At 60.3% G+C, this 55,558-nt stretch carries 53 protein-coding genes, 2 tRNA genes and 2 pseudogenes (1 of these 57 cut by a window edge); 32 read left to right on the top strand and 25 right to left on the bottom strand.

Translation table 11 applies throughout. The features are described 5' to 3' along the window. Positions 1–1,384, bottom strand: the 5' portion of a protein-coding gene (locus FHX05_RS27735) for a mechanosensitive ion channel family protein (protein WP_183875898.1). 131 nt of this gene lie to the left of the window's left edge; only the first 1,384 of its 1,515 coding nucleotides appear in the window; it begins with the start codon at positions 1,382–1,384; the stop codon falls past the left edge of the window. 225 nt (positions 1,385–1,609) lie between these two features. Here FHX05_RS27735 and FHX05_RS27730 point away from each other — a divergent pair, with 225 nt between their 5' ends. Further along, the gene (locus FHX05_RS27730; protein ID WP_183875896.1) at positions 1,610–3,196 is read left to right on the top strand and encodes an aldehyde dehydrogenase (NADP(+)); all 1,587 of its coding nucleotides are present in this window, start codon (positions 1,610–1,612) and stop codon (positions 3,194–3,196) included. 69 nt (positions 3,197–3,265) lie between these two features. Here the strand turns inward: FHX05_RS27730 and FHX05_RS27725 are convergent, their stop codons facing one another. Continuing rightward, on the bottom strand, positions 3,266–4,426 hold the full coding sequence (locus FHX05_RS27725; RefSeq protein ID WP_183875894.1) for an NAD(P)/FAD-dependent oxidoreductase: 1,161 nt from the start codon (positions 4,424–4,426) through the stop codon (positions 3,266–3,268). Positions 4,427–4,500: 74 nt separating this feature from the next. Between FHX05_RS27725 and FHX05_RS27720 the strand changes: the two genes are divergently transcribed. Next, on the top strand, positions 4,501–4,956 hold the full coding sequence (locus tag FHX05_RS27720; protein WP_112335267.1) for a MarR family transcriptional regulator: 456 nt from the start codon (positions 4,501–4,503) through the stop codon (positions 4,954–4,956). Between the two features lie 32 nt (positions 4,957–4,988). Here the strand turns inward: FHX05_RS27720 and FHX05_RS27715 are convergent, their stop codons facing one another. Beyond that, positions 4,989–5,903, bottom strand: a complete 915-nt coding sequence (locus tag FHX05_RS27715) for a 3-hydroxyacyl-CoA dehydrogenase (protein WP_183875892.1) — start codon at positions 5,901–5,903, stop codon at positions 4,989–4,991. Between the two features lie 251 nt (positions 5,904–6,154). Here FHX05_RS27715 and FHX05_RS27710 point away from each other — a divergent pair, with 251 nt between their 5' ends. Further along, complete coding sequence (locus FHX05_RS27710; RefSeq protein WP_183716180.1) at positions 6,155–7,138, top strand: substrate-binding domain-containing protein; 984 nt, start codon at positions 6,155–6,157, stop codon at positions 7,136–7,138. Positions 7,139–7,208: 70 nt separating this feature from the next. Here the strand turns inward: FHX05_RS27710 and FHX05_RS27705 are convergent, their stop codons facing one another. The 5 genes from FHX05_RS27705 to FHX05_RS27685 are packed head-to-tail and all read right to left on the bottom strand — an operon-like array spanning position 7,209 to position 12,249. Then, positions 7,209–8,474: an ABC transporter substrate-binding protein gene (locus FHX05_RS27705; RefSeq protein WP_112410098.1), complete on the bottom strand. Its 1,266-nt coding sequence runs from the start codon at positions 8,472–8,474 to the stop codon at positions 7,209–7,211. A gap of 32 nt (positions 8,475–8,506) precedes the next feature. Beyond that, on the bottom strand, positions 8,507–9,343 hold the full coding sequence (locus tag FHX05_RS27700; RefSeq protein ID WP_183875890.1) for a carbohydrate ABC transporter permease: 837 nt from the start codon (positions 9,341–9,343) through the stop codon (positions 8,507–8,509). Next, on the bottom strand, positions 9,340–10,263 hold the full coding sequence (locus tag FHX05_RS27695; protein WP_183875888.1) for a sugar ABC transporter permease: 924 nt from the start codon (positions 10,261–10,263) through the stop codon (positions 9,340–9,342). Before FHX05_RS27695 ends, FHX05_RS27700 begins: the two co-directional genes overlap by 4 nt. After that, positions 10,256–11,419 carry an ABC transporter ATP-binding protein gene (locus FHX05_RS27690; protein WP_183875886.1) on the bottom strand — a complete coding sequence of 388 codons (1,164 nt, stop codon included), beginning with the start codon at positions 11,417–11,419 and terminating at the stop codon, positions 10,256–10,258. The genes FHX05_RS27695 and FHX05_RS27690 overlap by 8 nt, the downstream gene beginning before the upstream one ends. Beyond that, on the bottom strand, positions 11,416–12,249 hold the full coding sequence (locus FHX05_RS27685) for a metallophosphoesterase (RefSeq protein WP_183875884.1): 834 nt from the start codon (positions 12,247–12,249) through the stop codon (positions 11,416–11,418). The genes FHX05_RS27690 and FHX05_RS27685 overlap by 4 nt, the downstream gene beginning before the upstream one ends. A 236-nt stretch (positions 12,250–12,485) precedes the next feature. Between FHX05_RS27685 and FHX05_RS27680 the strand changes: the two genes are divergently transcribed. The 6 genes from FHX05_RS27680 (at position 12,486) to FHX05_RS27655 (ending at position 16,714) form a co-directional block, all read left to right on the top strand. Then, positions 12,486–12,695, top strand: a complete 210-nt coding sequence (locus FHX05_RS27680; protein ID WP_183875882.1) for a SlyX family protein — start codon at positions 12,486–12,488, stop codon at positions 12,693–12,695. A 117-nt stretch (positions 12,696–12,812) separates the two neighbouring features. Then, complete coding sequence (gene msrA / locus FHX05_RS27675) at positions 12,813–13,565, top strand: peptide-methionine (S)-S-oxide reductase MsrA (protein WP_183875880.1); 753 nt, start codon at positions 12,813–12,815, stop codon at positions 13,563–13,565. Positions 13,566–13,689: 124 nt separating this feature from the next. After that, a complete protein-coding gene (locus FHX05_RS27670; RefSeq protein ID WP_183875878.1) occupies positions 13,690–14,613 on the top strand; it encodes a bestrophin family protein in 924 nt (307 codons plus the stop codon). A 65-nt stretch (positions 14,614–14,678) separates the two neighbouring features. Beyond that, on the top strand, positions 14,679–15,218 hold the full coding sequence (locus tag FHX05_RS27665; RefSeq protein WP_183716166.1) for a sigma-70 family RNA polymerase sigma factor: 540 nt from the start codon (positions 14,679–14,681) through the stop codon (positions 15,216–15,218). After that, positions 15,205–15,975, top strand: a complete 771-nt coding sequence (locus tag FHX05_RS27660; RefSeq protein WP_112335256.1) for an anti-sigma factor — start codon at positions 15,205–15,207, stop codon at positions 15,973–15,975. Before FHX05_RS27665 ends, FHX05_RS27660 begins: the two co-directional genes overlap by 14 nt. 22 nt (positions 15,976–15,997) lie before the next feature. After that, positions 15,998–16,714, top strand: a complete 717-nt coding sequence (locus FHX05_RS27655; protein ID WP_183875876.1) for a Bax inhibitor-1/YccA family protein — start codon at positions 15,998–16,000, stop codon at positions 16,712–16,714. 333 nt (positions 16,715–17,047) lie between these two features. Here the strand turns inward: FHX05_RS27655 and dgoD are convergent, their stop codons facing one another. Further along, positions 17,048–18,196 carry a galactonate dehydratase gene (gene dgoD / locus FHX05_RS27650; RefSeq protein WP_092712672.1) on the bottom strand — a complete coding sequence of 383 codons (1,149 nt, stop codon included), beginning with the start codon at positions 18,194–18,196 and terminating at the stop codon, positions 17,048–17,050. A 30-nt stretch (positions 18,197–18,226) separates the two neighbouring features. Then, entirely contained in the window at positions 18,227–19,021 is a 795-nt protein-coding gene (locus tag FHX05_RS27645; RefSeq protein ID WP_183875874.1) for a FadR/GntR family transcriptional regulator, read from the bottom strand. A gap of 343 nt (positions 19,022–19,364) precedes the next feature. On the opposite strand from FHX05_RS27645, the gene FHX05_RS27640 reads away from it, so the two are divergent. The 5 genes from FHX05_RS27640 to FHX05_RS27620 all read left to right on the top strand — a co-directional run bounded on the left by FHX05_RS27640 (position 19,365) and on the right by FHX05_RS27620 (position 25,619). Continuing rightward, positions 19,365–19,796, top strand: a complete 432-nt coding sequence (locus tag FHX05_RS27640) for an OsmC family protein (RefSeq protein ID WP_183875873.1) — start codon at positions 19,365–19,367, stop codon at positions 19,794–19,796. A 117-nt stretch (positions 19,797–19,913) separates the two neighbouring features. Beyond that, positions 19,914–20,393 carry a hypothetical protein gene (locus tag FHX05_RS27635; RefSeq protein ID WP_112413455.1) on the top strand — a complete coding sequence of 160 codons (480 nt, stop codon included), beginning with the start codon at positions 19,914–19,916 and terminating at the stop codon, positions 20,391–20,393. Between the two features lie 228 nt (positions 20,394–20,621). Beyond that, entirely contained in the window at positions 20,622–21,230 is a 609-nt protein-coding gene (locus tag FHX05_RS27630) for a TetR family transcriptional regulator (RefSeq protein ID WP_112602991.1), read from the top strand. Positions 21,231–21,288: 58 nt separating this feature from the next. Continuing rightward, positions 21,289–22,437 carry an efflux RND transporter periplasmic adaptor subunit gene (locus FHX05_RS27625; protein ID WP_183875871.1) on the top strand — a complete coding sequence of 383 codons (1,149 nt, stop codon included), beginning with the start codon at positions 21,289–21,291 and terminating at the stop codon, positions 22,435–22,437. 23 nt (positions 22,438–22,460) lie between these two features. Next, on the top strand, positions 22,461–25,619 hold the full coding sequence (locus tag FHX05_RS27620) for an efflux RND transporter permease subunit (RefSeq protein ID WP_183875869.1): 3,159 nt from the start codon (positions 22,461–22,463) through the stop codon (positions 25,617–25,619). Between the two features lie 56 nt (positions 25,620–25,675). Here FHX05_RS27620 and FHX05_RS27615 read toward each other — a convergent pair whose 3' ends face one another. The 4 genes from FHX05_RS27615 to FHX05_RS27600 form a co-directional block, all read right to left on the bottom strand. After that, the gene (locus FHX05_RS27615) at positions 25,676–26,419 is read right to left on the bottom strand and encodes a metallophosphoesterase (protein WP_183875867.1); all 744 of its coding nucleotides are present in this window, start codon (positions 26,417–26,419) and stop codon (positions 25,676–25,678) included. Positions 26,420–26,650: 231 nt separating this feature from the next. Continuing rightward, positions 26,651–27,124 (bottom strand): VOC family protein, encoded by a 474-nt coding sequence (locus FHX05_RS27610; RefSeq protein ID WP_183875859.1) that lies wholly within the window; start codon positions 27,122–27,124, stop codon positions 26,651–26,653. Positions 27,125–27,233: 109 nt separating this feature from the next. Further along, complete coding sequence (pdxA, locus tag FHX05_RS27605) at positions 27,234–28,247, bottom strand: 4-hydroxythreonine-4-phosphate dehydrogenase PdxA (RefSeq protein ID WP_183875857.1); 1,014 nt, start codon at positions 28,245–28,247, stop codon at positions 27,234–27,236. Further along, entirely contained in the window at positions 28,244–29,428 is a 1,185-nt protein-coding gene (locus FHX05_RS27600) for a four-carbon acid sugar kinase family protein (protein WP_183875855.1), read from the bottom strand. Before FHX05_RS27600 ends, pdxA begins: the two co-directional genes overlap by 4 nt. Positions 29,429–29,872: 444 nt before the next feature. Between FHX05_RS27600 and FHX05_RS27595 the strand changes: the two genes are divergently transcribed. Next, the gene (locus tag FHX05_RS27595; RefSeq protein ID WP_112410135.1) at positions 29,873–30,220 is read left to right on the top strand and encodes a CAP-Gly domain protein; all 348 of its coding nucleotides are present in this window, start codon (positions 29,873–29,875) and stop codon (positions 30,218–30,220) included. Positions 30,221–30,256: 36 nt separating this feature from the next. Here the strand turns inward: FHX05_RS27595 and FHX05_RS27590 are convergent, their stop codons facing one another. The 3 genes from FHX05_RS27590 to FHX05_RS27580 all read right to left on the bottom strand — a co-directional run bounded on the left by FHX05_RS27590 (position 30,257) and on the right by FHX05_RS27580 (position 32,661). Then, positions 30,257–31,321, bottom strand: a complete 1,065-nt coding sequence (locus FHX05_RS27590; protein WP_183875853.1) for a D-alanine--D-alanine ligase family protein — start codon at positions 31,319–31,321, stop codon at positions 30,257–30,259. Between the two features lie 166 nt (positions 31,322–31,487). Further along, complete coding sequence (locus FHX05_RS27585; RefSeq protein ID WP_183875851.1) at positions 31,488–32,390, bottom strand: hypothetical protein; 903 nt, start codon at positions 32,388–32,390, stop codon at positions 31,488–31,490. Positions 32,391–32,586: 196 nt separating this feature from the next. Continuing rightward, positions 32,587–32,661, bottom strand: a tRNA-Thr gene (locus FHX05_RS27580). A gap of 245 nt (positions 32,662–32,906) precedes the next feature. Here FHX05_RS27580 and FHX05_RS27575 point away from each other — a divergent pair. The 10 genes from FHX05_RS27575 (at position 32,907) to FHX05_RS27530 (ending at position 39,217) form a co-directional block, all read left to right on the top strand. Then, positions 32,907–33,101: a hypothetical protein gene (locus tag FHX05_RS27575; RefSeq protein WP_112413523.1), complete on the top strand. Its 195-nt coding sequence runs from the start codon at positions 32,907–32,909 to the stop codon at positions 33,099–33,101. A gap of 159 nt (positions 33,102–33,260) precedes the next feature. Next, positions 33,261–34,553, top strand: a complete 1,293-nt coding sequence (gene murA, locus FHX05_RS27570) for a UDP-N-acetylglucosamine 1-carboxyvinyltransferase (RefSeq protein ID WP_183875849.1) — start codon at positions 33,261–33,263, stop codon at positions 34,551–34,553. Between the two features lie 333 nt (positions 34,554–34,886). Next, a complete protein-coding gene (locus tag FHX05_RS27565) occupies positions 34,887–35,330 on the top strand; it encodes a DUF2948 family protein (protein WP_183875847.1) in 444 nt (147 codons plus the stop codon). Between the two features lie 58 nt (positions 35,331–35,388). Further along, positions 35,389–36,687 (top strand): histidinol dehydrogenase, encoded by a 1,299-nt coding sequence (hisD, locus tag FHX05_RS27560; protein WP_183714217.1) that lies wholly within the window; start codon positions 35,389–35,391, stop codon positions 36,685–36,687. A 3-nt stretch (positions 36,688–36,690) separates the two neighbouring features. Further along, positions 36,691–37,164: a UPF0262 family protein gene (locus tag FHX05_RS27555; RefSeq protein ID WP_112602971.1), complete on the top strand. Its 474-nt coding sequence runs from the start codon at positions 36,691–36,693 to the stop codon at positions 37,162–37,164. Between the two features lie 5 nt (positions 37,165–37,169). Continuing rightward, on the top strand, positions 37,170–37,652 hold the full coding sequence (locus tag FHX05_RS27550) for a low molecular weight phosphatase family protein (RefSeq protein ID WP_183875845.1): 483 nt from the start codon (positions 37,170–37,172) through the stop codon (positions 37,650–37,652). Positions 37,653–37,794: 142 nt separating this feature from the next. After that, positions 37,795–38,013: a translation initiation factor IF-1 gene (gene infA, locus FHX05_RS27545; protein ID WP_004117876.1), complete on the top strand. Its 219-nt coding sequence runs from the start codon at positions 37,795–37,797 to the stop codon at positions 38,011–38,013. A gap of 90 nt (positions 38,014–38,103) precedes the next feature. Continuing rightward, entirely contained in the window at positions 38,104–38,724 is a 621-nt protein-coding gene (locus tag FHX05_RS27540; RefSeq protein WP_112335240.1) for a Maf-like protein, read from the top strand. A gap of 5 nt (positions 38,725–38,729) precedes the next feature. After that, positions 38,730–38,945 (top strand): DNA gyrase inhibitor YacG, encoded by a 216-nt coding sequence (gene yacG / locus FHX05_RS27535; RefSeq protein ID WP_112602969.1) that lies wholly within the window; start codon positions 38,730–38,732, stop codon positions 38,943–38,945. 196 nt (positions 38,946–39,141) lie between these two features. Further along, positions 39,142–39,217, top strand: a tRNA-Phe gene (locus FHX05_RS27530). Positions 39,218–39,427: 210 nt separating this feature from the next. On the opposite strand, the gene FHX05_RS27525 is transcribed toward FHX05_RS27530, so the two are convergent. Both FHX05_RS27525 and FHX05_RS27520 read right to left on the bottom strand, forming a co-directional pair. Then, positions 39,428–39,742, bottom strand: coding sequence for a hypothetical protein (locus FHX05_RS27525; protein ID WP_183875843.1), 315 nt, complete (start codon positions 39,740–39,742; stop codon positions 39,428–39,430). Positions 39,743–40,276: 534 nt separating this feature from the next. Next, positions 40,277–40,411 (bottom strand): annotated as a pseudogene (locus FHX05_RS27520) (IS3 family transposase); the annotation flags it as partial. Positions 40,412–40,852: 441 nt separating this feature from the next. Here FHX05_RS27520 and FHX05_RS27515 point away from each other — a divergent pair. From FHX05_RS27515 to FHX05_RS27505, 3 genes are read left to right on the top strand one after another with little or no spacing between them, the layout of a single operon-like run. Next, positions 40,853–42,799 carry a PrkA family serine protein kinase gene (locus tag FHX05_RS27515; RefSeq protein WP_112335236.1) on the top strand — a complete coding sequence of 649 codons (1,947 nt, stop codon included), beginning with the start codon at positions 40,853–40,855 and terminating at the stop codon, positions 42,797–42,799. A gap of 18 nt (positions 42,800–42,817) precedes the next feature. Continuing rightward, positions 42,818–44,089, top strand: a complete 1,272-nt coding sequence (locus FHX05_RS27510) for a YeaH/YhbH family protein (protein ID WP_112335235.1) — start codon at positions 42,818–42,820, stop codon at positions 44,087–44,089. Further along, the gene (locus FHX05_RS27505; RefSeq protein WP_112602965.1) at positions 44,089–45,639 is read left to right on the top strand and encodes a SpoVR family protein; all 1,551 of its coding nucleotides are present in this window, start codon (positions 44,089–44,091) and stop codon (positions 45,637–45,639) included. Before FHX05_RS27510 ends, FHX05_RS27505 begins: the two co-directional genes overlap by 1 nt. A gap of 17 nt (positions 45,640–45,656) precedes the next feature. Here the strand turns inward: FHX05_RS27505 and FHX05_RS27500 are convergent, their stop codons facing one another. The 6 genes from FHX05_RS27500 to FHX05_RS27475 all read right to left on the bottom strand — a co-directional run bounded on the left by FHX05_RS27500 (position 45,657) and on the right by FHX05_RS27475 (position 52,121). Beyond that, entirely contained in the window at positions 45,657–47,102 is a 1,446-nt protein-coding gene (locus FHX05_RS27500; RefSeq protein ID WP_183875914.1) for an MDR family MFS transporter, read from the bottom strand. A 162-nt stretch (positions 47,103–47,264) separates the two neighbouring features. After that, on the bottom strand, positions 47,265–48,146 hold the full coding sequence (locus FHX05_RS27495; protein WP_183875841.1) for a DUF6030 family protein: 882 nt from the start codon (positions 48,144–48,146) through the stop codon (positions 47,265–47,267). 229 nt (positions 48,147–48,375) lie between these two features. Further along, positions 48,376–49,086 carry a copper homeostasis protein CutC gene (locus tag FHX05_RS27490; protein ID WP_183875839.1) on the bottom strand — a complete coding sequence of 237 codons (711 nt, stop codon included), beginning with the start codon at positions 49,084–49,086 and terminating at the stop codon, positions 48,376–48,378. Continuing rightward, positions 49,076–50,002: an ROK family protein gene (locus FHX05_RS27485; RefSeq protein WP_183875837.1), complete on the bottom strand. Its 927-nt coding sequence runs from the start codon at positions 50,000–50,002 to the stop codon at positions 49,076–49,078. The genes FHX05_RS27490 and FHX05_RS27485 overlap by 11 nt, the downstream gene beginning before the upstream one ends. Positions 50,003–50,103: 101 nt before the next feature. Further along, positions 50,104–51,465 carry an ATP-binding protein gene (locus FHX05_RS27480; RefSeq protein WP_183875835.1) on the bottom strand — a complete coding sequence of 454 codons (1,362 nt, stop codon included), beginning with the start codon at positions 51,463–51,465 and terminating at the stop codon, positions 50,104–50,106. Continuing rightward, a complete protein-coding gene (locus FHX05_RS27475; RefSeq protein WP_015341212.1) occupies positions 51,462–52,121 on the bottom strand; it encodes a response regulator transcription factor in 660 nt (219 codons plus the stop codon). Before FHX05_RS27475 ends, FHX05_RS27480 begins: the two co-directional genes overlap by 4 nt. A 216-nt stretch (positions 52,122–52,337) precedes the next feature. Here FHX05_RS27475 and FHX05_RS27470 point away from each other — a divergent pair, with 216 nt between their 5' ends. From FHX05_RS27470 to FHX05_RS27455, 4 genes and pseudogenes are all read left to right on the top strand, one after another. Then, a complete protein-coding gene (locus tag FHX05_RS27470; RefSeq protein ID WP_015341211.1) occupies positions 52,338–52,793 on the top strand; it encodes an RbsD/FucU family protein in 456 nt (151 codons plus the stop codon). A 55-nt stretch (positions 52,794–52,848) separates the two neighbouring features. Next, positions 52,849–53,802 carry a sugar-binding transcriptional regulator gene (locus tag FHX05_RS27465; RefSeq protein WP_112602951.1) on the top strand — a complete coding sequence of 318 codons (954 nt, stop codon included), beginning with the start codon at positions 52,849–52,851 and terminating at the stop codon, positions 53,800–53,802. Between the two features lie 145 nt (positions 53,803–53,947). Beyond that, entirely contained in the window at positions 53,948–55,264 is a 1,317-nt protein-coding gene (locus tag FHX05_RS27460; RefSeq protein WP_183875833.1) for a sugar ABC transporter substrate-binding protein, read from the top strand. Positions 55,265–55,408: 144 nt separating this feature from the next. After that, a pseudogene (locus tag FHX05_RS27455) lies at positions 55,409–55,558 on the top strand (sugar ABC transporter permease); the annotation flags it as partial.

The raw sequence follows: 55,558 nt of genomic DNA, 5'->3' as shown, positions 1-55,558 counted from the left end.
CACCGAGCTCTTCGGCAAGGGTCGGCCGGTCGTGCAGCAGCGGCGCCAGACATTCCTCGCCGATTTCATAGGTGACGACGAAGGTAAGGGCGCGAACCGTGCCGACTTCACCGGATCCCATCAGCAGCCCGTTCTCGCCGAAATAATCGCCTGGCGCAAGGCGCGTCAGCTCGATCTGGCGATGCCCTTCGCGGCGGGTGATGCTGACGACGCCCGAGCGGACGATCGTGAGCGCCCGCATGCGGGCATCCTGTTCGGCGATGACGGCATCCTTGCGATAGGTCCGCCGCTGCATATGCGATGCCAGATGCTCCTTTTCATCCTCGGTCAGCGAAGAGAACAGAGGGATATTGCTGACAAGCCGCCAGGGCGTTCCGGGCGCATGTTGCTTCTCGTCGGCTGTCTCAGGCTTTTGCTGCATCGGAAGCATGATCGTGCCGGGCGGATCGGCGAGTTTCAAGCCTGCCGCCTTGGTGTGACGAACTAGCAGATCATAGATCTCGTTCTTTGCGGCTTGTGTCAGCGACATATCGCGTACTCGAAAGGACAGCTGCAGTTCGATCGCCTGCCCATCGATGGAAGTGATGGCGACACTGGGTTCCGGGTTCTTTTGGATCGAGTTGCAGCTGATCAAGACGTTTTGCATCACATCCGCGATGATGCGTGGCAGGGCGGTGGGCTGAATGCGTACGGTGACGGTTGCGCCGTGGCTTTCGTCAGGCGAGGAAAGATTGGTCAGCCGCGTCTTGGCAAGGATACTGTTCGGAATGACGATCAGATCGTTGGTGCCGCTCAGCAATTGCGTGGCGCGCCAATTGGTTTCGACGACGCGACCCTGGACGTCATTTTCGAGGACGATCCAGTCGCCGACGGAGTAGGGGCGGCCGAGATTGAGAGCGATGCCGGAGAAGACGTCGCTCAAAGTGCTCTGCAAGGCAAGGCCGAGAATGATGGCGAAGACGCCCGATGTTGCGATCAGTGTACCGATCGGGACGCTGAAGACATTACCGACGATGGAGAGAATGGCGCCGAGATAGATGACGCCGACGATCAGATCCTGCAGCAGCCGGCCCTCGCGGGGCTTGCGCTCGAAAATCAGGAACAGCCGCACGCAGGCGATCAACACCCAGGCGCCGTTGACCCACCAGACGATCTTGGCAAAGCCCGTGAAGGTGCGCAGCGTCACCGATTCCTGCGACGGGCTCGGCTCATAGGGGACGATGCCGTGATAGAATAAAAGTGCGGTCAGGCAGACGAAGAAGGCCATCTGACCGATCAGACGGCCGGCCCGCTGATGACGCAGCATGACGCGGCTGACGAATGTGCCGACGACAACCAGAATGAAGAACTGGACGATCGGATCGCCAAGAAGCGCAATGGACATGGGGACTCGGTCGCACTCGGTCTTTCGGATGGGCGCTAAATTGGCATGAAAGAGGCCGCAGCGCCATATGCAGAAAAAGTATGATTAATTGACGTTGCCGCCTTGATCTCAGGACATGCACCTTGATAATTAGATGACGATTATCATCTTATATCTGTCATCCCATCCTGCTATCTGCTCTCGCAGCGCAACGCCCTAGCGCTCCGACATCCTTGAGGAATACCTATGACACAGTCTTTCGAGATTCGCGGCGATCTGTTGATCGGCTCAGATTCTACCGGCGGCAACAGAACCGTGCGTGCCATCAACCCGGCAACCGGCGCAAATCTGGAGCCGGCCTTTGCGGTCGCCGGCGAGAGCGATGTCGCTAAAGCCTGCGAGTTGGCCGCTCAGGCGTTCGACGTCTACCGTGCGACCAGCCCGGAGCAGCGCGCAGCATTTCTCGAAAAGATTGCCGACAACATCATGGAGATTGGCGATGCCCTGATCGAGCGCGCGACGGAGGAGACCGGCCTGCCGGTGGCGCGCCTGCAGGGCGAGCGCGCCCGCACCGTTGGCCAGCTGCGGCTCTTTGCGCAGGTGGTCCGCGCCGGCGAGTGGCTCGATCTGCGCGTCGATCCGGCACTGCCGGAGCGCAAGCCGCTGCCGCGGCCGGATCTGCGCCTGCGCCAGATCCCGCTCGGCCCGGTCGCCGTCTTCGGCGCTAGCAATTTCCCGCTCGCCTTCTCGGTTGGCGGCGGTGATACGGCTTCGGCACTCGCCGCCGGCTGCCCGGTCGTCGTCAAGGGCCACCTTGCCCATCCCGGCACGGGCGAGCTTGTCGGCCGCGCCATCCGCGCCGCCGTCGGCCAATGCGGCCTACCGGAGGGCACATTCTCGCTGCTGACCGGTGCCAACGAGACCGGTGCCGCGCTGGTGCGCGATCCCCGCATCAAGGCCGTCGGCTTCACCGGCTCGCGCGGCGGCGGCCTGGCGCTTGGCGCCATTGCCGCGGCCCGGCCTGAGCCGATCCCGGTCTATGCCGAGATGAGCAGCGTCAACCCAGTTTTCCTGTTCCCCGCCGCTCTCGCAGCACGCGCTGAGGCGATCGGGACTGGCTTCATCGATTCCCTGACGCTCGGTGCCGGCCAGTTCTGCACCAATCCGGGCCTGCTTTTCGCGATCGAAAGCCCGGATCTCGACCGCTTCGTTCAGGCGGCCAGCGATGCGCTGAGCGGCCGCGCGCCGGCGCCGATGCTGACGCCCGGCATTCACGCCGCCTTCGACAAGGGTGTTGCCGCATTGGCGGAACATGAGTCTGTCAAGACCGTCGCTCATGGCGCTCCGGCCGAAGGCGTCAACCGGAGCCCGGGCATCTTCTTCGAAACGGAAGCGGCGGAATTCCTGGCAGACGAGCGTTTGGGCCATGAAGTCTTCGGCGCGGCAAGCCTGCTCGTGCGATGCAAGGACGTCGACCAGATGATTGCCGTTGCGGAAAAGCTCGAGGGCCAGTTGACCGCGACCCTGCAGATCGAAGCGGAAGATTATGCCACGGCCGCCAAGTTGGTGCCGGTGCTGGAACGCAAGGCCGGGCGCATTCTCGCCAATGGCTGGCCGACCGGCGTTGAAGTCTCCCATGCCATGGTGCATGGCGGGCCTTTCCCGGCGACCTCGGACAGCCGCACAACCTCGGTCGGCACGCTCGCCATTCGCCGCTTCCTGCGTCCGGTCTCCTATCAGGATCTGCCGGAAGGCTTGCTGCCGGCTGAATTGCGTAATGAGGGCGTCAGGGCGCTGCCGCATCTGCTGGATGGCGTGCGCAAGGGCAGCTGAGCCGCCCCCGACGGGATAGATGATATTCTTTGGAGCGGGTCAGGTTGGCCCGCTTTTCTTTGAGTGCGGCTACGCTGCCGTATTTTTCTGACGGGCCTCGAGATGGGCCTTGTAGTGCTGAAGCGATAGCTCGGCTCCGAGGTGGGAAAGTTCCGTCGCCACGGCCTCGGCGGCCTGTTCTGCCGGCTCGATGACGCGCTCGAACATCTCTGCTTCATAGGCTTGGACGGCAAGTTTCCAGTCCGCCTGCTCAAGAAGCTGGCGGCTGAGTTCCGCTGCATCCAGCATCGCCATATTCACACCTTCGCCGCCGAAGGGCGACATCACATGCGCGGCATCGCCGAGCAGCGTGATGCCGATGCGGTTCTGCCAGTGGTGGCCGACCGGCAATGCGTAGATCGGTCGAGAGACGATATGGTCGTTGCTGGCTTCGATGAGGCGCAGTATCTCCGGTGTCCAGCCTTCGAACTCGGCCATCAGCCGCGCGCGGGCTTTTGCCGGCGCTGCAAAGTCGAAGGTCCTGTCTGCCCAGTCGGCCGGCACACGGAAGATCGCGTAGCCTCTGAGATGGGCGTTGCCGTTGCGCTGGACGATCAGGCTTTTTCCATCGGCCTCGACGCCGATCTTGCCGCGGCCGACAAGGGCTGCGAGGTCCGGGTGGCTAGCGTCGACGTCGTCGATGCCGAATTCAATGAAGGTGATACCGCTATATTGCGGGCGGTACGAGGAGACCAGCGGCCTGACCTTGGACCAGCTGCCGTCGGCGCCGACGACGAGGTCGAAGGGACCAACCGTTCCGTTTTCGAAGACCAGATCATAGGTGCCATCGTCGCGCGGGCGGACTTCGCGCAGGCCGTGGTTCCAGCGGATGACTTCTGATGGCAAAGAGGCGAGCAGCGTTTGCCTGAGCGCGGTGCGGTCGACCTCGGGCCTATCGGATTCATCAGCGTCGTCATCGGCAAAGAGCAGCGCGCCACGCTTGTCATAGAGCCGGCTTCCTTGATCCTCATAGCGGGCGATCGCCAGGAATTCGCGGTAGAGGCCGGCGCGGCGCAGTGCGAGCTGGCCGGATTCCACATGCAGGTCGAGCGTGCCACCTTGTGGCCGGGAAAGTGCATGTTCCTCGCGTTCGAAGACGATGGCCGGCACACCTGCCTGATAGAGGATGCGGGCCAGGGTCAGACCGCCGGGGCCTGCGCCGATGATGGCGATGCGGGGATAGGATGTCATGGACAGGGTCCTCATAATTTTGTACATAGGTACCTATATAAATTAACATAGGCACCTATTCAAGTGGTGAAGACATGATGGATTGGGATTTGTTCGACACACCGGCGCCGCTCATCAACATGGCGTCGCGAGCGTTTTCACGTCTTGGCGAACGTCGGGTGAGGGCTTTGGGCTTCAATATCGGCCAGCTGCCGGTGCTGTATTTGCTCCGGAATGGCGCGCAGATGTCGCAGAAGGATTTGGCGAAATTCGCCAAGATCGAGCAGCCGTCGATGGCTCAGATGCTGGCGCGCATGGAGCGGGATGGTCTGATCCGGCGCACGCCCGATCCAGCCGATGGCCGCAGCAGCCTCGTGTCGTTGACCGAGGCAGCAGTCGCGAAACTCCCGGCAGCGCGCCAGGCGCTGGAAGAGGGGCGAGACCGGGTTCTTTCTGGCTTCAGCGCTGATGAAGTTCAGACGCTGGTTCAGCTCATGCGCCGGCTGAACCAGAATCTGGATCGGATGGTGGCCGAGGAGGATGGGTCGTAGGCGCGCTGATCTGCGCCTACGATGATCAACATTCAGATTTCGGCGTAGACGATGCCCGTGAACGAGCCGGCATGATGAAGAAGTTCGCGCTCGCCCGAACCATCGAGGCTGGCGGAATAGAGATTGCCGCCGATGTCGGTGAAGAACATGCGGTTGTTGGGTAGATCGAGCGAGAGGCCGATGCCTTCGTCGAGGCCTTCGAGAACGACTTCAGATGTGCCGGCGAGATCATCCATCTGGGCGCGGTTGACGGTATTTCCACGCGGAAGATTACCGCGGTCCGTCCAGTAGATGGTGCGGGTGGCGAGGTCCAGTTCGAGGTCGATCGGTTCCGGCAGCTTGTCCAGCAGTGTCTCGATGTCGCTGCGGTTCGTCGCGGTTTCGCCGGCGGGGATGTTGATGCCGGCGCGGAAGATGCGGCCGAGGCCGGCATCCGGCGGCCCTTTCTGGGTCCAGTAGATCTGGCCGAGCGGCAGGTCGAGGGCGATGCCGACACACCAGCGTGCGATATCGGTGCTGTCTCCCGGGCTGTCGCCGTTCTGCACCAGAGTTTCGATGTCGCTACCATCGATATTGGCGCGCATGACGCGCATGCCTTCGCGGTCGCACCAATAGAGCTTGCCGTTGTCGCGGTCGAGCTGGATTTGCTTCGGCGTGACGAGCGTGCTGCCCGGCGGGATCAGCGTGATGTGGTTGCCGCCGTCGAGGTCCATGCGTTCGATGGAGCCGTCATGGGCGTTGTAGTCGTTGCCCATCTCGGTCCAGTAGATCCAGCCGTTCTCGCTGTCGACGAGAATGCCGTCGGGGCTGCGGCCCGCCCGCTGGACGATGAGCTTGAGATCGGTGCCGTCGATGGCGGAGGAGAGGATTCGTCCGTCGTTGATATCGAGGAAAAACAGTCTTTCGGTCTTGTCGGTGGTGGTGGCAGGCGTCCGTGCTTCTGACATGAGAGCATCCTTTCGAGGGGCGGATCTGCGGATCATAGCGCGGCAATCATGGCATCGATTGATGACAGCATCATTCGCCGCTGCGATCGGAACGAGCATCTGCTGCGCTGCAGCAAAGATCAAGGGCCGGAATGTCGCGGGGTGCGGGGAGGGCTGTCAAATAAGTGTCATCGGCCTGATATAAATCCCCCACATTCCCATAAGACTACGCCAGTCCAGGGCTGAAACCGAAGCCGGAGGTGATTGATATCATGTCGACGCTCCAGCAGATCGCCTTCCGCGCCGGCTGTTCCGTCGCGACTGCCAGCCGCGTGATGAATCGCAGCGGTCCGGTCAGCGACGAGATGGTGCGGCGCGTGCGCCGGGCGGCGGCGGAGCTTGGCTATCGGACAGGTGGGCGTACCGGCACCGGCCGACCGGCGATCGGCGTGCTCATTCCGAGCATCACCAATCCGGTTTTCGCGGCTTCGCTTTCCAGCATCCAGAACCGAGCTCTTCACGCGGGGCATAGCGTGCTGATCGCGCAATCGAACTACGATCCGGCGCAGGAGGTCGATGCCGTCGCCTCGCTGCTCCAGCAGCAGCCGACTGGGTTGATCCTGACGCTCTGCGATCCCGAGCGCAGTCTTGTTCTATCCTCCGCCCTGCCGCCGACCGTATTGCTCGGTAACCTGCCGACCGCCCGCTTTACCGCCGCGGTCGCGACCGATAATTTCGGCGCGGGCCGGGATCTGACCGATCACCTCCTAGGCAAGGGTCATCGCCGCATCCTGTTCATATCAGGCCACTTCTCCGCGTCGGATCGGGCGAAGCTGCGCTATCTCGGCTATATCAGGGCCATGGAAGCGGCGGGGCAACAGCCCCTCGATGCGCTCGAAATTTCCTTCGTAAACAGCCTGGAACAGCTCGATCTTTCCGATGCGATTTCGCGGTTCGACCCGACGGCGATCATTGCTTCCAACGATCTTCTGGCGCTCGGCGTCATGGGCGCGCTTCGGCGTCAGGGTCTTTCGATTCCGCGCGATATTTCGGTCGCCGGCTTCGACGGGATTTCCCTCGGTTTTCTGGGTGAAGTGTCTCTGACGACGGTGGAAATTCCGGATGGAACCATGGGGGCCGCTGCCGCCTCGCTGCTGCTGGATATGGCGGAAAATGCCGCGCCCCCGCGTCATCTGACTGTGCCCTATCGGATGCGTGCGGGTGGCACAGTGCGCGATCTCACCATACAATCCTGACCCTTGCCTGGGAATGGAAACGCCGCCTCTTGTTGGGAGGCGGCGCAGGTTGTGCAGCCGGTTCGAATGATCAGCTGCGCGGCAGCAGGCCTTCGACGTCGGAAGCGGCGTCCTCGAGCGCTTCCTTTGGAGCGGCTGAGCCATCGACGATGCGCGAGAGGTTGTCGACGATGGTCTGAGTGACCTTGACGCCGTTGGCGCCTGGGAAGGCATACCAGGGAACCATGATCGACATCTGGCTGAGACCGGCCTGGAACAGCGGGTTCTTCTTGTAGAAGTCGCCGAGATATTCGGCAGACTTGGCGGCAAGTTCGTTGTTCGGAACATAGCCGGTGCCGGGAACGACGACCGAGGCGCCGTAAGGGCCGGCGGCGAACTTGGCGAACTTCCAGGCTGCTTCTTCCTTGACCGGATCATGGGTCAGGATGACGACGGCATTACCGCCCGTCGGCAGACGGCCATTGACCGGGTCGATCAGCGGCAGCTTGGCGGTGCGCAGGTCGAACTTGGTACCGACATTCTTGATGGTGTTGACGAGAGCACCCGTGGTCTGGAATTCGAAGCCGACCTTGCCGGCAGCGAAGGCCTGTTCGCCGGCAGCCTTGGTGAAGACCGGCATGCCGCCTTCCTTGACGAAGCGCTGGATCAGTTCGACGGCCTTCTGGCCCTCGGGACCGTTGAAGGCAACCTTGCTTTCGTCGTCGTTCAGCATCTTGCCGCCGGCGCCGAAGAGGAGGGCGGAGAACATCCAGTCGTCGCCCTGCCAGCGGAAGTCCATGCCATCGACGCCGTTGCCGAGCGCCTTGATCTTGCCGGCAAGCGTAATGACCTCGTCCCAGGTCTTCGGCGGGTTGTCCGGGTTGCCGCCGGCAGCCTTCACTAGGTCGGCATTGTAGTACATGATCGGGTTGGACGTCGCGAAGGCGAGGCCGACCTGCTTGCCCTTGACCTGGGCGAGCTTCAGGATCGTGTCCGAGAAGCCTTTCTCGGCCATATTGCCCTCCTTCTTGACGAGGGGGCCGAGGTCGACGGCGACGTTGCGCTCGTCGATCATGCGCAGGCGGTTGAGGCCGATGAAGGTGACATCCGGCATTTCGCTGGTGCCGGCCTGACGCAGGATGGTCTGGATGCCTTCCTCATAGGTGGCCGAGGGAGCGGCGAACTGAATCTTGATGTCGGGATTTTCTTCCATGAACTTCTTCGAGATCGTGTCCATCACGTTCTTGAAGAAACCCGGCATGGGATAATGAACCGTCAGGGTGGTTTCGGCATAGGCCGGGACCGTCACGACCATAGAAATGGCCGCAGCGGCGAGAATCTGGGTGATATGCTTCATCGCTCGTTCTCCGTTGTCGAATTTCGAACCGGTCAGCCTTTGAGACCGGTCATGGTGATGCCCTCGACGAAGCGCTTCTGTGCCAGAAGGAACGCCGCGACGAGGGGAAGGGTGATGATCAGGGTTGCCGCCATGAGTGCGCCGTAGTCGTCCCCGGCTTCGGCGGCGCGGAAATACATGAGACCCAGCGGCGGCGTGAAATATTCCTGCTTGGTGATGACGATCAGCGGCCAGTAGAGGTCGTTCCAGTGCGCGACGACCGAGAAGATCGCAAAGGCGGTGACTGCCGGCCAGGCATTCGGCACGATGACACGGGCGACGATGCCGATTTCCGACATGCCGTCGAGGCGGGCGGCATGGATCAGATCGTCGGGCATCGAACGGAAGAACTGCAGGAACATGAAGATCGCGAAGACCGAGATCGAGAAGGGTGCGACGAGAGCCGTATAGCTGTTCAGGAGCGATAGGCTGTTGAAGCCGACATAGAGCGGCAGCGCGGTCGCATGGATCGGGACCAGCAGGCCGAGCATGACCAGCACCATCATCATGCGCGCCGCCGGGAATTTCAGCTTGGCCATGGCATAGGCGCAGGGGATGGCGATCAGTACCTGGAAGAAGAAGATCAGGCCGCAGACGAGGACGCCATTGAAGAGCAGCGTGCCCATGGAAACCTTGCTCAGCGCTTTGGCGATGTTCTCGACGTAATAGAAATGCGTCGGAATCAGCTTCAGCGCCGAGGTAAAGATGTCGTCCTGCGCCTTGCCGGCGGTCGAGATCATGAAGATGTAGGGCGCGAGGAAGATGAGCGAGCCCAGGATCAGCAGGGAGAGGCGCAGGATGCGGCCGGGAGTGAAGCCTGTCGAGGTCATGTGTAATGCACCTGCCGGTCTTGGACGCGATATTGCAGGAAGGTCAGCACCACGAGGATGGCGAGGAACACCGTCGTCATCGCCGAGGCATAGCCGACCCGGAGATAGACGAAGCCTTCCTGATAGATGGTGAAAAGCAGCACCTCGGACGCATGGTTCGGGCCGCCGTCGGTCAGGGCCTTCACCGTGTCGAACACCTTCACCGCATTGATGATGCTGATCGTGGTCACGAAGAGCGTCGTCGGCCCGAGCATTGGCCAGGTGACGAGCCAGAAGCGGTCCCATGCCGATTTCGCGCCGTCGACTTCGGCCGCCGCGTAGAGTTCTCGCGGAATGGCGGTAAGGCCGGCGAGAAACAGCACCATGTTGAAGCCGACCGATTGCCAGACGCCGATGATCGACAGGCTATAGAGCGCTGTTGCCGACGAGCCGAGCCAGTTCGGACCGTGCACGCCGATCTCGCCAAGTAGGGCGTTGATCGGGCCGATCGTCGGATGGAAGAGATACTGCCAGACGGTCGCCATCGCGACGATCAGCGAAGCGACGGGCAGGAAGTAGGCAGTGCGGAAGAAGCTGCGGCCGATACCTTCGCTTTCGATCAGCAGCGCGACGCCGAGGCCGAGCGCGATCGAGACGGGCGCGACGATTGCAGTATAGGTCGCAGTGTTCCAGAGCGACTTTACGAAGGCGCGGTCACGCAGCAGATGCGCGTAGTTTTCGAAGGCGACGAAGCGCAGGCTCTTGTCGCCGAGCTGGAAATCCGTGAAGCCGAGCACGACGACGGCGACGATCGGCACCAGGATGAACAGCACGATCAGGATGATGGCGGGCAGGGCGAAGAGCAGGGCCGTGCGGGCCTCCTTTCGCTCGCGGGCTGCGGCCGCCTGCATCGGCAGGGATGTGGCGGCAATACTAGCCATGCGCCTTCTCCCGCGTGGCGTCGACGCTCGTCGGGCTCGCGCGCAGGCGGCGGCCGTCTTCGGCGAAGACCATCGCCTGTTCGGCTGCAAGCGTCAGCGCAACCGGCATGCCGATGGACAGGCCCGCGACTTCTGCCGGGGCGAGCTTGACGACCATGCTCTCGCCGATAGCGTCGAGCTTGGCATAGAGGATGACTTCGGAGCCGAGGAACTCCATTCGCTCGATATGGGCGGCGAGCGCATCCTGGCGGTTTTGCGTGAGGCTCACGAATTCCGGACGGATGCCGAGGGTCACGTTCTTGCCGGTAACACTGCCGTCTTCCAGCGCAAGCCGGATGCCACCGAAGGCAACGATGCCGTTTTCGGCGAGCGCCGGCAAAAGGTTGATGCGCGGCTGACCGACGAAGCGGGCCACTTCAACATGGGCCGGGTCGTCATAGATCGTCTGGGGAGAGGCAAGCTGCAGCAGCTGACCGCCGATCATGACGGCGACGCGGTCGGCCATCGACAGTGCCTCGGCCTGATCATGCGTCACGTAGACAGTCGGCACGCCGGCGCGGCGATGCAGATCGACGATTTCGCCACGGGCATGGACACGCAGATTGGCATCGAGATTGGAAAGCGGCTCGTCCATGAGGAAGATGGCAGGGCGGCGCACCATGGCACGGGCAAGCGCCACGCGCTGACGCTGGCCACCGGACATCTGCCCGGGCTTGCGGTCGAGCAGGTGATCGATCTTCAGCGAGACGGCCATTTCGCGGACGTCGCGGATGATGCCGGAGCGGGCAGCGCGCTGACCGGGGATCAGCGAGCCGATGAGGGGCAGGCGCTGGACGCGCGACAGGCGGCGCATGGCGAGCGGCACGGCAATGTTTTCCGAGGCCGTCAGATGCGGATAGAGCGCGTAGGACTGGAAGACCATGGCGATGTTGCGGTCTGCCGCCGCGACGCCTGATACGTCGCTGCCGCCGAGCATGATTTCGCCGCTGTCGGCATGATCGAGGCCGGCGAGGATGCGCAGCAGCGTGCTCTTGCCGCAGCCGGACGGGCCGACGAGCGCAATGAACTCACCGGGCTGGACATCGAGATCGACGCCCTTGAGAATGGCGTTGCCGCCGAAGGATTTGGCGATGCCGCGAAGCGAAAGCGCACTCATTCGGTCGGCTCCTTTGCCTTGGGGGCGGCCTGCGGATAGACTTCCATGACGACGTCATCGAGGAGGTAGGCGCTCATGCCGGGTACCGCGACGAGCTCGGTCGAGACCATCTCGCCAAGTTCGTGAATTGCTGCGCCGATCAGGCGTTCGCCCGGCATTTCGCGCTCCATCTCGCCGAGGATAAAGGCTGCGGGCGGTGCCCAGACCAGGTTGGTATCGTTGAAGCGGCCTTCCCAGGTCCAGTGCAGGTGGCCGCTGCCGAAGAGAGCCACGTCATGGGCCGCGATCAGATCATAGAGCCTGCGGCGCTGTACCGGACGAACGCTCCAGTAGCCGGTATCGCCCTCATCCGGCGCATCGACGAAGAGCGGCTTATGGGCAAAGAGGGCAATGCGGCGCTCGCCACGGTTTTCGAGCTTCTCCTGCAGCCAGTCGAACTGCTTCTGCTCCTCGGCGTCCTCGAAGCCCATCAGTAGGCTGTTGAGGCCGATCAGGCGCCAGTTGCCGACGTCCTTCGCCCAGTAGTCCGGGCCAACGAGGCGGCGCCAGCGGTCCAACCGCTCGGGATTGACGGGCTGATAGGAGCCGGGCAGGTGGCCGACATCGTGGTTGCCGGGCACGATCAGCATCGGCACCGACACCTGTCGCATCAGGTCCATGGAAAAGAGGAGATCTTCGTCCTTGTCGGCGCCATCGACGCTGAGATCGCCAGTGTGAACGACGAGATCGGCGCCGCTTGCCTCGATCCATTTCGCCAGCGGCTCCCAATTGCCGTTGAAATGCGGCTTGTTGGGGCTCAAATGCGTGTCGGTGATCTGGATGATCTTCAAGGCGCTTCTCCGCAGTCTTCAGAAAGGGTGCGCCCGCGGAAGGAATGGCCTTCAAAACCGGCGCGTCTCTGCGCTCTCTTTAGAAGGCCGCCATGTCATTTAGGTAACGGGTCTTTTCAGCTGTTTTTCAGTTTTGTCACATTACCGTCAAACGACGCTGCAGCTCGCCTCATGCGGAATGGAAGGGCTGTACGCGACGGTACCGGTGCTATAGATCTTTGCGAAAGGGATCAGACATGTCAGACGAACAGAGCCGCATCACCAGACTTGAGGAAACGGTCGCCTACCAGGCCAAGACGATCGAGGAACTTTCCGATCAGCTCGCCGAGCAATGGAAGGTAGTCGAGCAGACCAGGCAGAAGCTCGACCGCCTGACCGAGCGGTTTCTGACGCTGGAGGAGCAGTCGCTCGACGCACCGGCCGTTACCAAGCCGCCGCACTACTGAGCTGCGTTCGGCGTTCACGTTTCGGTGTTGCACGCGGGCGTGTGTAACAAAAATGCCCGTCTTCCCGTATTTCCTTGTGACTGTCGCATTTACAATCGCGGTCGAGAGGAAATCACCATGAAGATTTTATCGAAGGACACGACCCGCATTTATTCATCGCGCGTCACCCGCTTGGCCGGCTTTACGGCGCTCGCGGTATTACTCGGCGGCGTCGCGCTGCAATTCGTCGGCCGCGCCTCGGCAGAGGATGCACGCGTCATTCCCGCGCCGAGTATGGATGAAAAGGCGATTACCACCAGCACGGAAACAGCGGTGCTTGCCGGCGGCTGCTTCTGGGGCGTCCAGGGCGTCTTCCAGCACGTCAATGGCGTGATCAGCGCGACTTCGGGCTATACGGGCGGCAGCAAGGATGCGGCTCATTATGAAATGGTAAGCGCAGGTGATACCGGCCATGCCGAATCCGTGCGCATCGTTTTCGATCCGCACAAGATCAGCTACGGCCATCTGCTGCAGATCTATTTTTCAGTGGCGCATGATCCGACGGAGCTGAACTATCAGGGGCCGGATACCGGGACGCAGTACCGTTCGGCGATCTTCCCGACCAGTCAGTCGCAGGCTGATATCGCCAAGGCCTATATCGAGCAGCTCAACCACGCCAAGGTCTTCGATGCGGCTGTTGTCACCAAGATCGAGCCTGCGCGGCAATTCTATGCGGCCGAGGCCTATCATCAGGATTTCCTGACGACGCATCCGACCTATCCCTATATCGTCATCAACGACCTGCCCAAGATCAAGAACCTGCAGCATCTCTTTCCCGGCGATTATCGCGCCGATCCGGTTCTGGTGACGGCAAGCGCCAGTGTGAAATGATGGCCTGCCCTGACCGGCGAGCGATATCAGCCGGTCAGGGCCGCCTTGCAAGAAATGCTCGTTACTCCCGGCTCGTCTGGTGTATTGCTGCGCCGTCAGACATTCATCGAGAGTGCGTTTCGTCATGATCGTCCGCGACCGGCCGAATCTCTTCCAGCTTTTCTTCATCGTCCGCGGGTCGATCATCCGCCGAATCCTGCCGCAGATCATCGCCATCTTTTTGCTATCGGCGCTGATCGTCTGGGGTCATGAGGCTCGGCCGAACCTCATCGTTTCCTTCAACGGCTCGGCACTATCGCTGCTCGGTATCGCGCTTTCGATCTTCCTCGGCTTCCGCAACAATGCCTGCTACGACCGTTGGTGGGAGGGCCGCAAGGATTGGGGGCAGCTCGTCCATCTCGCGCGCGGCTTCGCCCGGCAGACGCTGGTGCTGGAGAGTGCAGGGGAGGCCGGTATCGAGGCGCGCAATAACCTGCTGCGCCTGACCATCGCCTTCACACAGGCGCTCGTCTGTCTTCTGCGGCCTGGCAGCGACGAGGGCAAGGTGTTTCGCTTGCTGACCGCAAGCGAGGCGGAATTCTACCACGCGGCCCGCAACAAGCCTGATCTCATTCTGCGCCTGATGTCCGCCGATCTCGCACGGCTGAAAGCATCGGGTGTGATTTCGGATATCCAATATCAGATGCTGGATATCACGATCGGCCAGATGGGTGCGGTGCAGGCGGCCTGCGAGCGGCTGCGCAACACGCCGTTGCCCTTCGGCTACACGCTGCTTCTGCATCGCACTGCCTATCTCTTCTGTTTCCTGCTGCCTTTCGGTTATGTCGATACGCTCGGCTGGGGCTCGCCCTTTGTTACGGCACTCATCGCCTACACCTTCTTCGGTCTGGATGCGCTGGGCGACGAATTGGAAGACCCTTTCGGCAAGCGCCCCAATGCGCTCGCCATCGGCGCGCTTGCCGATACGATCGAGATCAATCTGCGCGAAGCGCTTGGGGAAACCGACCTGCCGCCGTTGCCGCAGCCCAAGGATTTCCTGCTGATGTAAAAAATCAGAAAAAAATATTCGCCGGGCGATGGAATAGAATCCGGAGTGCTTCCGTATATAGGTGTATGGAACGCAAAGGACGCACATTCGATGTTTTGGGGCAGCTCGGTTCGCTGAGACGTTACGCCCGCTCGCTTGTGCGCAATGCGGACGAGGCCGAGGATCTGGTGCATGACGCGCTGGTCAAGGCTTATGAGCGCAAGGCATCGTTCAGGCGCGACGGCAATCTGCGCACCTGGCTGCTGTCGATCCTGCACAATGTGCATATTGACCGCCTGCGCCAGAAAAAGTCGCTGAGCCGTCGTCACGAGGAGGCTGCGGCCGACCTCGAAACTGCATTGCCGGCATCGCAGGACCATACGGTGCGTTTGAACCAAGTTCGCGAAGCCTTCTTCAGTCTGCCCGAGGAGCAGCGCGAGGCGCTGCATCTCGTGGCGATCGAGGACCTCTCTTATCAGGAGGCGGCATCAGCGCTTGGCATTCCTGTCGGCACGCTGATGTCCCGCATTGCACGGGCTCGCGCGACGCTGCGTAGTTTCGAGGAGGCAGCCTCCAAGGTTTCGCATCTCAGGCTTATCGAGGGAGGCGGCAATGAAAATCGTTGATCCGATCATCGATACCGATCTCGACGCCTATGTCGACGGCGAGCTGACGCTTGCGCGCCGTATCGAGGTGGAATCCTATCTCTCGGAGCATCCCGAAATCGCAGCCAAGGTGATGGCCGACATGAGCATCCGTGGCGAGCTGCGCATGGCTCTGGCCGGCGAAGGCCATGTGGTCCGGGCGGAAACGCGGGAGGCCGCACGGCGGCTGGAGCGCGGGCTGGCCTATGGCCGCGTGCTGGGCTCGTTTCAGCGTATCGCCGCCATCGCCGTGCTGGTGACCACCGGCTGGGTTGCGCATACGTCCTTCGGCGCCTTCACGGCGAGCGAGGTTAGTGCGTCGACACGTCCACCGGCCTTCGTCGATGACGCGGTACGCGCTTACAAGACGACGGCCGTGCGCGAGGAGCTCAAGCCGCAGTCGGCGTCTGCGAATTACAATCCGGATGAAATCCGCGCATCGACGGCAATCATATTGCCGGAGCTGCCGGGTGGCTGGCGTGTCACCGATGCGCAAATCTATCCGTCCGAATTCGGGCCGAGCGTCGAAATGATGGTCGATGCCGGCGAAGACGGACATTTGTCACTGTTTGCCGTCCGTCCGGGCAATTTCGCCGTCCAGGATGTCAGTCACATCAAGCGTGACGATGTCCAGGCTGCCTACTGGCAGATTGGCGAAGTCGCCTATGCGCTGATCGGCAACGGCAAGGCGGGTCAGCTTGACGGCGATGCCGAAAAGCTTGCCCGCAGCCTCTACTAGTTTGGATTAAAGGAGAACGACCATGAACCCGACTAATCCGCGATACGGCTACGGAGCCGCCGCCGGCTCTCAGGCGCTCTTCGACGAGGGGCTGCGCCGGCACATGCTGCGCGTCTACAACTACATGGGTATCGGCCTTGTCGTGACGGGAATCGTCGCGCTGATCGTCGGCACGACGCCGGCGCTCTATGTGCCGATCTTCCAGAGCCCGCTGAAGTGGGTCGTCATGCTGGCGCCGCTTGCCTTCGTGTTCTTCTTCTCGTTCCGCATCCAGTCGATGTCGGCGGGAACGGCGCAGATGATGTTCTGGGCCTTCTGCGCGGTCATGGGTCTGTCGCTGGCCTCGGTCTTCCTGGTCTTCACCGGTACGAGCATCGCGCGCACCTTCTTCATTGCCGCGACCATGTTCGGCGCGACCAGCCTCTACGGCTATACGACCAAGCGTGACCTTTCCAACATCGGCTCGTTCCTGATGATGGGTCTGTTCGGTGTGATCATCGCCAGCATCGTCAATATCTTCCTGGGTTCGAGCACGCTGCAGTTCGCCATCTCGGTCATCGGTATCGTGGTCTTCGTCGGCCTGACCGCCTGGGATACGCAGAACATCAAGGAACAGTATGCCGAAAACTACGATCAGGAATCGCAGCAGAAGCTTGCCGTCTTCGGTGCTCTGTCGCTCTACCTGAACTTCGTCAATATCTTCCAGCTGCTGCTGAACTTCACCGGCGAGCGGGAGTAGTTTGAAATTGCCTGCTTGAGCATGGTCTAAGCTAAAGGGCACTCCACGCCTTTGGTGATCATGCTCCGGTAATGCGTCTCCCTGGGGGCTTGTTGAGACGCATGACGCGCCTGCAGTATCTGCGCCGATACTGCAGGCGCAACTTTTTTGAGGGCGAGCCAACTGGGCTAAACCGCTCGAAAATCACCTTCGCCGCCAGGCGGCAAAGGGGGAAGGTGCCGGACCAAGAGAGCACCGTCTAAAGAAAAGGCCCGATAGCGCAGATCTGCTGCCATCGGGCCTTTCATCATTGGAGATATGCGGTGTCTCGTCCGTCAGGTGACGAGCGTGGTCTTACCATTCGGCGACGCTGCCGTCCTCGTGGCGCCAGACGGGATTGCGCCAGCGATGGCCTTCCTTGGCACGCTCGATGACATAGGCTTCGTCAACCTCGATGCCGAGGCCGGGACCCTGCGGGATCGAAACGAAGCCGTCGGCATATTGGAACACCTCCTTGTTGGAGATGTAGTCGAGGATGTCGTTGCCCTTGTTGTAGTGGATGCCGAGGCTCTGTTCCTGGATGAAGGCATTGTAGCTGACGGCATCGACCTGCAGGCAGGCGGCAAGCGCGATCGGGCCGAGCGGGCAATGCGGGGCAAGCGCCACGTCATAAGCTTCGGCCATCGCCGCGATCTTGCGGCACTCGGTGATACCGCCGGCGTGCGACAGGTCGGGCTGCAGAATGTCGACATAGCCGTCCGACAGAACCGACTTGAAGTCCCAGCGAGAATACAGGCGCTCGCCGAGCGCAATCGGCGTCGAGCAATGATTGGCGATTTCCTTCAGCGCCTCGCGGTTTTCCGACAGCACCGGCTCTTCGATGAAGAGCAGCTTGTAGGGTTCGAGCTCCTTGGCGAGCACTTTGGCCATCGGCCGATGGACGCGGCCGTGGAAATCGACGCCGATGCCGATATAAGGGCCGATCGCCTCGCGGATGGTGGCGATGGTTTCGACGGCCTTCTCCACCTTGTCATAGGTGTCGACGATCTGCATTTCCTCGCAGCCATTGAGCTTGATCGCCTTGAAGCCGCGGGCGACGACGTCCTTGGCATTGTTGGCAACGTCCGAGGGACGGTCGCCGCCGATCCAGGAATAGACCTTGATCTTGTCGCGCACCTGGCCGCCGAGCAGCGAATGGATCGGCTGTCCCAGCGCCTTGCCCTTGATGTCCCAGAGCGCCTGGTCGATGCCGGCGAGCGCCGACATGTGGACGGCGCCGCCACGATAGAAGCCGGCGCGGTACATGACGTTCCAGTGATCTTCGATCAGGAACGGATCCTTGCCGATCAGATAATCTTCCAGCTCGTGCACAGCCGCCTGTACGGTCAGCGCGCGGCCCTCGACCACGGGCTCACCCCAGCCGACGATGCCTTCATCGGTCTCGATCTTCAGGAACAGCCAGCGCGGGGGAACGATATAGGTCGTCAGCTTGGTGATTTTCATGGGAATGCTTCCGTTTGGCTTTGGGTTGCGTCAGCGGCGCGATGCCGCGGATCTCTGGGTTGCGGGATTTGCTTTCCGGCCTTTGTCCAGCCGTCGTTCGACGGCGAGATCACGGGCGGCAAGATCGAGCATGCGGTGAGCGCAGACGCGCGCCGCATCGCGGTCGCGAAGGCGTAGGGCCTCGACGAGTTCGCCGTGCACGGCGATTGCTTCGTCGCGGCTGTCGGCGGCGACGTTGGAGGCGTGCAGCGCATATTTCAGGCCGGCATGCATGGCGCTGGAAAGACGGCGAAACACCTGGTTGTGACTGGCGTTGAGCAGCAGCTTGTGGAACGTCACGTCGGCTTCGGTAAAGCCTTCCGGATCATCGCCGCTGTCGCGCATCTGCTGCCATGCGCTCTCCAGGTCGGCAATTTCGCGAGCCGTGGCGCGCTCGGCTGCATATTCTGCCGCGGCGGGTTCTATGGTGCGGCGTGCCTCGAGGATGGAGCCGAGAATATCGAAATCGGCGATATAGGGACCCATCCATTCCAGCACGTCCTGGTCGAGAATGTTCCAGTCATCCCTGTCGCAGACAGTGGTGCCGATGCGCGGCTTGCCGCGCACGAGGCCCTTGGATTCCAGCACCTTGAGGGATTCGCGGATAACAGTGCGGCTGACGCCGTACATTTCGCAAAGATCGTTTTCGCGCGGCAGGGTCGAGCCGGATGAATAGCGTTCGGCGCAGATGTCTTCAGCGATTGCCGCCGTCACATTCTTGCGCACACGGGGACGACGCTCAGGCTTGGCCGACGCGCCATGCTCCTGCCTTTGCAGCGATTCCACGCTTTTTCCTCCGCACCATTCCGCATTCTCTGCGGAAACCTCTCGCTGCGAAGGAGCTGGACGTATTGGCACCTTCCCTTTTCGCATTGAGATGAAGATACGCTAATCATCATACATTGGCAATATTCTTGTATGATGATTTAGCCTGCTGCATTCCAGCCGTTTGGGAACAATCCGCGACCACCAGGCTTTTCAAAGTCGGCGCCCCTGCTGTTACTGCGGCGTCGTCTTCGAGAGATAGAAGGATTATGGTGACGACGCAGGCGGCCATTCCGCCTGCCGTCGATCGTTACGGGGAGGCGGGACCGCCTCCCCAAGTTCATTCAACGACAAGGAGAACGACATGCAGATCAATCGTACGGGTTCGGCTCAATGGTCGGGCGGTCTGAAGGACGGCAAGGGTCAGATCTCGACCCAAAGCGGCGCACTCAATCACCATCCTTACGGCTTCGCCAGCCGTTTCGAAGGCGTTGCTGGCACCAATCCGGAAGAGCTGATCGGCGCGGCTCATGCGGGTTGCTTCACCATGGCCTTGTCGCTGATCCTCAACGAGGCCGGTTTCACCGCCGAAAGCATGGAGACGACGGCCAAGGTCACGCTCGAAAGCGTCGAAGGCGGCTTCGCCATCACCGCCATCCACCTGACGTTGACCGGCAAGGTGCCTGGCGCCGATGAAGCGACCTTCACCGAGCTTGCCAACAAGGCGAAAGCCGGTTGCCCGGTTTCCAAGGCGCTTGCCTCAGTTCCGATCTCCCTGGAAGTTCACGCCGCCTAAGTGGCCTTTTCAGGCCTTCGCGTCGCGCTGGCTGGCGCGGCGCGTTTCGTATATATTCCGCATTCGGGGCGTTGGGCTGTCATTTCTATCGGAATGCAATGCCCCTTGGAGGGGCGAATGTCTGGAATTCTCTTGATTCACGTCGTCATCAGCTTGGTCGCCATCATCAGCGGCATCGTGGTAGCCTACGGCTTTCTCACCGCCGATCGTCATAACCGCTCGACGCTCGTCTATATGCTGACGACGGCTCTCACCAGCTTGACGGGTTTTCTGTTCCCGTTTCATGGCGTGACGCCGGCGATCATCGTCGGCATCATCTGTCTGCTGATCTTCATTCCGACGGCGCTGGCGCGTTACACATTCCATCTTGCCGGCTTATGGCGTGCCGTCTTCGTGATCGGCGCGCTCGTGCTGCTGTTCTTCAACTGTCTGGTGCTCATCATCCAATCGTTCCAGAAGATTCCGACGCTCAATGCGCTGGCGCCTACCGGTAACGAGCCGCCGATCCTTGCGGCGCAGGTGGCGCTTTTGGTGGTCTGCCTGTTTGTTGGCTATTTCAGCATTCGGCGTTTCCATCCGGCTTTTGTAGGCGCCTGATCACGCGGCGATCAGCCTGCGGCAAAATGCCTGACACTTTTAGCCCGTTCCGCAAGGAACGTTGTTGAACGTTTAACTGTTGTTTCAAGTTCTTCGCCACATCATCGGTTTATTCAGTAGCATCTGAAGCTGCCTACGGTTGTGGGCGGCTTCTTGACATCGGCACTCTGATAGATTACGAGTGACGAAAATTGAAAATCGTCACTCGTAATCTATCAGGCTTCCTTCATGCTCGAGCTTTCCGATGTCAACGCCGATCCTGCCCGTCAGGAAAACATCACGCGCATTCTCGATGCCGCTGAAAGGCTGTTTCGCCACTACGGATACGGCAAGACGAACGTAGCCGATATTGCGCGCGATCTCGGCATGTCGACGGCGAATATCTATCGGTTCTTCGGTTCCAAGACGGAAATCCACCAGGCTATCTGTGGGCGTATGCTCGGCCAGAGCTACCAGATGGCTCTCGCCATCCGCAATCAGCCAATCAGTGCGACCGAGCGGCTGCGGACCTACGCGCTATCCCAGTACAAGATGATATTGGAGACCATGCTCGATGAGCAGAAGGTTCACGAGATGGTCATCGTGGCCATCGAGCGCGACTGGCACGTCATCGAAAAACATATCGAGCGCACGCAGGCGTTGGTCGCAGAGATCATCGCGGAGGGAATTGCTGCCGGCGAATTCGCCGAACAGGACCCGCATCTTGCCGCCAAATGCTTTGCCGCGACCACCGTCGATCTCTGTCATCCGCAGATGGTGGCGCAATGCCTTGCCAAGCCCTACCAGGCGGATCCCGAGGATATCATCGAATTTGTCATTAGGGCTTTGAAGAAATAACGGTGCGCTCCGGATGTCCGGCGTGCTCTCACTCTTTGTTCGACTTTAGGAGAGCGACATGGTTTCGCTGACGACCAACACTTTACGGACCATTGCCGGTGCGGCTCTCTTTGCCGCTTTCGGGCTTGGGCTTACGGGCTGCAATGAGAAGAAAGAGGAGACGGCGGAGGTGGTCCGGCCGGTCAAGGTCGTTGAAATCGCTCAAGCTGACACGACGCGCAAGCTTGATTATTCCGGCGCCGTTCGAGCGCGCACTGAAATGAATCTCGGCTTTCGCGTCAACGGCAAGATCGTAGAGCGCAAGGTGGATATTGGCCAGAAGGTAAAACCCGGCGATGTGATCGCCCGCATGGATGCCACCGACTACATTCTCGCCGTGCGCCGCTCGCAGGCCGATCTGGATGCGGCTGAGAAACAGGTGCAGACGACCGAGCTTGCCCGCACGCGTGCGCAGACACTCTTTAACAAGAATGTCACCTCCAAGTCGCAGCTCGAACAGGCGGAGCTTTCCTACGAGCAGGCCGTCTCGACCCGGGATTCTGCGGTGTCGGCACTGAGCGAAGCCAAGAACCAGGTCGCCTATGCCGACCTGACCTCCGACATGAACGGTATCGTGACCGCAATCAATGCCGATGTCGGCCAAGTGGTCAGTTCCGGCACACCCGTCATCACCGTTGCTGTCGATGGCGAGAAGGAAGTGCAAGTCGCTGTCCCGGAAATGGACATCGCCCAATTCAAGGTCGGCAAGGACGTCAAGGCGCGCTTCTGGTCCGACGCCGCCCTCGTGCTCAATGGAAAGGTGAGGGAAGTGTCCGGCAGTGCCGATCAGTCGCGTACCTTCGCTGTGCGCGTGAGCGTGCCGAACGATCCGCGCGTGCTGCTTGGCATGACCGCGACTATCGAGGCGCTTGCCGACAATACCCAGCCCTATGTTTCCATTCCGCTCAGCGCTCTCGCGCAGAAGGACGGAAAGCAGATCGTCTGGCTGGTCGATCGCAGCGCCGGCACGGTTCATTCCCGCGCGATCAAGGTTGCCGATTTCGCCGATGACGGCGTAAGGGTCGCCGATGGCCTGAAAGCCGGCGATGTCGTCGTTGCCGCCGGCACGCAATTCATGACCGAGAACATGAAGGTCAAGCTTGCGGCTTCATCAGCCCAGCAGGCCTCCGCTGAAACCAACGCCGCCTCGGCGGATATCGTACGCTGACCCGGATCGAGGGGGACGAGATTATGTCCATCAATAGCACCTCCGGCGAGAGGAAGCGTTTCAACCTGTCGCGGTGGGCGATCGCTCATCCAAGCATCGCTCGTTTTCTGTTCGGGCTCATCATCATCGCCGGCGCGCTCGGCCTGACCCATATGGGTCAGAAGGAAGACCCGGATTTCACCTTTCGCGTGATGGTCGTGCAGACCGTCTGGCCCGGCGCCTCGCTGCAGGACATGGAAGACCAGGTGGTCAACAAGATCGAGCGCAAGCTGCAGGAAACGCCGCATCTCGATTGGGTCAAATCCTATACCCGCGCCGGTTTTGCCATCACTACCATCCAGATCAAGGGCGACACCAACACCGCCGAGGTGAAGGACGCCTTCTACCAGATCCGCAAGAAGGTCGGCGATATCGGCAACGAGCTGCCCTCCGGCTTGCTCGGCCCCTATTTCAACGATGAATTCGGCGATACTTTCATCACGCTGCATTCGATCAGCGGCGACGGCTATAGCTATCCGGAGCTTAAGAAATTCGCCATCCAGGCGCGCGACATGCTGCTTTCGACACCGGGTGTCGAGAAGGCCACCATCATCGGCGACCAGGCGGAACAGATCTATATCGATGTCTCCTCCAAGGTTCTGGCCGAACGCGGACTGACGCTCAACGACCTGAAGAACGCCATTATCGGCCAGAACAACGTCGATCCGGCCGGTAATGTCGATACCAGCACCCGCTCCGTGCGCATCTCGGTCGAGGGCGATGTCAACAAGATAGAGGATATCAAGAACCTGCGGCTCAACGCCGGCGGCCAGGTAACCCGTCTCGGCGATATCGCCACCGTCACCGCGGGGCTGCAAGACCCCTATACGGCCAAGTTCCTCTACAACGGCCATCCAAGCGTGCAGCTCGGGGTCGTCATGGCCCCAGGCTTCAAGGTGACCGATGTCGGTACGTCGGTCGAGGAAACCTATAAGCGCTTCGAAGCCTCGCTGCCGGTCGGCGTTCAGGTCGATCAGATTGCCAACCAGCCTGACGTCGTCACCGATGCTATCAGCGAATTCATGCATGCGCTCGGCGAAGCTCTCGTCATCGTGCTGATCGTCTCGTTCCTGTCGATCGGCTGGCGTTCCGGCCTCGTGATCGCCATTGCCATCCCGCTGGTGCTGGCCGCAACCTTTGCCATCATGTACGAGTTGGGCATCGACCTACAGCGCATTTCGCTCGGCGCTCTCATCATCGCGCTCGGCCTGCTCGTCGACGACGCCATGATCGTGGTCGAGCTCATGGAGCGCAAGCTGGAAGAGGGGCTGGTGAAGCTCGATGCTGCCAGCTTCGCCTATTCCTCTACCGCCTTCCCGATGCTGACGGGCACGCTGATCACCACGGCCGGCTTCATCCCGGTGGGATTTGCGGCGTCGACGGCGGGCGAATATGTCCGCTCGCTCTTCTATGTCGTCGGCATCGCACTCGTCGTCTCCTGGTTCGTGGCGGTCTATTTCACCCCATGGCTCGGCTACATGATCCTCAAGCAGCGGCATCATGCCGGTGAGCATCATGACGTGTTCGACACCCGCTTTTATCGGCGCCTGCACTCCTCGGTTGCCTGGGCCGTGCGCCACCGCGTTATTGTTCTGCTTCTGACGCTTGCCGCCTTCGTCGGCAGCCTATGGTCCTTCCAGTTCATTCCGCAGAACTTCTTTCCGCAGTCCTCGCGCCCGGAAATCCTCGTGGACCTGTGGCTGCCTGAAGGCACCAGCATCAAGGAAGTCGAGCGTCAGGCGCAGGCGCTCGAGGCACGCATGGCTGACGATCCGGACAAGCGTTTCATTGCCACCTATGTCGGCCAAGGTGCGCCGCGCTTCTTCCTCCCGCTCGACCAGCAGCTGACGAACCCGAATTATGCCCAGATGCTGGTCATGGCGAAGGACGAGCCGGCTCGCGAGCGGCTGATCACCAAGCTACGCGGCATTCTGGCGGCCGATTTCCCATCCGTGCGCGGCAAGGTGGATCGCCTGTTCCTCGGTCCTCCCACCGGCTGGCCCGTGCAGCTGCGCGTCATGGGTCCCGACCGGCAGGAGGTTCGCCATATTGCCGACGAGGTGAAGCAGCGCTTTACCCAAAACCCGCTGCTCGGCGCCATCCATGACGACTGGCTGGAGCCGGTGCCGGCCATGAAGCTGGTGATCGATCAGGACCGTGCCCGCGCGCTCGGCGTCACCTCACAGCGCATCCGCCAGATGCTGCAGGCTTCGATGTCCGGCTTCACCCTCGATAATTATCGCGAGGGTGAGGAAACCGTCGGGATCGTCGCCCGCGAGCCTGATGCGAGCCGCCATCTGCTGACCTCGGTGAACTCGGTCTATATCCCGACCGATAGCGGCGGGTTCGTGCCGCTGTCGCAGGTCGCCAAGATCGTGCCTGTCATGGAGCAGGGCATAGAATGGCGCCGTGACCGCCTGCCGACCATCAGCGTACGGGCAACTCTGCCAGACAATGTGCAGTCGAACGATGTGACGGCCAAGCTCTACAACGACATGGCCGATCTCAGGAACAGCCTGCCGGCCGGCTACAAGATCGAGATCCAGGGCGGTGCTGAAGACAGCGCTGAAAGCCAGGCTTCGATTGCCGCCAAGGCGCCGATCATGCTCGTCATCATCGTCGTGCTCCTGATGGCGCAGCTGCAGCATTTCGGCAAGGCGATGCTGGTGCTTGCCACCGGCCCGCTCGGCATCATCGGCGCGGCGGCAGCCTTGCTGATCAGCGGTGCGCCCTTCGGCTTCGTCGCGATCCTTGGCGTCATCGCGCTGCTCGGTATCATCATCCGCAACTCGATCATTCTCGTCGACCAGATCGACCAGGATATCGCGGCGGGCATGGACCGGAAGGAAGCGATCATCGGCTCGGCCGTGCGTCGTTTCCGGCCGATCATGCTGACGGCGCTGACGGCTGTGCTGGCGCTGATCCCGATCTCGCGCGGTGTCTTCTGGGGGCCGCTCGCCTACGCCATGATGGGCGGTATCCTGGTTGCGACCGTGCTGACGATCTTCGTGCTGCCTGCCGGCTATGCCCTGTTCTTCGGCCGCGATCCCAAGAGCAAGTCGGCGGAGCCGGTTGCCAGCGAGCAGGCTGACGAGGAAGAGGGCAATACGGTTCAGCTGCCGCCGGCGGTGGCGGCGGAATAGGACGCCTGAAAGACACAAATATCCCGGCTTCGAGCCGGGATATTTATTTGAACCGTTCAGATCGACTGCAGGATTGTCGGTCTGCCATCGGCGATCTTGAGGATCGTCAGGCTTCCGCCCATGGAAACGGCCGTGTCGATGCCGATGCGGCCCAAGCCGAAAGTGGGGTGCGAATGCGGCGTGTGACCGTGGACCACCAGCAGCGGCAGCTGCGGTCCTTCCGACAGGAAGGGTTCGCGGATCCACATCAGATCCTCATCTGTCTGATCGCTCAAGGGGATGCCGGGCTTGATGCCAGCATGGACAAAGAGCGTCGAGCCGAAACTGACGGCTACAGCCAGTGAACGCAGCAGATCGACATGCGTCGGCGGCATGGCGTTCAGTATCACGTCGCGCAATTGCCGGACGTCATAGCCAAGGTCGAAGAGAAGATGTCTGGCATCGACGCCATAAGAGGCGAGTGTCGGCAGCGCGCCGAATTCGAGCCAGTGGCTGTTGGTTTCGGGATCATCGAGAAAGCGCAGGAAGACATCGTCGTGATTGCCGCAAAGCGCATAGCGGTCGAAGCCCTCGGGCGGCGGCGCGCTGAGATGCGCGAGCACATCGCCGGAGCGCGGGCCGCGATCGACATAATCGCCGAGGTACATCAGGAGCTTTCGGCCGGGAAGATTGCGCGCATCCGCGCTGATGCGCCTTTCGGCCGCCACCATCTCATCATAGCAGCCATGGATGTCGCTGAGCGCATAGATCGCGGTATAATCGTGTCCGGTTAGATCGATGCGGTCTCTTTGCTGCTGCATGGAATCCGCCGTTTCCTGCCGGGACGTGCCTCAACGGCGCGGCAGTCCAATCGCTTGAATGGTATCGAGAAACCCGCTTTTGACGAGCCTATAACGAACGGTATTCCAAGCATCGAGTTGCTGCAAGTCTTACGGGCGCCGGCATTGGTCTGAACCGCTGAAATTGCAGAAAGATTCGGGATCATCTTCGGGAGGTCGCACCTTGTGTAACTTCCCGAAGGGGTACCCCGCTCAGCCGCGATAGGCGGCTTCGAGGCCGGCAATGTCGAGTTTGACCATCCCCATAAGGGCTCGCATGACGCGGGCCGCCTTGGTCGGATCCGGATCGGCGATATACTTGCTGAGCACCGTCGGAACGACCTGCCAGTAGACACCGTAGCGATCCGCCACCCAACCGCATTCCACCGGCCTGCCGCCATCAACAAGACCGTCCCAAAGGCGGTCGACCTCAGCCTGGTCGGCGCAATCCACCTCCAGCGAGATCGCATGATTGTATTCGATGCGGTCGCCGCCGTTCAGTGCCATGAAGCGCTGGCCGGCAAGCGTGAAGTTAACGACCAGAACCTCGTCGGGTTTGCCGGCGGGCGTGTCGACAATGTTCTTCTGCACATGATCGATCCGGGAATTGGGGAAGAGCGAGACATAGAAGTTCGCTGCTTCCTCCGCTTCTCGCGCAAACCACAGGCATGGGGCAATCTTGGACATTTGGTACTCCTCTCTCCGATTGGATGCCCTTAGGACGAAGGAGGAGCGGCAGGGCCGACAAAGCTTTTGAAAATTTTTCGGCGACCTCGGTCGAGCCGAAACCAAAATGTCAGCCGGCTGCCAACCTTTCCGCGAATTCGATCGCCTCAATCAGGCTTCGCTCGTTGGCGATGCCCTTGCCGGCGATATCGAAGGCGGTGCCGTGATCGACCGAGGTGCGCACGATCGGCAGGCCGAGGGTGATGTTGACGCCGGAAAGATCCATCCATTTGCCCGTCGCCGGGTCGATCTCGAAACCGAGCAGCTTAACCGGAATATGGCCCTGATCGTGATACATGGCGACAACGGCATCATATTGGCCGGCGCGCAGCTTGACGAAGACGGTGTCGCCGGGGACGGGGCCGACGATATCGAGCCCATCGGACACCGCCTTGGCGATAGTCGGCGCGGAGATGTCGATATCCTGCCGACCGAAGAGACCGCCTTCGCCGGCATGCGGATTGAGGGCTGCCACCGCGATCTTTGGCTTCGCGATGCCGAGATTGTTGAGCGCCTTGTACGTGAGGTCGATGACGAGCCGCAGCCGCTCGGGCGTCAGGCGCTTCGGCACATCCTCCAGCGCGACATGTGTGGTGACGTGGCTGACGCGCATATTGCCATGGGCGAGCATCATGACAGAACCGCGTGCGCCGGTCAGTTCCGCCAACAGCTCGGTATGGCCGGCATAATGGAAGCCGGCCTTGTTCAGCGCTTCCTTGTTGAGCGGCGCCGTGACGATGCCACCGACCTTGCCTGACATGGCGAGTTGAACGCCCTTTTCGATCGCCTTGAACGCCATGCGTCCACCGTCTGCGGAAAGCTGGCCCGGCAGGATCGGATCTCCTTCGGCATCGGCCTGGATGAAGCAGAGGTTCGGCCAGTCGCCCTCCATCTCAGTCTCGGGAATCTCGATATCGAGGCCAAGCTGCTGCTCGGCAAGCCGCAGGGCCGGGCCGCTGCCGATAATTGTAAGTTTTAACTTACCATTAGTAAGCCGATCCTTTAGCTGTGCTGCAGCCTTGATGATGATTTCCGGGCCAATGCCGGCGGGGTCGCCCATGGTGATCGCCAGATGCCGCGTCATGGTTCTTCTCCTCCGGCAATCAGCCCGTTTTCATTCAAGAGGTCGCGCCACAGGGTCGGGCCGCCGAAGGCCCCAGACTTGGAGATGACCGTGGTACCTTCCCAAGGGCCGCCAACGATCGTCGAGCGGGGGAGGCCGGGTGCGGCCTGGCCGGTGATGCTGAGGGCTGTTACATCCAGCGCCGAGCAGAGATTGCGCAAGGTCTCGCCGCCGGCGACGATCAATGTGCCCGGGGCCGGCAGCGCCTTGGCCATGCCGCCGAAGCTCGCCGCGATCCGCCTTGCAGCATCATCGCGTTCAAGTCCGGTCGGCAGGTCGAGACTGACCATGGCGACGCCGCTTTGCCGGATTTGATGATCGATGGCATCGGCATCAGCGCCTTCCGCAAGCTTCAGCCAGTTAGGACCGCAGGCCTGGAGCTGCGCCAGCGTGATCGGCTGGTCCGAGCCGAACAGGCCGAGCACCGGCCTTTGCAGCTTGCGCGAGATGGGGACCGATGGCGTTGGGTAGCGTTTGCCCTCGTTCTTCCTGGCGGGGGAGCGGTGGTGCGTTGCCCGGTCGATATTGCGTGCCAGAGCGCGGGCAAGGCCGCCGGTGCCGCTCCAGAGAACCGGCCCTTCCAGCTGCGACGACACCCATGCGATGATGGCATCCAGATCGTCATCCGTATGCGCATCGAAAACATGGATGCCATCTGGAAGCGCCTTGCCTTCGAGGCCATCGAGTGGCGTGTTGAAAGCCGGCAAACCCTCGGCGTGCAAATGCGCTGTTATATCGCCGCTAATGTCGCGCCAGGTGTCCTTGCCGGCAAATAGCACTTGCCGTCCGCCGCGTGTATGCCGCCCGTGATGCGGAAAGGCCGGCGCGAGGATGCAATGCCGCCAGTGGCCGAGCCGGAAGCAGGCGGCCAATTCCGCCGCCCAGGGGCCGCGAAACAGGCTGTCCACCTTCTTGAAGGCGAGATCGGCGCCTTTCAGCAACGGCGCAATGCCGGCGACGATCGCCTCTGCTTCGGCGGCCGTTTTCTCTCGGGTGCCGCTGTCGATCGCCAGGCAATCCGGCAGCGTCGTGGAAAGAGCATCGCTGCGCTCGACCGCGATCGGCCCGTAGACACCGACGAATTCGACGGCGGTATCGAGCGCGCCGGTCAAATCATCGGCAATGAGGCGGAGAGTGGGCATTGGCGGAAAAGCCTTCAGCGGGCCTTGCGGGTATCGGATATGGAAATGGACGTGAGGCCTTGCGGCGGCTCGGATGAAGCGCAATCTTCAGCCTTCCATGAAGGATGTCAACGGGTTGCTTTGTCACCGAGTCATGTCGGGCCGCTGGATATGAAATATAAAAATGCCCCTCACCCCAACCCCTCTTCCCGTTTTGACGGGAGAGGGGGGCGATCCCGCCAAGCCCCTTCGCCCCGCGTGCGGGGAGAAGGTGGACTCGAACAATCGAGCGAAGCGAGACTGTGAGAGGACGGATGAGGGGCTCTTCTGTCCATATGCAATTCTCCCGCCGATACATCGATCGCGACTGCGACGTCTGCCCACGTTTACCCACTGGCGCATATGCGGATATGCTTGTAAGTGAACGGCGCGGCGGATCGTTTCAGTCGCTTCAAGGAGGGCAGGGTGAGCTACGATTTCCATGTGGGCCAGAAGGTCGTCTGCATCGACGACAAGTTCAAGCATGTCAGCATCGATCAGCTGATCCGCAAGGGGACGATTTACACCATCCGCTGGGTCGGCGAGTACACGCATTATGTCGACGGCACCTTCATCGGCGTGAAGCTGGAGGAGATCCATCGCGGCAATGACGACGGGCCGGAGGGCTATGGCGCCGCCGACATGCCCTATCGCGCCAGCCGCTTCCGCCCGCTGGTGGAGGACAAGATTGCCTCGCTCAGAAAGCTGCTCGCGCCGACGCCGGATGCGCCCGCCGAGCCGAAGGTCAAGACCAAGAAGAAAGAAAAGGTCTGACGGGCGGGCGGCATTAAAGCCAGCCGCCCCTTTGCATTACCCCTGCCGCGCCCGCGCAAGCCCGTGCTCGATCAGCCGGCTGATAAGCTCCGGATAGGAAATGCCCGAGGCGTCCATGGCCTTGGGATACATGCTGATATTGGTGAAGCCGGGCATGGTGTTGATCTCGTTGATGACAGCGCTGCCGTCCGGCCGCAAAAAGAAATCGACGCGCGCCAGCCCTTCGCATCCGAGCGCGCGAAAACCGTCCGCCGCCATGCGCTTCATCGCCTCTGCCGTGTCAGCCGGAATATCCGCCGGCACGGTGACGACGGCGCCGTTCTGGTCGAGATATTTCGCCTCGTAGGAATAGAAGCCGTGGGTCGCCGCCGTGGCGATCTCGCCCGGCACGGAGACGAAGAGCGTACTGTCAGGCTCTTCCAGCACCGCGCATTCGATCTCGCGGGCGCGCACGAACTCTTCCACCAGCACCTTGCGGTCATGTCGGAAAGCCTCGGCCAGTGCTCTCTCGAACGCTGCGGCATCCTGCACCTTGCTGACGCCGACCGACGAGCCCTGGCGGGTGGGCTTGACGAAGACGGGCGAGCCGAGCGTGGCCGCGATCTCATCGAAATCCGGCTTGTCGCCGCGCACGAGCGTGACGGAGCGGGCAACCGGCAGCCCGGCCTCGCGCAGCAGGCGCTTTGCCATATCCTTGTCGATCGCGTTGGCCGAGCCGAGAATGCCGCAGCCGACGAGGGGCAGACCGACGATCTGGGCAAGGCCCTGAATGGAGCCATCCTCGCCGTTCAGCCCATGCAGCACCGGAAACAGCACATCGACCGCAGGCAGTTCGCGGGCGCACGACCCTTCCAGCGCCAGCAGCCGGCCCTTGCCGCCCGGCACCAGGCAGACTTCCGTGCCTTCATAAGCAATCGGCTCCGGCAGCACGCCGCCCTTTTCCTCCACCAGCAGCCAGCGCCCGCCGCGATCGATCAGGATCGGCACGATCTCATACCTGCCGCCATCGATCGCCTTGACGACATTGCGGGCCGACATGACGGAAACCTCATGCTCGCTGGACTGACCGCCAAACAGAACGGCGACGCGTAGTTTTGACATAGAGGCTTTTCTCCCGGCCAAAAGGATGTGATGGGAGAAGGGTTTAAACGCGGGATTGCAGCGGAATTGGGGAGGGGGTGGTAGGTACTCTAAAAGATCACTGTAGAAAGATTTTGATGTATCTTTAAATCACCGGCCCCTACATCCGAGATGCGTTTCTGGGAAGCTATGGCATGAGCAGTGGGCGCGAACTTTGCCATAGCGAGGATATCGAAATATAGGGACCTACGAAATCCCAGAACAGCTTTCCAAAAAGAACCGTAATCATTGCCCACCAAATTTTACGATGTTTAGCAGGGCGAGTAGCTTGGTCTGATATTTCAACCATCGGGAACGCCCATTTGGTGTAGCTGAAGAGGAATCTGTAGGCCCAGATAGCCGCGAGCGCGATGTAGATGTAAACGGCACCCGTTAAAACAGGTCCGGTGCGCGCGAAATGTAAGCTGATCCAATTCGACGATAGCCAGCAAGCATAGAATGCAAGAGGAAATCCCACTATCATCTGGAATAAATCGTACACAAATGGTCCGTGAAAAAATGTACGAACAGGCCGCCTTCGGAGAATACGCTTGTTAACCGCAGCTTCAATACCCGCTCTCCAGCCGCTCCTGGTTCCTCGGATGCTTAAATTGGTTTCGTTGTCGGTAGCACTTGATACAAAGCGGCTAGCATCAAATAATGGTGGTTGCCTTAAATCGACAAAAAATTGAAACATGTGTTCAGGCTCGACGCCAACGTTGTTTCTATAGGGAGTGATGTTTGAAATGTAGAAGCTTTTTATATACGGTCCATTGGGTTCTATTTTAAGGACAGATGGCTCTCTACTGTGTATTGACGATCCATCTTCATAATTTACTGTAGCCAATACGTGAAATACATTTGCTCGGAGATTGTCTTTTAATTTAGAAAAATCATCTTCAGACTGATCTGTAGCCTTCACAAGCTGCGAGATTTCAACCTCGCCTTGTTCTCGAACTATCTCAGCTAACTCGGAAAAAATAGCTTTCAAGCCTTCCAGAGAGAATGAAACGGAACCGTATTTTATCTCTTTTGTAGTTGGATTTGTCATGGCCAAGACTCGTTGTGAAGAATCCAAAATATAAAAGTACGGTAAGCTTCGACATCGTCGTGTGGCTTAATCCACAGTCATCTCAGATCCAATAACGCTTGGCGCATCCGGACAAATCAATACTCTCAACATGGCATGTTGGGTGCCGCGCGCTGATTACGCAGCTTTAAGTAATTAAAAGTCTGTCTAGGAAAACTGGTGCTGCTAGAGAGATTTGAACTCTCGGCCTCTCCCTTACCAAGGGAGTGCTCTACCCCTGAGCTATAGCAGCATTCCGTGGCGCGGTGTGGTGCGCCGTATTGGGCGAGGCGGCTATTGCCATAGGTCGGGGCGGAGTGCAAGCCGCAAATTGCAAGTTCTGTGAAAGATCGTTGGAAAAAATGTGTCGGTCTTTTGACGCCTAAGGTTTTCCGCTATGAGGAAGACATGGGTGCGGACAAGACGAAAATCGATGAAGGGCAGGCTTTGCTGGGCGGTTCGGTGCCTGCTGAGGTCAGCGTAGAGGCGGGTGAGCCCGTGGGCGGCAGGCAGGTTACGGAGGCGGATCGGCGGCGCGAGCGTGCCGCGCAGAAGCTGCGGGAGAATCTGTCCCGCCGCAAGCAGCAGGTCCGGGCGCGCCGCGCCGGCCAGGCCGACGAGACGGATGGGCTGCCGGCTGCAAAGGCTGGGGATAATGCCGAAACCGCCGCAAAAAGGGACGAATCGCAATGATTGATGTCGTCCATCATCAAACGAATTGATGCGTTAATCTATTTCGTCTAAAGAGCGCCTTTTACCAAGGTGCACGAAACTTAGGTGCGCAAAACTCGGCGCCCGCAACCTGGGCGCTCGGAACTATCAGGAAAGGCGGGCCTCGCCCGTATTACTTATATGGATCGTATCAGGATTGTCGGCGGCAACGAGCTCAACGGTATCATTCCGATCTCCGGCGCCAAGAATGCCGCGCTGCCGCTGATGATCGCCTCGCTTCTGACAAGCGATACCCTGACGCTCGAAAACGTGCCGCATCTGGCCGATGTCGAGCTTTTGATGCGCATCCTCGGCAATCACGGCGTCGATGTCGCTGTCAACGGCCGGCGCGAGCGCCAGGAAGACGGCTATTCCCGCACGATCCATTTCACCTGCCGCACCATCGTCGATACGACCGCACCTTATGAGCTGGTCGCCAAGATGCGCGCGAGCTTCTGGGTCATCGGGCCGCTGCTCGCCCGCGAGGGCCAGGCGCGCGTTTCGTTGCCGGGCGGTTGCGCCATCGGCACGCGTCCGGTCGACCTCTTCATCGAAGGCCTGCAGGCGCTCGGCGCTACCATGGAAATCGACGGCGGCTATATCAATGCCGCCGCGCCCAAGGGCGGCCTCATCGGCGCCCGCTATGACTTCCCGAAGGTTTCCGTCGGCGCGACGCATGTGCTGATGATGGCGGCCACGCTTGCCCGCGGCACCACAATCATCGGCAATGCTGCCCGCGAGCCCGAGATCGTCGATCTCGCCAACTGCCTGATCGCCATGGGCGCCAAGATTTCCGGCGCCGGCACCAGCACGATCACCATCGAGGGCGTCACCTCACTCTCCGGCGCGCGCCATCGCGTGCTACCCGACCGCATCGAGACCGGCACCTATGCCATGGCCGTCGCCATGGCCGGCGGCGATGTCACGCTCGAAAATACCGATGTCGCGCTGCTCGACACCGCGCTTGAAAGCCTGCGCCGCGCCGGCGCCACGGTTTCGCCGACCAATAACGGTATCCGCGTCATGCGCAATGGCGGCGGTATCCAGCCGGTCGACGTCGTCACCGATCCGTTCCCCGGCTTCCCGACAGACCTGCAGGCGCAGTTCATGGCGCTGATGACCCGTTCTTCGGGCGTCTCGCATATCACCGAGACCATCTTCGAAAACCGCTTCATGCATGTGCAGGAACTCGCCCGCCTCGGCGCCAAGATCTCGCTTTCCGGCCAGACCGCCCGCATCGAGGGCGTCGAGAAGCTGAAGGGGGCGCCCGTGATGGCGACCGACCTTCGCGCTTCCGTCTCGCTCGTGATCGCTGGCCTTGCCGCCGAAGGCGAGACGCTGGTGTCGCGCATCTATCACCTCGATCGCGGTTTCGAGCGGCTCGAAGACAAGCTGACGCGCTGTGGTGCAGTGGTCGAGCGCATCAGCGACTAAGATCGTCGCGCTCCCCCCGAGCAGCGCTCCGGTTTTTGCATCCCGCTGTCGCAAAAGCGCGACAGCATTTTGCGGGATCCGGCCTATTTCCATCCATCGGCGAGAAGAGAGCGGACAACCCCGCTTTCTTCGGTTGCGTCTTTTGCGCTCGCATTTTATGTCCAGAATGGAGAAACCTCGGCAATCGTGCTTGCCGGGCGTTCTAGAGCAATTCCAGGAAAAGTGCGTAGCGGTTTTCCGTCCGGAATTGCGTAAGTAGAAAGGATAGAGCGTTTTCGCGATTCGAAGAAAAGCAGAAACGCTCTATTGGCGCGATTAGGGATAAAAGGACGAATGAGCGATCTCAAGCTAATGGCACTCGACACCGAGGACCTGGATGTCATCTCTGCCTATATGCAGGATAGCGTCTTCAAGGTCGGCGATATGTCCTTTGCGCCGAAGCAGGAGCAGTTTTCGCTCGCGGCCAACCGTTTCGTGTGGGAGCAGTCGGATCAGCGCAGCAAGCCTTACGAACGCCATCGTTCCGCGCTGGTGTTCAAGCGCGTCAAGGCAGTCCGCTCCAGTGGCATCGACCGGCGCAAGCGTGACGAGGTGTTGTCGCTGCTTGCCATCCGCTTCGAGCAGAAGGGCGAGGGGCCTGACGGCACGATCGAGCTTGCCCTTGCTGCCAACGCCACGATTGCGCTTGATGTCGAATGCATCGAGGCCCAGCTTGCGGATATTGGTGGCGCGTGGGAAACGGCCCATAAGCCTCGACATCCCGATGCGGGCGAATAGATAGCGACGGTTGGATTTTTGCCGCAGCAGGCGGCCGCAGTGAAAGAGGAATATCAGTTTGGCTATCTGGCTGGATCAGGCGTCGGAAGGGTTCGAGCAGCAGTTCGCCGCATTCCTGACGACCAAGCGGGAAGTGTCCGAGGATGTGAATGCGGTGGTGCGCGGCATCATCGACGATGTGCGGGCGCGGGGCGATGCCGCCCTTGCTCACTATTCCAAGAAATTCGAGGGCATCGATTTCGCCGTGACACCGATGCGCGTCACCGAAGCCGAGATCGATGCGGCCGTTGCCGCCGTTCCGGCCGAGGTCCTGGGCGCGCTGAAGGTCGCCGCCACCCGCATCGAATCGCATCACCGCCGGCAACTGCCGAAGGACGATATCTATGAGGACGATCTCGGCGTCGGCCTGGGATCGCGCTGGACGGCGATCGAGGCCGTCGGCCTCTATGTACCCGGCGGTACGGCTAGCTATCCGAGCTCGGTGCTGATGAATGCCGTGCCGGCCAAGGTCGCCGGTGTCGACCGCGTCGTCATCGCCGTGCCGACCAAGGATGGCGCCGTCAATCCGGCCGTGCTTGCCGCCGCCCGCATGGCCGGCGTCGAGGAAATCTACCGTATCGGCGGCGCGCAGGCGATTGCCGCGCTTGCCTACGGTACCGAGACGATCGAGCCGGTCTATAAGATCACCGGCCCGGGCAATGCCTATGTTGCCGCAGCCAAGCGCCAGGTCTTCGGCACCGTCGGCATCGACATGATCGCCGGCCCTTCCGAAGTACTCGTCATTGCCGACAAGAACAACGATCCGGATTGGATCGCCGCCGACCTGCTGGCGCAGGCCGAGCATGACGAAAGTGCTCAATCGATCCTGATTACCGACGATGCCGAATTTGGCAGAGCCGTGGAAGCGGCGGTCGAGCGGCAGCTGAAGCAGCTCAGCCGCTCGCAGACGGCGGCAGCGAGCTGGCGGGATTTCGGCGCGGTCATTCTGGTCTCCGATCTGAAGAAGGCCATTCCGCTTGCCAACCGGATCGCCGCCGAGCATCTGGAACTTGCGGTCGACGACCCCGAGCCGCTGCTTGCCGGCGTGCGCAATGCCGGCGCGATCTTCATCGGCCGTCATACGCCGGAGGTGATCGGCGATTATGTTGGCGGCTCGAACCATGTGCTGCCGACGGCCCGCTCCGCGCGCTTTTCCTCCGGGCTCTCGGTGCTCGATTTCGTCAAGCGCACCTCGATCCTGCGGCTTGGGCCGGATCAGCTTCGCGCACTCGGGCCGGCGGCGATCGCGCTTGCCAATTCCGAGGGGCTGGATGCACATGCGCGATCGGTCGCGATCCGCCTCAATCTCGAGGGGTAAGGCATGACCAAGGGCGTCTTCCGGCTGAGCGATGTGGTCCTCGACGACACGATCGGCCGTTCGACGCCCGATGTCGAGCATGAGCGCGCCGTCGCCATTTTCGACCTGATTGAGGAAAACAGCTTCACGCCCGTCGGGCATGAGGGCGGGCCCTATCTGCTCAATCTTTCGCTGGTCGACCAGAAGCTGGTCTTCGACATCCGCATGGAAGATGGCGGCGTTGTCGCCACCCATATCCTGTCGCTGACGCCGTTTCGCCGGATCGTGAAGGACTATTTCATGATCTGCGAGAGCTATTACGAGGCGATCCGCTCGGCCACGCCAAGCCGTATCGAAGCGATCGACATGGGCCGGCGCGGCATCCACAACGAAGGCTCGCAGACGCTGATGGACCGGCTGAACGGCAAGATCAGCGTGGATTTCGACACGGCGCGCCGGCTCTTCACGCTCGTCTGCGTGCTCTATTGGCGCGGGTGACTGCCATGGACGAGCCGCAGGCGATCGAGCACAATGGCAGGTCGTCCGGGGGCAAATCCCCCGGTGCCATCCTCTTCATGTGCGGCCTGAATACCATCCGTTCGCCGATGGCCGAAGCGATCGCTCGGCAGATGCTGCCGCAGGGCACCTATATCACCTCGGCTGGCGTGCGTGCCGGCGAGCGCAATCCCTTCGTCGATGTCGTGCTTTCCGAGATGGGGCTTTCGCTCGGCCGGCGCCAGCCGCAGACCATGGAGGAGCTGGAGGACGATTTCTTCGATGTCATCATCACGCTCTCTCCCGAGGCGCATCACGCCGCGCTGGAACTGACGCGGGCCAATGCCGTCGACGTTATCTATTGGCCGACGATAGACCCCTCCGCCACGGACGGAACCCGCGAGCAGATTCTCGATGCCTATCGCGGCGTAAGGGACTATCTTCTCGGTCTCATCGAGAGCAGGCTTGTGGAACATCGTGGTTCGCTTTAGAGCCGCAAGTGAAACAAATGCAGAAACCCTTATCAACGTGGTTCACAAAACCGCGGCGATTGTGTAGTTTCCGCCCAAATTTCCGGCGACCCAGCCTTTTTGTCACGGGCGCCGACCTCAACCGACAGGAAAAGAAGCTTTAATGCCGAAAGAAGAAGTCCTCGAATTTCCCGGTGTCGTTACCGAACTCCTGCCGAACGCAACCTTTCGCGTGAAGCTGGAAAACGAGCATGAGATCATCGCCCACACCGCGGGCCGCATGCGTAAGAACCGCATCCGCGTTCTGGCCGGCGACAAGGTGCTGGTGGAAATGACCCCTTACGACCTGACCAAGGGCCGCATTACCTACCGTTTCAAATAGTACGCCGCTCGCTGGAGCCGGATGCCCGGACATTTTTCGGCATCACGCTCCGGAGCCGGCTCTCATTCCCGCATGACAGGTCGAGATCTGATGGCGTTGAAACACAAGCTGATACTGGCCTCCGGATCGCCGCGTCGCGTCGAGCTCCTGCATCAGTCAGGCATCGAGCCCGCGCGCCTTATGCCCATGGACATCGACGAGACGCCGAAGAAGGCGGAGCATCCGCGCTCGCTGGCGCGGCGGCTTTCGGCGGAGAAGGGTGATGCAGCCTTTGCGGCTATCAAGAGCGATGCCGCCTGGCAGGGGAGCTATATCCTTTCGGCCGATACGGTCGTTGCCGTCGGACGGCGCATCCTGCCCAAGGCGGAGTTTGTCGACGAGGCGGCTGCAGCCCTGCATCTGCTCTCCGGCCGCGGCCATGTCGTCTATACCGGCATCTGCCTGATCACGCCGGACCGCAAGGCCCGCCAGAAGGTCATTGAGACCAAGGTGCGTTTCAAGCGGCTCTCCGGCCGCGACATCGACATGTATCTCGCCTCCGGACAATGGCGGGGCAAGGCCGGGGCCTACGGCATACAGGGGCTTGCAGGCTCCTTCGTGCAGAAGCTGGTCGGTTCCTACACCAATGTCGTCGGATTGCCGCTTTATGAGACCATGCTGCTGCTCGCGGGCGAGGGGTTCGACGTCCACGCCGGATGGCAGGAAGGATAGAGCTGATGACGAAGGCTGAAGAGATCAAGGTTGGCTCGAAGGTCGAGCCGCTGCGCAAGACGCGTCCCTGTCCGGAATGTGGCCGCCAGTCGGTGCGCGAGCACTATCCCTTCTGCTCGGATCGCTGCCGTTCCGTCGATCTTTCGCGCTGGCTCAACGGCTCCTATGCCATCCCAGTGACCGAAGACGAGACGAAGGCCGGCGGCTCCGATCAGGACTGAATGAGGTTTTCCAAAGAGGTTCTATGTTGCGAACCTCCTCATTTTGTTCGCGAATTGGCAAAATTCGATTTCCTGTCAAAAAAGAGTCATTTGCGGCTGGACATGGCCGAACAAGATGCTATAACCCCGCTCGCTTCCGGGGTGAACCAACCGCCCAGCGCCTTTCACGGCTCTTTTCTCGACGCGAAGCACGGATGCCCAGATAGCTCAGTTGGTAGAGCAGCGGATTGAAAATCCGCGTGTCGCTGGTTCGATTCCGGCTCTGGGCACCACTACCAACTTTCGAAATTTTTCACTTCTGTCGGATGCCTGATCGGTCTTGGTGATATCAGAACGAGGGTGGAGTACGCTTTTGCGTCCATCCGACTATCAAGTCGGAAGAATTATCAAACGATGCTCTCTTCGGGGTCGGGTCCTTCGGCGTTTCGATGGGCGCGGCGGAGGCCAGCTCCTCCGCGATCCTCAGGATCATGGCTCGCAGCTCAAAGCCAAATAGCCAACGGCGCTCGTCCGATGGAGGGAGAGTGTTTGTAAGCAGCTTTCAGCTTCGCTCGCTGAACGTTCGGTATGTCATGACAGAAATCGTTCAGCGCCAAAAGAAAGGCGATCTTGGTCAGTTGATCAGGGCGGACTATGCCGCATTGAAACAAAACGATCAGCTTTGATGCAAAACCTTCCTTACTATAGTCATTTGGATCGAACCATGTCTGCTTTATCACCTCATTAAACACTATTCGAACTTTGTCCAAATCGTTCGGCATCAGAGTGCCATTGGAGAGGCGTTGCAAACGCTCCATGGTATCCCTTTCAACCAGCCTAGCGCTGGAAGCGCCTAAAGGAACTATTGAATGCTTCCGGATTCAGGGGGCGGCTAAAGTACAGTTTGAGGACGCGTTGGCCGATCGCGCTCGATCCGTAGGGCCTTAAGCATTGCAGCCTTCTCGATCCGGGCGGCAACGTCACCCGTTGTAATGGGACGGAAGACCGTGTCGGTTTTCTCTCTGATGGGGCATTGGAACCGCTTTGAACGTTTTGACATGATCACAACCAAAGATGAACTGACGGAAGGCTGAGGCTGAGAATAGCCGCCACACCAGCGATCAAGACAGAGGTCTCTATCAGCATGCGCATCGAGCGTCGTACTGTGTTGGCAATAAGAACGTTTTGCATTTTGGCTCCTTGTTATAATTATTTTCTAGGATTTGGGCATACTATCACATTTTTTAGAAAATTTTCATAATATTTTTGATTGTTAATTTTAGCGGTAACTTACTGTTTTGGCTCTGTCATTGGGAGAGATTGAATAGCCCGAGTTTCGTAGAGATCTCGGGTCAGATTTTCTGCTGCTTCTCGAACGCGACAGGCGATAGCATCCCGTTCCTGACGTGTTTGCGTTTCGGCTTGTGGAACATCTCGATGTAATCGAACATGTCCCGACGTGCTTCATTGCGTGATCGGTAGACCCTGCCTGCGTCGGAGCTGCGCGGCTGCGATATCGATACAATTGCGACATGACATGCTAGAATGTCTAGGAATGGTAGAATGGTTCGATTCCGGCGCTGGGCACCATCTTTTCTCCCAAATCATGCGGACAATGAAGCGCGACGCTGGCTTCGACCAATTCTTCGTTCAGATCGCGTTTTCGGATGAGTGCCCGCCGTGCATGCTTGGTCATTGAAGTGAAGATTTTTGCGTGCGGTGTTTTGATCGCAACCATCTTATGGTTGTGTTTCATTAATTCGGTGCATGATCCCATCAAGATATTGATGACATTCGGAATCAAGCGTACGAATTATTGACAGATCACCTATTGATTCGAAGCGAGTCATACCGCACTTTAGATATGGCGGGATAAAGTGATCTCGTAAAAGCCGGCGTTAATTGCAATAGCAAGCTACCGAGGCGCCATGTTAAACAACGATGTTCTGTTCAACACGTTCGCCCGTACTTTTGAAGCACGGCGCGAAGTCGAGATGTCATTCTCAGAATACCTGGAAGCCTGCCGGGATGACCCGCTCATGTACGCAAATGCGGCAGAGCGGCTACTGGCAGCCATGGGCGAACCACTGCTGATCGATACGGCCAAGGATACAAGGCTTGGGCGTATTTTCATGAACCGGACCATCCGGACTTATCCGGCTTTTTCGGGCTTTTTCGGCATGGAAGAGACGATCGAACGCATCGTCGCCTTCTTCCGACATGCGGCCCAGGGGCTGGAGGAGCGCAAGCAGATCCTCTATCTGCTCGGGCCTGTCGGCGGCGGCAAGTCATCGCTTGCCGAGCGGCTGAAATCCTTGATGGAAGTTCATCCCATCTATGTGCTGAAGGCCGGAAACGAGCTGAGCCCGGTCTTCGAAAGCCCGCTCAGCCTGTTCGATCCCGTCACCATGGGGCCGATGATCGAGGAGCGCTACGGCATTCCACGTCGGCGTCTGACCGGGCTTATGAGCCCCTGGTGCCTCAAGCGGCTGGAAGAGTTCGAAGGCGATATTTCCCGCTTCCGCGTCGTCAGGATACAGCCCTCAAGGCTGCGGCAAATTGCCGTCGCCAAGACGGAACCGGGCGATGAGAACAACCAGGACATTTCCTCGCTGGTCGGCAAGGTGGATATCCGCAAGCTCGAAAGTCTCGCGCAGAATGATCCGGATGCCTATAGCTACTCCGGCGCATTGAACCGTGCCAACCAGGGCATTCTCGAGTTCGTCGAAATGTTCAAGGCGCCCATCAAGATGCTGCACCCGTTGCTGACGGCGACGCAGGAAGGCAATTACATCGGTACGGAAAATATCGGTGCGATACCCTTCTCCGGCATTATCCTGGCGCACTCAAACGAGTCGGAATGGCAGACATTCAAGGCCAACAAGAACAATGAGGCATTCATCGACCGTATCTGCGTGGTGAAAGTGCCTTATTGCCTCAGGGTCACCGAAGAGCAGAAGATCTACGAGAAGCTGATCGAGGAATCCGAGCTCAGCGACGCGCCCTGCGCGCCGTCGACCCTGGAAACTCTCGCCCGCTTCACGGTTCTGACGCGGCTTTCCAAGCACGAGAATTCGACCGCCTTCTCCAAGCTTCGGGTTTATGACGGCGAGAGCCTGAAGGAGACCGATCCGAGAGCGCGCAGCGTGCAGGAATATCGCGATACGGCCGGTGTCGATGAAGGTATGGATGGGGCCTCTACCCGTTTTGCCTTCAAAGTGCTGGCGGCGACCTTCAATTACGATACGACAGAAGTCGGTGCCGATCCGGTGCATCTGATGTACATGCTGGAGCAGGCAATCCGCCGCGAACAGCTGCCGCTTGAAACCGAGAAGCTCTATATCGAGTTTATCAAGAGCGAACTCGGACCACGCTACGCGGAGTTCATCGGCAACGAGATCCAGAAGGCCTATCTGGAATCCTATTCGGATTACGGACAGAACCTCTTTGATCGCTACGTCGACTATGCCGACGCCTGGATCGAGGATGTGGACTTCAAGGATCCCGATACAGGCCAGCTTCTGGACCGCGAGCTTCTCAACCAGGAGCTCACCAAAATCGAGAAGCCGGCCGGCATCGCCAATCCGAAGGATTTCCGCAACGAGGTCGTCAAGTTCTGCCTGCGGGCGCGAGCGAGCCACGGCGGCAAGAACCCGTCCTGGACCAGCTACGAGAAGATCCGTGAAGTCATCGAAAAGCGGATGTTCTCCCAGGTCGAGGACCTTCTGCCCGTCATCTCGTTCGGTTCCAAGAAGGATGGCGAGACGGAGAAGAAACATGGCGAATTCGTCGAGCGGATGGTCGCGCGGGGTTACACCGAACGGCAGGTCCGGCGCCTTGTGGAATGGTACATGCGTGTGAAACAGGCGGGATGAGCCACCAAGGAAGAAGGAATGCACATTGTTGACAGACGCCTGAACCCAGGCGGAAAAAGTCTGGAAAATCGTCAACGATTTTTGCGAAGAGCAAAAGCGCTGGTGCAGAGAGCGGTCTATGAATCCTCTCAAAATCGCGACATTCAGGACATTCTGAAGGGTGGCGAAGTCAGCATTCCCCTGGATGGAACCGAGGAACCTCGGTTCCATCGTGGCCCAGAGGGTCTGAAGGAACATATTCTTCCCGGTAATAAAGACTTCATCGAAGGTGATGTTCTGCCGCGGCCAGAAGGTGGCGGCGGCAAAGGTCGCGCCGGTGGTGACGGCTCCGGGGAGGATGCCTTCCGCTTCATCCTGACGCGGGATGAGTTCCTCGATCTCTTCCTCGATGATCTCGAATTGCCCGATCTTGCCAAGCGGCGGTTGATGTCGGCGGATCAGATCAACCCGGTGCGCTCAGGCTATTCGGTGACGGGATCTCCCGCCAATCTCGCCATCAACCGCACGATGCGGCTTGCGATGATGCGCCGCGTCGCGCTGCATCGCCCGAAGCCGGAAACGGTCGAGAAGCTCATCGAGGAGGCCGAGGAGTGCACGGACGAGAAGCGCCGCGCACAGCTCGAAGAAGAGATCAAGAGGCTGGAATCGAAGGTCCGGCGCATTCCCTATATCGATCCGATCGACATTCGCTATCGTCGTTTCGAGAACGAGCCGAAACCGGTGGCACAGGCCGTTATGTTCTGTCTGATGGACGTCTCCGGTTCGATGACCGAGCATATGAAGGATCTCGCCAAGCGCTTCTACATGCTCCTCTATATTTTCCTGACCCGGCAGTATCGTCGTGTGGAGATCGTCTTCATCCGCCACACTGACGTCGCCGAGGAGGTGGACGAGGAGACCTTCTTCCGCAGCCCTGCAACCGGTGGCACCCAGGTTTCGAGCGCGCTCGAGGCGATGCGGCGGATCGTGCGTGACCGCTTCCCGGCGTCCGACTGGAACATCTACGCCGCCCAGGCGTCGGACGGCGACAACGCCTATTCAGACAATGCGACGACGGCAGCGCTGATGACGAGCGAGATCCTGCCCGTCTGCCAATATTTCGCCTATCTCGAAGTGGGGGAATCGCGCAGCGTCGCAATCTCGTCCGGCTCGGCGATCTGGTCGCTCTACGAACGGCTGCAGGCGGGATGGCCGGTGCTTTCCATGCGGCGTGTCAGCGATCGCAGCCAGATCTATCCGGTCTTCCACGATCTCTTCCAGCGCCGGACGGCGGAAACAAGGAGCGGATAATGGCAAAGAAGGCATCGATGGAGCGGCTTTTCGAAGGTGCGGACTGGGATTTCGCCACCATCCAGCGAATTCACGATGCCTGTGAGAAGATCGCCGTCGGCGAACTCGGTCTCGATGTTTACCCCAATCAGATCGAGATCATCACTGCCGAGCAGATGCTTGACGTCTATTCCTCGATCGGCATGCCGCTGTTCTACAAGCACTGGTCCTTCGGCAAGCATTTCGCCCATCACGAGGCCTTCTACCGCAAGGGCCTGCGCGGCCTTGCCTATGAGATTGTCATCAACAGCTCGCCCTGCATCTCCTATCTGATGGAGGAGAACACGGCGACGATGCAGGCGCTCGTCATCGCGCATGCCGCCTTCGGTCATAATCATTTCTTCAAGAACAATTATCTCTTCAAGCTCTGGACCGATGCCGAAGGCATTCTCGATTATCTCAACTTCGCCAAGAGCTATATCGCGCGCTGCGAGGAGCGCTACGGTCACGCCGCGGTCGAGCGCACGCTGGATGCCGCGCATGCGCTGATGTCGCATGGCGTGCATCGCTATGCGGGCAAGAAGACGCCGGACCTGCGCGACGAGGAGAAGCGCGAGCGCGAGCGGCGCGAATATGACGAGAAGATCTTCAACGATCTCTGGCGCACGGTTCCGGCCGGGTCTGGCAAGAAGACCCATGATCTCGATCTGGAGCGCCGGCGTGCGCTGGCCGGTCTGCCGCAGGAGAACATTCTCTATTTCCTGGAAAAGATGGCGCCGCGGCTGAAACCCTGGCAGCGCGAGATCATCCGCATCGTGCGGCATGTCGCGCAATATTTCTATCCGCAGAGCCAGACCAAGGTGATGAACGAGGGCACGGCGACCTATGTGCACTATCGCATCATGACGCGGCTGCACGAGCTTGGCGGCATTGGCGACGGCGATTTTCTAGAATTCCTGAAATCGCATACCAACGTGGTTTTCCAGCCGACCTTCAACGATCCCCGTTATTCCGGCCTCAACCCGTACGCGATCGGTTTTGCCATGATGCAGGATATCGAGCGCATCGTAACGAAGCCGGAGGAAGAGGATCGCCAATGGTTCCCGGAAATCGCCGGCACCGGCGATGCCATGGCAGTGTTGCGCGATCTCTGGGCCAATTATCGCGACGAGAGTTTCGTTGCGCAGTTCCTCAGCCCGCACCTGATGCGCAAGATGCGCATGTTCCAGCTGACGGATGATCCCGAGGAGGAAGAGGGGCTGAGGGTTGCAGCCATTCATGATGAGCGCGGCTACCGGCGTATCCGCCGCGAGTTGTCACGGCAATATGATGTCGGCTGGATCGATCCGCATATCGAGATCGTCGATGTGGATCTTGCCGGCGATAGGCGGCTGCTGGTCAAGCATACGGTGCTGAACGGCGCGATGCTCGACGACATGGATGCCAAGCGCGTGCTGCAGCATCTGGCCGATCTCTGGAGCTACGACGTGCTGATGCAAGAGGTCGATCGCTCGGGCGCGGTGCTGCGCGATCATCTTGTGCATCCACGGTCTTCGGCGCTGGCGGCGTAAACACCTCTATCCCCGTTTTATGTCTTCGGCAGCCGGTGGTGGCCGCTCACCTGCATGCCATCCTCAGGCTGCAACTTCAGAAAGCCGGGTATGCCGAGCAGCGGGATGACCGCCATTAGCAAAAATGCAATGTGGAATTTTTCCGGCGTCAGCGGCGATCCATCCAAGGTCACCAGCCCCAGTAGCATGGCGGCGACGGAGACGCCGAAGCTGACGCTCAATTGCTGCAGCACGCCGCCCAAGCTGGTGGCGCGGCTGAGCTGTGCCGCCGGGGTATCGGAATAGGACAGCGTGTTGGACGTCATGAATTGACCGGCCCGCGCCAGCCCGAAGATGAAAACATAGACGATGATGAACCAGTGCGGCGTGTCGGGCGTGATCAATGCGAAGCCGGCGACGACGGCGGCACCGAATACGGCGCTCCAGGTGAGCATGCGATCGAAGCCATAGAGCTTCAGCAGTTTTGCCGAGACCGGCCGCACGACAAGCGCGCTCAGGGCGCTGACGAAAGTCAGCGTGCCCGAGACGATCGGGCTCAAGCCGAAGCCGACCTGCAGCATCAGCGGTAGCAGGAAGGGCACGCCATTAAGCCCGACACGACAGATGCCGCCGGCAAGGGTACCGATGCGGAAGGTGCGCAGCTTGAAGAGGGTGAGATCCACGGCTGGCGACGCCGCCGTTTTTGCGTAGCGGATGAAACCGACGAGCAGCAGACCCGCTGCAGCAAGCGTGAGGACAATAGCCCAGCCGGGGATCGTCGGCCGGCCGATATTTTCGATGCCGTATTGCAGCAGCACGCAGCCGAGGCCGACCATGACGAAGCCGGGAAAATCGAATTTGATCGTCGCGTCGCGTTCGGTATCCTCGACATAGCGCAGCGCCATGGCCATGCCGATCAGCCCGAAGGGCAGGTTTACCCAGAAAATCCAGCGCCAGGACAGATAGGTCGTCAGGAAGCCGCCAAGTACCGGGCCGATGACAGGTCCCATGACGGCTGGCAGGGTCATGTAGGTCATGGCGGTCACGAGTTGGCTGCGCGGGAAGCTGCGGATGAGGATGAGGCGCCCGACCGGCGTCATCATCGCGCCGCCAAAGCCCTGCAACGCGCGCGTGGCGATGAGCATCGGCAGGCTGGTCGCCAGCCCGCAGAGGATCGAGCCAATCGTGAAGATGAAAAGGGAAAGCGTGAAGATGCGCCGGGCGCCGAAGCGATCCGCAAACCAGCCGCTCACCGGAATGAACATGGCAAGCGTTAGAATATAGGTCGTGACGGCCAGATTCATGCGAAGCGGCGTCGTATCGAGGCTCTTGGCGATATCGGGAACGGCGGTAATCAGAATGGTCGAATCCAGCTGCTCCATCAGGAAGGCGACGGCGACCACGGCGGGGATGATGTAGCGCAGGCGAGGATTGCGTTCGACCGCAAAAGTCTGACCCTGCGGATTGGGATCTATCGAATCCATGGAATGTAACGGCTTTCCAACGCCCAGCTGGGGACCGGCGCGTTTGACGATTTGCATGGATCCGGTGATCCACCGGCCATCGGAATCGTTGCCTATATGAGCATCATCCCGGGCGCGGTGCAACAGGAACACGGCCTCTTGAATTCCCGGAAATCCATTTGATCAGTTGGTCGATGGGGGAGAGGGCAATGTCCAGCGTGCCTTGTCGAAGACGATCGCGGTTCGGAGCTGCTCCGGCGAGGTTCTGCGCAATTCCAGCTGCAGATTGAAATTGTTGTTGCTCTGGAATTCCTTGAAGAAGGCAAGCTTGGCGCCGAAGGCTTGCAGCGTCACGTCCTGCAGCTTGCCGATTGTCTCGAGCGCGGCCTGAAAGTCCAACCAATGGGTCTCGTTCAGCAATAGGACGACAGTATCGACAAAAGTGCCGGCAACGGCCTTTCCGTCGTCATTGTCCGGCATGATGACCTTGATGCGGATGGCATCGATTTCACCTGATGGTTTGCCCCTGGCGATGATGAAGAAGGAAGCCGCCTTGGGATCGCCATAGGCGCCCTTCTGAACGGCATAGCTGCACTCCGAAGTGCCGGTCCCCAGCTCGCTTTGCCGCCATTCGCCCACGGATAGGCCGAATTTCTGGAGATCAGCGCAAAGCGTCTGGCCCGATATCCGCCAGCTTCGCACGAAGGCACTCAGCAGCGCGTCGATAGGCTCGTCCAGTAGATGGGATCTTTTCTTGACGAATGGCTTGGCGGTGACGGTCGCCGGCTTGACGCGGACGCTGCTTGATGCCGGGGCTGATGTCTTTGGCGCCGCTGCCGGAGGCGTGGCTGCATGAGATGGCTGCGGTTCCTGCACGGGCGTAGTCGGCGCTGCTGCGTGTTGTTCCGGTTTCGGAAAAAGATTGAGATGATAACGATCATCCAGCGCTCGCAGATTGCGCATATCGTTAGCCAGGAGCGCGGTTGCGAGGATGATCGAACCGATGACAACGGCGGCAATCCAAAAGACAGCTCTGCTTTTCTTGCGAGGTGGCGCCACCGACATGGTTCAGATCACAGCTACTCCCGAGGAAACTTACTTGCTGCAATAACTGTATGTTGCGCAGCCATGTTCATGGCTACAGCATATGCGTTTATGAACGATTGATCATTCTAATGTTTCTTTGTCAATTCATGATGTTGCTCAAAGCAGACCGCGATCTTGGGCAGCCGGTTTTTCTGGCTTTTTGCATGTTCTTGTCGCAGAACCGCAGCACGTCCCTGTGTAGTCTGTTCTACGCGAAATATGCCTTGAGTGCCTTGACGGTGGCGGCATCCGTGCGGCGGGCCGATGGCGCCGAGAAGCCAAGGGTGATGGCTCGCTCATCCGTCTCGGAGACGGGTGCCGAGCAGGAGGCATGGATCTCGCTGATCTGCAGGTGCGGCCATAACTGGCCGACCGTCGCAAGCGTCACGCCGGAGCCAGGCATGACGGAGATGCGACCAGCGGCGGCTGCAATCGCCTGTTCGAGCACGGCGAGCCCTTCCGCCGCGGTCTTTGCGCCGCCGGATGTCAGGATGCGTTCGAAGCCGAGGGAGATAGCGACATCGACGGCTTCCTCGACGTCGGGCACCAGATCGAAGGCGCGGTGCAGCGTCTTGCCGAGGCCTTCCGCATAGGCGGTGAGAGCCGAGAGCGTGTCAACATCAAGTCGCCCATCGGGCAGGGAGGCACCGAGCACGACGCCTGCCAGACCGACGGTCCGCGCCGCATCGATGTCGCGCTTCATGATGTCAAGTTCATCCGCCGAGTAGACGAAGCTGCCGGCGCGCGGACGGATAATGGCGTATGCCGGGACGGGCATCCTCGCCGCTGCGGCCATCAGCCCGGCACTCGGCGTCAGCCCACCAAGAGGAAGCGCGCTGCAAAGCTCGATGCGATCGCCGCCGCCCTCGACAGCGGCCTTGAGGCCGGCAATATCTTCGACGCAGACCTCAAGCAGCATGGATGCGCTCTTCGGCATATTGCAGGCCCAGCAGAGCGGCACCGATGAGACCAGGTTCCAGCTTGCACTCGCTCGGCACGACGAGAGGCCGGCCGAACTTGCGCAGGATGCGGGCACGTACTGCCTCGTCCAGTCGTACCAGGAGCGGTTCGACGTTGGAAAGGCCGCCGCCGACGGGTACGATGGTCGCGCCGGTTATGTTGATGGTCAGCGCCAGCGGCGAGGCGACCAGATCGACCATTACGTCGATCGTGCGTTCCGCGCGGCTTTCGCCCTTCAGCCAGTCGCCGATGATCTCTTCGCTGGAAAGTTCCAGTCCGTGAAGCGTCTTGTGCAGGCGTTCGATGCCGCGGGCGCCGCCGACCGTGTCGACGCAGCCCCTCTGGCCGCAGCCGCAGGGATAGGCGGGAATGGCAACCGGCGGATTGCCGGCAAGGGAGGCGATGATCGGGCCGTGGCCCCATTCCCCGGCAAAGCCGCCGGCTGCATTGACCAGCCGGCCATCAGCGACAAGGCCACCACCGACGCCGGTGCCAAGAATGGCGCCGAACACGATGCGATGGCCACGGCCTGCGCCCGACATGGCTTCGGCCATGGCGAAGCAATCGGCATCGTTGGCAATCAGCACGGGATAGCCGAGTTCCGCTTCGAGGTCAGCGGCAAGGTGTCGGCCGTGAATGCAGGGAATATTGGCGCAGGTGAGTGCCTGCGTATCGGGATCGACGACGCCGGCGATCGAGAAGGAGAGGCAATCCGGCTTGTCTTGCGCCTCCGCGATCACGTCGTGCAGGGCGGCAACGAATTCGACGAAGTCATGCCTGGGCGTCGGGCGCCGTGCCAGCGGAACGATATCCGTCATGGAGCGGGCGATGCCGCCTTTGATGGCGCTGCCGCCGATGTCGAAGGAAACGATCATGAATGCCGACCCGCTGGAAACATGGCGCACTTGCTCGCACCCTTTGCCGGTCTTTGCAAGATCAATCCGGTGCGGGCCAATCCTTCCCGCGTGGGCAGTCGTCAATCCGTTGTCGGAAGCGGCAAGGTGATTCTTGCTTCGAAGCCATCGGTCCTGCCGGCCGCCGGCGAGAGCAGATCGAGATGACCGCCGATCTGGCCAACGATGCGCTCGACGATCGACAATCCCAAGCCTGAGCCCGCCGCTTTCGTCTTGCCGCGCCAGAAACGCTTCTTTAGGCCGGCAAGCTCATGGGCGGACAGCACGGCGCCGCCATTGACGACGCGGACGGTACGATCGTCAACGCTCACGGTGACCTCGTCATCGGCCGGACCGTGGATCAAAGCGTTTTCGATCAGATTGCGCATGACGATCGCAAAGGCATCGATATCGACATTGCGGATCAGTTTCCCGGAAGTCTCGTTTTCCAACAGGACGCGGCCCGCCGTGCCGGTATCGCGGTTGTAATCGCCGATGACCGTTTCGATGACGGCCGTAAGATCGGCCGGTTTGTCGCCGGTGCCGATACCGGCCTGAGCACGAGAAAGCTGCAGCAGCTTTTCCGCCAACCGGCTGAGATTGGAGAGAGATGTTTCGATGCGGCCGGCGCGTTCCGCCAGTTGCCCTTGCGGCAGTTCGGCGATCAGCCGCTGCGTCTGGGCAAGCGCTCCCGCAATCGGAGTGCGCAGTTCATGGGCGCTGTTGGCGGTGAATTCCCGCTCCGCTTCAAGGGCGAGCCGCAGGCGTTCGAGCAGCAGATTGACGGAGCGGGCGATCGGCTGCAGTTCGAGCGGCAGCGTTTCGCTCTCGAGCGGCGCCATGTTGCCGCCGTCTTTGGTGGCGATCTCGGAGCGCAGGCGGTCGATCGGCCGCAGCGATCGGCCAACGATGATGCCGATGGCGATGATGCTCGCCGGAATGAGCGCCAGCAGCGGCCAGAGCAGCGCGACGCCGCTCTCGCGCAATGCCTCGCGGCGATTCTTGAAGGCATCGGCGACATGCAGGAAGATCGTCCCATCAGCCGAGGATTCGGTATAGATCCGGTATCGTGATGTATTGTGGAAGCCGATTGCCAGCGGCACCTCATAGGCGGTTGGAGGCGCATCGTGGGAATGCAGGATGACCTTGCCGTTCCCATCGAGCACTTGGTAGGTCAGATATTCGCGGTTCAGCCCCTTGTTGAGCGCTTCCAGGCTCTGGGGATCGCCGGAATGGTCGCGGTTGGCGAGATCGTCGAGCACCAGCGGCAGTAGACGCTCGGCGGTTTCCTGCAATGCGCCGTCGAAGGTTTCCGAGAGTTCCTTGTTGACGACATAAACGCCAATGCCGACCGCGATCAGCCAGAAGATGACGACCGTGCCGGTCAGCGCAGTGATCAGACGCCGGGTGATGCTGGCGCGGCTCGCGGTTTTGGCCTCACTCATCGTTCGCCCAGGCAATAGCCGACACCGCGGGCCGTCTTTATGCGATCCTTGCCGATCTTCTTGCGCAGGCGGCTGACATAGACTTCCACCGTGTTGCTCTCGATCTCGGAGCCAAAGGCATAGAGCGCTTCCTCTATCTTGTCCTTGGAGACGATGGCGCCCGGCCGCGTGATCAGCAGGTCGAGCACGGCCCATTCCCGGCCGGTCAGGATGACATCCTTGCCTGCCAGCTTGACGCGGCGCTGCGGTTGATCGATTTCCAGGTCGTCGAAGCGCAGGGTCGGCTGCGGGCTGCCCGCATACCGTCGGGCAACCGCCAGGATGCGGGCCGTGAGTTCGCCGAGATTGAACGGCTTGACGAGATAATCGTCGGCACCGCTGTTCAGGCCCTCTATCCGGTCGGAAATCTGGTCGCGTGCCGTCAGGATGATGACGGGGGTTTCATCCGGCCTGCGGCGCAGCCGCTTCAAGAAATCGATGCCGCTGCCGTCCGGAAGTTGCAGATCCAGCAGGACGAGGCCGTATTGCACGGCGCTGGTGACCTCTTCCGCATCGGCAAGGTTCTTGACCCAATCCACAGCGTGAGGCCCTGCCGCGATATGGTCGCGAACCGCACCGCCGATCGTGTCGTCGTCCTCCACCACAAGAATGCGCACCTGCACCTCTCAACCGTTGAACGTACTTCAGTTAATGCCGACGAACCTATCGGGTCAATAACGGCTGAAATAAGCCATGACTGGATGCACAGTTCATGGCTCGCTGACACAGCGAAAACGTTCCCGGTACCTATGGACAGACAGAAACGCGATGGTTACTTGTGCGGAGAACGAGGCGGCACGGGTGTCGCCGGAGGCTATCGGAGGATATCGGTCATGCTGAAGGGAATTTCACCGCTGTTGAATGCGGATGTGCTCTACGCACTCAAATCCATGGGGCATGGCGATATGCTCGCTGTCGTCGACACGAACTTCCCCGCCGAATCGGTGGCAAGCCAGACCGTTCTGGGCGAGCTGCTGCGTATCGACAACGTGTCGTCTGCCGAAGCGGTTGCGGCGATCCTGTCGCTAATGCCGCTCGATACTTTCATCGATGATGCGGCGGCACGCATGGAAGTGGTTGGTGCGCCGGATGAGGTGCCGCAGGTGCAGCGTGAAGTTCAGGCCGTGATCGACAAGGCCGAGGGCAAGCATTGGCCGCTGACGCCGGTCGAGCGTTTTGCCTTCTATGAGCGTGCCAAGGATGCCTTTTGCGTCATTCAGACCGGCGAGCGCCGTTTCTACGGTTGTTTTACCTTGACCAAGGGCGTCATCCCGCCGGAAGCTGAGTGATCAGGCACGCTTGATCCGGATGGCGGCAAGGGCGCTGTTTCGATAAAGGAAGGCGATGGCGAGAAAGCTGGATTCCCAGGGACGGCTTGATGATGCGGCGCGAGCCGGTTGGCTCTATTATGTTGCCGGCCGCACGCAGGACGAAATCGCCGTCGCGATGGGAGTATCCAGGCAGTCGGCCCAGCGGCTGGTGTCGCTTGCCGTCGCCGAGCGGCTGATCAAGGTCCGGCTGGACCATCCGATCGCCGTCTGCATGGAATATGCGGCAGAGCTCAAGAAGAAATTCAATCTGCGGCATATCGATATCGTGCCGAGCGATCCGGACAGCACATCCTCCACCATCGGCATTGCCGAAGCGGGTGCTGCCGAAATCGAGCGCTGGCTGCGGCGGCCCGAACCGATCGTGCTGGCGATCGGCACGGGGCGCACGCTGAAGGCTGCGGTCGATCAGCTGCCGGCGATCGAATGTCTGCAGCACCGGGTTGTGTCGCTGACGGGCAATATCGGCCCCGACGGTTCGGCCGCCTACTACAACGTCATCTTCAGCATGGCCGATGTCGTCAAGGCGCGGCATTTTCCCATGCCGCTGCCGGTACTGGTGTCTTCCGCAGAGGAGCGCGAACTGTTGCATGCGCAGGCACTGGTGCGCTCGACGCTCGATATCAGCGCGCAGGCCGACGTTACCTTCGTCGGCATCGGCGAGATGGGTGTCGAGGCGCCGCTCTGTCTCGACGGCTTTCTCGAGAGAGACGAGATGCTGGCATTGATGGATCGGGGCGCTGCCGGCGAGATCTGCGGATGGGTTTTCGATGGCAATGGCAAGCTCATGCCCGATGATGTCAACGAGCGCGTCGCCAGTGCGCCGTTGCCGTCGCGCGATACCTGCAGCGTCATCGGAATCGCCAAGGGCCGGCGCAAATTCGAGGCAATCAAGGCGGCCGTCGTCGGTCAGCAGATCAATGGTTTGATCACCGACGAGGCAGTTGCCGAATTTTTGCTCAAGGCGTGAGCAAAAAATTTAACTCATAAAAACAAAAGGATAGGCTACTTGCTCGGCAATGCAGCAACGAATCTGCATTGACATTTTGTCGCAAGAAGTGAGTAATTGCCCACGAGCAAAGCGAATGCTCATTTTAATCTTCTGGGAGGAAGATATGAAATTGAAAACTTTACTGCTGAGCGCCTGCTCGGCCTTGATGTTCGCCGGCCTGGCATCTGCCGAAACCCTCACGATTGCGACGGTCAATAACGGCGACATGGTCCGTATGCAGAAGCTTACGGACGATTTCAAAGCCAAGAATCCCGGCATCGACCTTCAATGGGTCACGCTCGAAGAAAACGTATTGCGCCAGAAGGTTACGACCGACATCGCTACCAAGGCAGGCCAGTACGACGTGCTGACTATCGGCACCTATGAAGTGCCGATCTGGAGCAAGCTCGGCTGGCTTGCCTCGCTCGACAAGCTTTCCGCCGACAAGAACTATGACGTGGATGACCTTCTCCCGGCCATTCGCAGCGGTCTGACCACCGGCGGCAAGCTTTATGCAGCACCGTTCTACGGCGAAAGCTCGATGGTGATGTACCGCAAGGACCTGTTCGAAAAGGCCGGTCTTAAGATGCCGGACGCACCGACCTGGGACTTCGTTGCCGATGCGGCCCGCAAGGTCACCGACAAGGACCATGAAGTCTACGGCATCTGCCTTCGCGGCAAGGCAGGCTGGGGCGAGAACATGGCGTTCCTGACGGCGATGTCGAATTCCTTCGGCGCTCGCTGGTTCGATGAGAAGTGGAAGGCGCAGTTCGACCAGCCGGAATGGAAGAACACGCTCGACTTCTACGTCAAGCTGATGAAGGATGCCGGCCCTCCGGGCGCTTCTTCCAACGGCTTCAATGAGAACCTGGCCCTGTTCCAGTCCGGCAAGTGCGGCATGTGGATCGACGCGACCGTTGCTGCCTCCTTCGTTTCCGATCCGAAGGAATCGAAGGTCGCCGACAAGGTCGGCTTCGCCCTGGCGCCGGATAAGGGCCTCGGCAAGCGCGGCAACTGGCTCTGGGCATGGAACCTCGCCATCCCGGCTTCCTCGAAGAAGACCGAAGCGGCGGAAAAGTTCATCTCCTGGGCAACCAGCAAGGAATACACCAACCTGGTCGCGCAGAAGGAAGGCTGGCTGAATGCACCTCCCGGCACCCGCACCTCGCTTTATGCGAATGCGGACTACCAGAAGGCAGCACCTTTCGCCAAGATGACGCTCGACTCGATCAACTCGGCTGATCCGACGCATCCGACCGTCAAGCCGGTTCCCTATGTCGGCGTCCAGTTCGTTGCTATCCCTGAATTCCAGGGCATCGGCACTGCTGTCGGCCAGCAGTTCTCGGCTGCTCTCGCCGGCCAGATATCGGTCGACCAGGCTCTGAAGGCTGCCCAGCAGCTGACGGAACGCGAAATGAAGAAGGCCGGCTACCCGAAGTAAGGGCCTTCGAAGCTAAGGAAAGCAGCGCACCCTCTCGAGCACTGCTTTCCCCTAGGCCGCCGAGCGCCGAACTGCCCTTGGCGGCCCTTTTGTTTCAGCCGGTCCGCGGCCACCCCCTCCTTTAAAGATAGGTCGGTACTTGCCATGGCAACGTTGCACACCCGTTCCACCGCACGCGTCATGATGGCGCCTTCGGTTTTGCTCCTCTTCGCTTGGATGATCGTCCCGCTCGTGATGACGATCTATTTCTCGACGCTGAACTACAATCTGCTGAATCCCGGCACGCATGATTTC

This window comes from Rhizobium sp. BK491, assembly GCF_014194925.1.
Taxonomy (GTDB): Bacteria; Pseudomonadota; Alphaproteobacteria; order Rhizobiales; family Rhizobiaceae; genus Rhizobium.
The sequence above is the reverse complement of the archived record's forward strand: the minus strand, read 5'-3'. Positions and strand labels throughout refer to the sequence as shown.

Bases quoted from the DNA above. Each gene is read 5' to 3' on its own strand.
- FHX05_RS27730 (WP_183875896.1), top strand. From the start codon at position 1,610: ATGACACAGTCTTTCGAGATTCGCGGCGATCTGTTGATCGGCTCAGAT.
- FHX05_RS27725 (WP_183875894.1), bottom strand. From the start codon at position 4,426: ATGACATCCTATCCCCGCATCGCCATCATCGGCGCAGGCCCCGGCGGT.
- FHX05_RS27720 (WP_112335267.1), top strand. From the start codon at position 4,501: ATGATGGATTGGGATTTGTTCGACACACCGGCGCCGCTCATCAACATG.
- FHX05_RS27715 (WP_183875892.1), bottom strand. From the start codon at position 5,903: ATGTCAGAAGCACGGACGCCTGCCACCACCACCGACAAGACCGAAAGA.
- FHX05_RS27710 (WP_183716180.1), top strand. From the start codon at position 6,155: ATGTCGACGCTCCAGCAGATCGCCTTCCGCGCCGGCTGTTCCGTCGCG.
- FHX05_RS27705 (WP_112410098.1), bottom strand. From the start codon at position 8,474: ATGAAGCATATCACCCAGATTCTCGCCGCTGCGGCCATTTCTATGGTC.
- FHX05_RS27700 (WP_183875890.1), bottom strand. From the start codon at position 9,343: ATGACCTCGACAGGCTTCACTCCCGGCCGCATCCTGCGCCTCTCCCTG.
- FHX05_RS27695 (WP_183875888.1), bottom strand. From the start codon at position 10,263: ATGGCTAGTATTGCCGCCACATCCCTGCCGATGCAGGCGGCCGCAGCC.
- FHX05_RS27690 (WP_183875886.1), bottom strand. From the start codon at position 11,419: ATGAGTGCGCTTTCGCTTCGCGGCATCGCCAAATCCTTCGGCGGCAAC.
- FHX05_RS27680 (WP_183875882.1), top strand. From the start codon at position 12,486: ATGTCAGACGAACAGAGCCGCATCACCAGACTTGAGGAAACGGTCGCC.
- msrA (WP_183875880.1), top strand. From the start codon at position 12,813: ATGAAGATTTTATCGAAGGACACGACCCGCATTTATTCATCGCGCGTC.
- FHX05_RS27670 (WP_183875878.1), top strand. From the start codon at position 13,690: ATGATCGTCCGCGACCGGCCGAATCTCTTCCAGCTTTTCTTCATCGTC.
- FHX05_RS27665 (WP_183716166.1), top strand. From the start codon at position 14,679: ATGGAACGCAAAGGACGCACATTCGATGTTTTGGGGCAGCTCGGTTCG.
- FHX05_RS27660 (WP_112335256.1), top strand. From the start codon at position 15,205: ATGAAAATCGTTGATCCGATCATCGATACCGATCTCGACGCCTATGTC.
- FHX05_RS27655 (WP_183875876.1), top strand. From the start codon at position 15,998: ATGAACCCGACTAATCCGCGATACGGCTACGGAGCCGCCGCCGGCTCT.
- dgoD (WP_092712672.1), bottom strand. From the start codon at position 18,196: ATGAAAATCACCAAGCTGACGACCTATATCGTTCCCCCGCGCTGGCTG.
- FHX05_RS27640 (WP_183875873.1), top strand. From the start codon at position 19,365: ATGCAGATCAATCGTACGGGTTCGGCTCAATGGTCGGGCGGTCTGAAG.
- FHX05_RS27635 (WP_112413455.1), top strand. From the start codon at position 19,914: ATGTCTGGAATTCTCTTGATTCACGTCGTCATCAGCTTGGTCGCCATC.
- FHX05_RS27630 (WP_112602991.1), top strand. From the start codon at position 20,622: ATGCTCGAGCTTTCCGATGTCAACGCCGATCCTGCCCGTCAGGAAAAC.
- FHX05_RS27625 (WP_183875871.1), top strand. From the start codon at position 21,289: ATGGTTTCGCTGACGACCAACACTTTACGGACCATTGCCGGTGCGGCT.
- FHX05_RS27620 (WP_183875869.1), top strand. From the start codon at position 22,461: ATGTCCATCAATAGCACCTCCGGCGAGAGGAAGCGTTTCAACCTGTCG.
- FHX05_RS27615 (WP_183875867.1), bottom strand. From the start codon at position 26,419: ATGCAGCAGCAAAGAGACCGCATCGATCTAACCGGACACGATTATACC.
- FHX05_RS27610 (WP_183875859.1), bottom strand. From the start codon at position 27,124: ATGTCCAAGATTGCCCCATGCCTGTGGTTTGCGCGAGAAGCGGAGGAA.
- pdxA (WP_183875857.1), bottom strand. From the start codon at position 28,247: ATGACGCGGCATCTGGCGATCACCATGGGCGACCCCGCCGGCATTGGC.
- FHX05_RS27600 (WP_183875855.1), bottom strand. From the start codon at position 29,428: ATGCCCACTCTCCGCCTCATTGCCGATGATTTGACCGGCGCGCTCGAT.
- FHX05_RS27590 (WP_183875853.1), bottom strand. From the start codon at position 31,321: ATGTCAAAACTACGCGTCGCCGTTCTGTTTGGCGGTCAGTCCAGCGAG.
- FHX05_RS27585 (WP_183875851.1), bottom strand. From the start codon at position 32,390: ATGACAAATCCAACTACAAAAGAGATAAAATACGGTTCCGTTTCATTC.
- murA (WP_183875849.1), top strand. From the start codon at position 33,261: ATGGATCGTATCAGGATTGTCGGCGGCAACGAGCTCAACGGTATCATT.
- FHX05_RS27565 (WP_183875847.1), top strand. From the start codon at position 34,887: ATGAGCGATCTCAAGCTAATGGCACTCGACACCGAGGACCTGGATGTC.
- FHX05_RS27555 (WP_112602971.1), top strand. From the start codon at position 36,691: ATGACCAAGGGCGTCTTCCGGCTGAGCGATGTGGTCCTCGACGACACG.
- FHX05_RS27550 (WP_183875845.1), top strand. From the start codon at position 37,170: ATGGACGAGCCGCAGGCGATCGAGCACAATGGCAGGTCGTCCGGGGGC.
- infA (WP_004117876.1), top strand. From the start codon at position 37,795: ATGCCGAAAGAAGAAGTCCTCGAATTTCCCGGTGTCGTTACCGAACTC.
- FHX05_RS27540 (WP_112335240.1), top strand. From the start codon at position 38,104: ATGGCGTTGAAACACAAGCTGATACTGGCCTCCGGATCGCCGCGTCGC.
- yacG (WP_112602969.1), top strand. From the start codon at position 38,730: ATGACGAAGGCTGAAGAGATCAAGGTTGGCTCGAAGGTCGAGCCGCTG.
- FHX05_RS27525 (WP_183875843.1), bottom strand. From the start codon at position 39,742: ATGGAGCGTTTGCAACGCCTCTCCAATGGCACTCTGATGCCGAACGAT.
- FHX05_RS27515 (WP_112335236.1), top strand. From the start codon at position 40,853: ATGTTAAACAACGATGTTCTGTTCAACACGTTCGCCCGTACTTTTGAA.
- FHX05_RS27510 (WP_112335235.1), top strand. From the start codon at position 42,818: ATGCACATTGTTGACAGACGCCTGAACCCAGGCGGAAAAAGTCTGGAA.
- FHX05_RS27505 (WP_112602965.1), top strand. From the start codon at position 44,089: ATGGCAAAGAAGGCATCGATGGAGCGGCTTTTCGAAGGTGCGGACTGG.
- FHX05_RS27500 (WP_183875914.1), bottom strand. From the start codon at position 47,102: ATGGATTCGATAGATCCCAATCCGCAGGGTCAGACTTTTGCGGTCGAA.
- FHX05_RS27495 (WP_183875841.1), bottom strand. From the start codon at position 48,146: ATGTCGGTGGCGCCACCTCGCAAGAAAAGCAGAGCTGTCTTTTGGATT.
- FHX05_RS27490 (WP_183875839.1), bottom strand. From the start codon at position 49,086: ATGCTGCTTGAGGTCTGCGTCGAAGATATTGCCGGCCTCAAGGCCGCT.
- FHX05_RS27485 (WP_183875837.1), bottom strand. From the start codon at position 50,002: ATGATCGTTTCCTTCGACATCGGCGGCAGCGCCATCAAAGGCGGCATC.
- FHX05_RS27480 (WP_183875835.1), bottom strand. From the start codon at position 51,465: ATGAGTGAGGCCAAAACCGCGAGCCGCGCCAGCATCACCCGGCGTCTG.
- FHX05_RS27470 (WP_015341211.1), top strand. From the start codon at position 52,338: ATGCTGAAGGGAATTTCACCGCTGTTGAATGCGGATGTGCTCTACGCA.
- FHX05_RS27465 (WP_112602951.1), top strand. From the start codon at position 52,849: ATGGCGAGAAAGCTGGATTCCCAGGGACGGCTTGATGATGCGGCGCGA.
- FHX05_RS27460 (WP_183875833.1), top strand. From the start codon at position 53,948: ATGAAATTGAAAACTTTACTGCTGAGCGCCTGCTCGGCCTTGATGTTC.